Raw genomic sequence first — 57,671 nt, 5'->3', positions numbered from 1 at the left:
GATTGTACAAGCCAAGAGAATTAATAACGAAATAATGTAAGAGTTTGAGATGAAGTACATAAACCGAAAAATGTGGGGTAATAAAGTGAGGATTCCACTCTGGTCTAGGGCCTAGGGTATTTTCAAAATCTAAATAGTTATGTTTTATATTTAATGGAACACAAAAGAATCGCTCCTTGGAGTGCAGGCATCGATATTTCAGGGACTTATGGCTGGTTTTGATCTCACCTCGATTACACTGATAAGAAACAATACACCGGAGAAGCATGCAGGTTATGCGCTTGGTGTCATCTTCACATCTCCGGCTACCGGGGGCCACTTTTGGGGTGGTTTACTAAGCCATTGGATTGGGCTGCGGATGTCAGTAGTGCAATACTTATATTGGCCTGCGCAAGGTGTCTATGAATGGTGGAATGGCCCGTCATTCATATATACCCGCCGAGATTCGCATGATATGGCTCGTGTCTCATTTCAAAGGGCAATACAATGGACACTGTCTATACGGAGTTAATCCGTTGGGCGGTGCTTTTTGATTTAGGAAAATGATGGGATTAACAAGATCGTCATGCCCTCCCTTGTATTTCCTATCTCTGATATCGTACAGTTGGAAGACATGATCGTATGAATGCATGATGGGAAGAAAGTGAGGTGCCACGGATGCAAAAGATTAGAAGAACAAAACAGATTGAGGGCACAACGACCCCTGGCATCATACATAATGGCGGCCAGCATTTTCTCATTCCGGTGCAGATCTATGAAGACGGGATGATTAATTGCTGGGAACTGGTTGATTTGAAGGGATTGAAGCGGAAGATTGACGATTACTGGTTAGGCTCTCATATACCGAATGGAGAGTTGCTTTCCATCATGGGTTGGGTGCCTACCTAGTCGAACACGCGAACTGGGCGTATAACGACAATGACTACTACGAACATATACAGTGTAAGATCAGAATGCTCAATCCGGAATTCCAAAATATAGCTGAAATCACACCACGTCAGCAGCAGCTGATGGAGACAAGAAGATTTTCACATTCGCCTAAAGCGATTGATTTTGCAGTTGTGAGCGAATTGTTCTATAAAACGATACAAGGGGATGGATTCTCCATTTTCATGAGGTATGAAGGTCAGCACTACCTGGTTCATCTGGTTGTGTATGAGGATGGTCAGGTGGCCATCTATAACTTGCCCAATCCCGTGAAGGTTTCAATTGATGAGCTGGCGGTCTGGTTCAGGGACGGGACCTTTTTTACAACCATTGAACGCCCGATAATAATCACGATATTGGATCTGGGAGAGGTTACATTCTCGGAGGAAAGCTACGCGGAAAATGTGGATGACAAGTATATGGAGCTGCTGGATATGTACAAGAAACTGAGTGGAGCACAAACGACGGTGGAAGAGTGCCGCCACGCCTACCATATGTATTTGGAAGACCCTAGTGAGTTTAACCGGGCTCAGCTGAAGGAGAAATATGAACAGGTGCCTGAACATCAACGGATGTACCTGGGCGATATGAATACCAAGGACATGGATTATCAGCGAATTATCTATACTCCTGAGGATAAACGCGAAGTCTAGATTTTCTATATCATTAAACTATATAAATTGAAATAAACATATACACGATAACGGAGAGGGCAGAAATAACCTGAAGAAGCGGAGCGTTCGCCTTTATCACCGGATTTTCCCCTTTATATAAGGGATTTCAAAAAAATCTGGGGATAACAGCGATCGGAAGGTTGTTCTGTCATCGGAGTGGCAAGTGTAAATATTCTTTAGTTCAATTTATATAGACAATCTATAAAGCGCACAAGAAGGAGGATGGAGAATGACCAAGCAAGCAGAACTGCTGTGGGAACGTATTATTGCAAAAGGGACGGGAGCAAATGCAGATGGTAGAGTTACGCTCAAGCTCCAGCCGGGTGCGACGGATGAAGATATTCAATCCGTGGAAGATCAACTTGGTGTGACATTGCCTGAAGAGATGAAGGCTTTGTATCGTGTGCATAACGGACAAGCCTGGAATATAGGCGTAGCTCCATTTGTTCGTAACCTGACATTGTCACCTCTGGATCAGGTGAAGGAGAACTGGGCGTTTTTGCAGGAGGAATTTGAACCGGACGAGATGGAACTTGAGATTGACGATGATGCCATTAAGCCCGTGCTGTGGAACCCCAGATGGATACCTATTGCTGAAAATGGTGGTGGGGATTATCTGTGTCTGGATACCGATCCGTCAGGAACGGGGACGGTGGGACAGGTACTATATTTTTGGCATGATTGGGGACATCGGTCAGTTGAGGCTGCGGGGTTATTTGAATTTATTCAGAAGTGCATGGAAGAAGAGGATGAAGACGAAGCAACGTAGGTAGTCGAATCTAGAGTGAATTAATCCGAAAAAGGAGGTCATTCAATGATCCAAATAACCATGCGTCAATCCGAGCAGGCAGATCAGGAGCGTCTTGCAGAGTTGCGAGCCTTGGTTCTATATGATGATCTACATAGGCTGAAAAGGTACGATGAAGTGAAGGTTCGTGAACGTTTCCGTAATACATTCGACCCTGTTCACACGTGGATTATCGAGGTCGAGGGAGCATTGGTGGGGTGTATAGCGCTGAAGCCCAAGTTGGAGGAGATGCTACTGGAACATTTCTATATCCATCCCGATTATCAAGGTCAGCAAATAGGGACTCAAGTGCTGGACATACTGCTGAAACGGGATGACGTTAAGGGCAAACGTGTTATTTTAAATGTATTGCAGGGCAGTCCGGCTCGTCGTTTGTATGAACGCTTTGGATTTGTCTTGGACAGTGAAGATGAGGTGGATGTGTTCATGTCCGTCCAAGTACAATAATCGTTACGGTCAAAATAGAAGCATCTATTTAAGTTGAACTATTCATTTACACGTAACGGAGAGGACAGAAAAAACCTGGAAAAGCGAAGCTAAAAGCTTTCTGAGAGAAAGCTGCATCGGAAGTATATGCTTCGCCTCTATCCACGGTAACAGCTTCCGCAGTACAACGCGCAGTACAACGGACAAGATCAAGCAGCAGGCACGAGAACAGGGGTTGACCCTCCGCCAAGTCGCATTGCTTGCATCGACGCCTCGCACATCCTTTATCGGTACACTGGATCAGATCGCCGATCAGATTCAGGAGTGGTTCGAAGGCGAAGCCGCGGACGGTTTCAATATCCGTACGGTCGTACCGAACGGACTGGCGGACTTCGTGGATCTGGTCGTACCTGTTTTACAAGAGCGCGGGCTGTTCCGTACCGAGTATGAGCATGAGACACTGCGGGGTAATCTGGGTCTTGAGATTCCACGCAATCGTTATTCATTGGAGACGGCAAAATAAATCAATTATGGCACATCGAACTTGCTTCCAGTTCAGAATGCTTTAAAGGCGATCCATAAAGTCTCCATAATAACGACAGCACGAAGAAACCAGCAAGTCGCCCATCATCGGGGACTTGCTGGTTTCTTTGGTTGAGCTGTTGCAGTTATACGATTATACTCTCAGATCAATCTCAAACGTCTTGATCTCATACGGCTCAAGTGTAAAAGTTACCGGCGTATCATGCAGGAGTCCACCATCCGGCAATTCCATTAGATTGCATTCTCTCCACGCGTGAATCCGCAGATCACTTGTCAATTCCAGCGTATTCATGCTGCCGGAATAATCATGAACGCGTACGATGACACGATCGGAATCCTCGGCCTTCTTGACCGCCGAGATCATGGCTGTACTGCCGGACAAGGTGAACATGGAGCGACTTGGCTGCTCTGATTGACCTTGTGTATATCGAAGTGGAGCATTCAGAAGCCAGGCCTGCTGCACGGTTCCACCCACCAGCCAATCCCCTTGGTGCGGAAGAAGAGCATAGGTGAAGCGGTGCAGTCCTTGATCGGCATGTGGATCAGGATGCGTCGCGCTCTTGATCAGGGTTAACCGCATGACGTTATCTTTGATGTCATAACCGTATTTGGAATCATTCAGCAAGCTGACGCCATAACCTCTGTCGGACAGATCGGCCCATTGATGGCCAACGGATTCGAAACGTGCCCAGTCCCAGCTTGTGTTCCAATGCGTTGGCCGTTTAACGTTGCCGAACTGAATGTCATAGGTGGCTTCGGTGGAGCGGATACCGACAGGGAAGGCAACCTTCAGCAGCTGCTGTTGTTGATGCCAATCCACCTCAGTGTCATAATCGATCCGCCGATGCCCGGTATACACAGTCATGTTCTGCGTAATGGTAGAGCCAAGGTATGCCCAAGCGAAGCGGATCACGGCCTGAAGCGGCCCAGTCTCTATGACTTCAATGCTGGTGCATTTCGTAATCTCTCGCATATCTTCCTGATAGAAGATATCAATATCCCAGGCCTCGTGGGCAAGTGGTTTGTCCTCGAACACCTGAAGCACATTGCCTCTCGCGCCTTTGGCAAGCACCTCACGGTGTGACTCTTTATCGTAAAGGCGGGTCAACTGCCCATTCTCATTCCACTCGAGCAGATAGTACGGCGTCTCGATTCCATTGGCTGTGTGGATGAATGGCGAATGCTCAGGGATATCGTTTACCGTATTGCTCTGGAAGTGAATTGTGGTGTACCCCAGCGAAGGAATATCCTTCACCTCGACGGACCAATGTGCATCCTGGTATTGAGCGTTCAGAATCTCACCGGAATCGCTCAGCCAGGTTCCCGTTTCCAATTCGCCTGATGCCGCAGGAATGCTCACGATTTCTGTAACGACCCATGGGGAAGCATTCCAGATGGTGTACGTATGAGGAGATTCTCCGCTGCCAGCGATAGCGGTCCGAGCCTGCGTGTCCACGTTACGGCCAATCTGCTCGGCTTCTGCATATTCAATTCTACTGTCCTCATACACCTCCGTGATGGAGGAACCGGGAATGATGTCATGGAACTGGTTGCGCAAAATGATTTTCCATCCCTCGGTCAAGGACTTCGCTTGGTACAGATTCCAGTCATTGTGCACAATACTTTGCAATGCATTCAGCCATTCCGCTTCACGGTAAGCCAGCTCAAGCTTGCGGTTCATCCGTTTGTTGTACGCCTGGCTGGTATACGTTCCGCGGTGATATTCCAGATACAGCTCGCCATCCCATGTATGGATGTATGAATCGGTCTTCTCCACCGTTTCCTGCAGCTTCTCAAAATAATCATCTGCGCGTCCTGTCTTGACCTTGGGAAGTCCGGGCAGTTGATCCAGCCGTCGTCTCATCTCCAGCATTTCGCGGTTAACTCCGCCTCCGCCGTCTCCGTATCCGTACGACAGAAGCAGATCCTGGTTCATCTCCTTATCGCGGTAGGCATCCCAGATACCCTTGACCGTCTTCGGAATGATTTTTCCGTTATAGGTATAGAACCATGAACCCGGCTCCGACCACGGCTCGGGTGTGGTAATGAAGTGGGTCAGTACTTCTGAGCCGTCAATTCCGCGCCAGTGAAATGTATCGAATGGCATGCGGTTGTATTGGTTCCAGCTGATTTTGGTCGTCATGAACGTATGAATGCCGGATTTTTTCAGAATTTGCGGCAGAGACCAGCTGTAGCCGAATACATCTGGCAACCATAGATATCGGCATTCTGTCCCGAACTCTTCTTTTAGAAAACGAGTGCCGATCAGTAACTGCCGAACCAAAGACTCGCCCGAGGTCAGGTTGCAGTCTGCCTCCAGCCACATGCCGCCGCCCGCTTCCCAGCGACCTTCAGCGACACGTTCCTTGATGGATTCGTACAGTTCCGGGTAGTCCTCTTTCACATATTCGTACAACTGAGGCTGTGTTTGGAGGAAAACATACTCCGGGAACATTTCCATCAGGCGCATTACGGTGGAGAAGGAACGAGCGCATTTCTCACGTGTATGCTTCAACCGCCACAACCAGGCAACGTCAATATGAGTATGGCCGATACAGGTGACAGTCACATCAGAAGCTCTGTCCATCGTACTCAGTCGCGCACTCAGGTCATCCCTTGCGTCATGGACAGATGCATAGAAGAGATCGGACTTAGGCTGCGACCAGTCAATGAGGCGGAAAGATTGCTGGAGCGCATGAAGCAGCTTCGTACGTTCCGGTGCATGGGCATCCAGAATTCGGACCGTTTCCAGAATCGCTGACCCTGTAAATACAAGATCATCCACAGCATCATCCAGCCAGCACAGTTCAGCTTGTCTGAACGTATGTGTCTGATTGCGGGGCTGACCGCCACCTTCCAGACCAGACCATAAGCGGAAGACCAACTCGCTGGTGCTGCCTGCCGCAGAGGCTGGGAAGAACACTTCCTTGTGGTTGGAATCCACGCCTTGATAAGGCTTGCCATCCCAGTAGAATAGCGACTCAAAGCCAGAATTGTTACCACCGCCGGTATCGCCAAAATCAAATAGGCCGACAATTCGTTTATCCTCCCAAGAGGAAGGGAACTCGGCTTTTGTTCTAAGCCACAAATAGAGATCTCGACCGGTCCAGTTCTCTCCTGTATGCATAGGCTTCCAATCGCTATCGTCCCCCGGTAGGGCAGGGTTAATCTCTTCTCTGCGGTCTTCGCAGGCAAGAAAAGCATGTAAAGGTAAACGATCCCGGTAACGGAGCTCGGATAATTCATTGATACGTGCTTGAAGTTTGTTTTCAGTAAGAAACATCGTTAAGAACCCCCAGTACATTTTATCGGGGAGTGATCCATAGTTAGAGAGCATCCAAAGCGAGTATGTATTACATATATTCATAGGGGAATGCGCCCATTATAGCGCTTCCATTCGCTTTTGACAAACCAAAATATGGATTACGTACCTGGGAGCAGGTGATTGTCGAATTTAACCAAACGGTGATACACTGAGTTGGAAATGGGTCTGAAGGAGGTGTTCAGGCACGAATGTCCAGGATACGAACCATGTATAGAAATTACCTGAAGAAAAAAATGTTTAACAAAATTCTGTTGTTTTATTCCATGGTCATGGTCCTGTTGTTCATCAGTGTCTCCGTGCTGGCCTACCGCTACTATGAGCAGCGGGTCGTACAGGAACAGATGGATGCCAGTCTGCAGGAACTGGATATTGTCAGTATTAATCTGAATCAGCAGTACGAACGACTGTATAACGCCGTGCAGCAGATTTATACCGACGCTATGATCGGCGACGATTTGAAGTATTTTCTGACTCATGAATATGAGGATTTTCTCAATTGGCGCCTGAATCAATATGCTTACAGCTACCGTACGGAGCGTGGGAACTTTGATTATCAATTGCGTCTGCTGCTAAAGGATGAAGCCTCGATTGCAAATGTCGTGTTATACAGCACGGATCAGGATTTCTTCTATGTTCTCAATCGGGAGACCCAGCACTTTTACTATCAGCCCAAGTTGTCAGCAGGGCATAAGGACTGGTTCCAGCGGCTGCGAAGTGCACCGTGGCAGTACATGGGCAGCGAACCGCTTTTCGAAGGGAAAATGGATGATGTCCCTACCCCATACAGCTATGCCAATGTGCTCAAGGACTCCGTGACATTGAAGCAGTATGGTGCAATTATGTTTGAACTGAATACAGATCGGATCAAAGGGCTGCTGCGAGACAGACTCGACGGCAAAGACAACAGGATCATGCTGATGACCGGGGAGGGTCAGGTGATTTTTGATTCGCAGGGCAAGTATGATAACACCGTCTACCCTTATTGGGGGCAGATGAATTTACCGGAGGATTGGGTGAATCTGGAGGAACGCTCCAAGGTGCAGTTGCTGAATATCGGGAATACAGGAATGGTCGTGGCTGCCATTATTCCGGAGTCGCGCATTAAACAGAGCCTTCAAGCGATTCGTCTCAGTCTTATCGGGATTGTCATCCTGTGCATCATTGTTAGTTTTGCGGTAACGTTCACCATCATCCGCCGATATTCCAAAAAAATTCACAGGCTCGTCCTTTACATGCGGCGCTGGCAGGAGGGTGATCTGAGTAAACGGATCGAGATGGAGGGTGAAGATGAATTACAGCAGATTTCGCAGAGATTTAACCATATGTGTGATCGGCTGGAGTCTTACATAGAGACGGTATATGTGTCGGAGATCAAGCAAAAGAATGCGCAGCTCGTGGCTTTGCAAGCCCAGATCAATCCCCATTTTCTGTACAACACGTTGGAAAGCATCCGCATGAAAGCCATCAGCATGGGAGCCAGGGATGTTGGACAAATGATTTATATTCTTGCCACGATGTTCCGGCATTTGATCAAAAAGCAGACGCATGTAACCTTGGCAGAGGAAATCGAGCTGTGCGGCATGTACCTGGCTTTGGTTCAGTACAGGTATGAGGACAAGTTGGAAGTGGAGACTCATATTGAAAATGCAGCAGCGGGGAGCATGATCGTCAAGTTGTTAATCCAGCCAATCATTGAAAATTACATTGTGCATGGTTTTCGTACGAATGATGATGATAACCGGATTATTATCACCGCCGCAGAAGCAGATGGTGTGATCCGTATTCGCGTAAAGGATAACGGAAAGGGGATCTCTGCGGAGAGGTTGCTTGAACTGCAAGACGCGCTTCACACGGGCGATGAAACTACTGGGACATCCGATCAATCTTTGGGTCTTAAGAATGTCCACGACCGCATACGTCTGAATTATGGCAGTGATTATGGTCTTCACCTGAACAGTGTGGAGGACGAAGGATGTGAGGTGACGATCAGTATTCCAGTCACAAGGGAGGAAGCGGGATGAGAAGTGTAATGTTGGTCGATGATGAGCCGCTCATTGTAAAAGGAATGCAAGCCATCATTGATTGGGATCAGAATAATATGCAGATTGCGGGTACGGCTTGCAATGGGTTGGAAGCGCTAGCAATGATGGACGAGGGACCTGTCGATCTGATTATTACGGATATCATGATGCCGCAAATGACCGGACTTGAGCTGATCCGGGAGATCAAAGAGCGCAATCCGTATACCAAATTCATTATTTTGAGCGGTTACGAAGAATTCAAATATGTGCGGGAAGGCATCTCGCTGGGGGTAGAGAACTACCTGCTCAAGCCAGTCAATATGGACGAATTGGAAGCAACCATCAAGCATATGCAGCGCGACTGGGAGCAGGAGGAAATCCGCCAGATTCAGATGGATCAGAGCTGGAGAATTCTGCGCAACAATATTTTGCAGCGGTGGGCGAATGAGACCATTGACGCCAAAGAATTTAGGGAGCGTGCGCAGCTGCTGGAGATTCCCATGAACAAGTCCAGTTATTGTGCAGCCGCTCTGCGGATTGTAGGTGATGACGAAGGGAATGATCCGCAGATACACCTTGCGGGAATCGCTGAGAAGTGCGAGCTGCTCGGAAATCAAGGCCTTCCGGATGGCTGCGTGGTAATCTGCTTTCCCGATCAGGAAGGAGACATCATGGTGCTGTTCGTTTCAGGCCTTACGGAAGATCGTGATGAATGGCAGCTTCGGGCACTCAGCAGGATGAAGCAAGCGGTCGCCGAGGACACAGATGCACGTGCATGGGGGATCATCGGCCAATCGGAGTCGACCTATCTGGGTTTTCCGAAGAGCTGCAAGTCTGTAAAGCTGTGGCTTCAGAATCATTTGTTTATGGATGGTGATACCTTCATTATGCAAGTGGAGAGCGAAGAAGACGCCAATCCGCATCAGGAGAAGCCTGGGCCAGCGATGGAGCAGTTCCACAAGCTGCTGCGGGATGGGGAAAGTACAGAGGTGGACCGGTTCATCGACGAATTTTTCATGGTTGAGGGTAAGGAACGCTGCTTCCCGAGAACGCCGTTCTTCAATTCTGCTATCCAGCTGATGCTGGCTGCCAAGGAATTGGAGAAAACACCTGACTACGGCGAAATCTTCGGCCCCCTGTCCAGAATTCATACGCTCAGCCAACTGAAGCAGCTGGTGAGAAAAACCGTTCATCGTACGCTAAATACATATCACACCGCCGAGAAAACGTACAGCCCGCATATCATGGCTGTGCTGGAGGTAGTGAAGAATCACTACCAGGATGAGCTTTCACTAAAGACGCTCAGTCAGCGGCTGGAGCTCCATCCGAACTACCTCGGCCAATTGTTTCAACAGGAGGTCGGCACCACCTTTTCCGATTATGTGAACCAGTACCGAATTGAGCGAGCCACTCATTTGCTGTTATATTCGGACAAAAAGACGGCCGAAATCGCGGGCGAGGTAGGCTACTGGGACTCCACTTATTTTTACAGACAGTTCAAGAAATATGCGGGTGTTTCTCCCACGGAGCTGCGCTCCATCTACATGAAAAAATAAGCCGGGCTTGCCGGCTGAGTGAAGACACACCCCGTGCGGGTGTGTTTTTTGCTATGGAATGAATGCACGATCTTTAATTAATCCATCAATTTATTGGGTTTTTCAACTATCCCCAAATTGGTAGCGCTTGCATAATGGAGGAAGGAGTGAACGAGGAATCCAAAGCACCAAGAGGGCTTAGGTCTGCCAGTGTTGGTCATAGGGGATTAATACTGGGTGCAGCTAAGCGACAGTGAATGCGATTATAAGGAGGGACAGCCGTGCTGGGCATCTTCAAAAGTCTGATGAAGAACAAGGCGTTTCTTCTGCTGGTACTGCCGGGAGCAGCGTGGTTTATCATTTTTGCCTATTTGCCAATGTTCGGAACGATTATTGCTTTTAAGGACTTCCGGATTCATCCGGGCGGATTTCTTGAAAGCGTTCTAAAAAGCGATTGGGTCGGGTTCAAGAACTTTGAGTTTCTGTTCTCCACCAGTGACGCCTATATCATCACACGTAATACTATTTTGTATAACCTGGGTCTCATCTTTCTCGGATTGGTCCTCGCGGTGACGCTTGCGATCATTATGAACGAACTGCTGAATAAACGGCTCGCGAAGATCTACCAGACCGCGATGTTTATGCCTTATTTCTTGTCCTGGGTTATTATCAGTTATTTCGTCTTTTCGTTTCTGAGTGTGGAAAAGGGTGTGTTCAACCAGATCATTACCTATTTCGGAGGAGATCCGGTCAGTTGGTACAGCGAGACAGGGTATTGGCCGTATTTTCTCATTCTGCTCGGCCTGTGGAAAGGTGCAGGATATGGCAGCGTAGTCTATCTGGCAGCAATCGCGGGTATCGACCGCTCTTATTATGAGGCAGCGATGATCGACGGCGCCACCAAGTGGAAACAGATCCGGTACATTACGCTGCCGCTGCTCAGGCCGCTGATGATCATTCTGACCATTCTGGCGATCGGCGGCATCTTCCGTTCCGACTTTGGACTGTTCTATCAGGTTCCACGGGATTCCGGTGCACTGTATCCGGTCACCAATGTCATCGACACTTTTGTATACCGCGGCTTAACCATTATGGGCGATACGGGAATGAGTACGGCTACAGGATTGTATCAATCGGTTGTTGGTTTGATTCTTGTCCTGCTGGCTAATTATGCTGTGCGTAAAATTGAAAAGGATTATGCCGTATTCTAGGCTGCGGCAAGGGAGGTGCTATCCATGAGTAACTTAAGCGAACCGATAAAGCGGGCATCTGCTCCTGCGAAGAGGAGCAGAAAGAAACCAAAAGATCTGAATGCCATTTCACCGTTATCCAATGTGGTTTTTAATATAGCCATCGGTCTGTTTGCCTTATCTTGTATCTTTCCATTTCTGTTCATCATCATCATCTCATTTACCGATGAGAAGACGCTGGCGATCAATGGATTTAAATTAATTCCTGAAGTCTGGACGCTGGATGCCTACCGATTTCTTATGGAATCCGGGCAGCAGATGGCCCAATCGTTTGGGGTTACCTTAACGGTGACGGTTGTCGGAACCGCGCTGACATTGTATTTGGTCACTACGTATGCGTATGCCATCTCGCGCAAAAATTTTGCACAGCGTCGGTTTTTCAGCTTTTTGGCCTTCTTCACCATGCTATTTTCCGGCGGTCTCGTTCCCAGTTACATTGTGGTTACGCAGGTGCTGCACTTGCGGGATTCGATATGGGCGCTGATCCTGCCGTCGATCATGAACGCTTTTTACATTATCGTTATGCGTACATTTTTCACGACCACCGTGCCGGATGCAGTTATTGAGTCGGCCAAAATCGACGGAGCTACTGAATTCGGTATCTATACGCGCATCGTACTGCCGATTTCGTTGCCGGGCATTGCGACTATTGGATTGTTCAGTACGTTAGGATTCTGGAATGACTGGTTCAATGCGCTGCTCTATATCGACAATGCGAAATTGATTCCGCTCCAGACATTGTTGATTCGAATACAGAACAATATGGATTTTGTTGTGCAAAACAGCAGCCGGGTCGTGTCCTACGACATTGCCTCGACACTGCCAACGGAGACCGTCCGCATGGCGATGGTTGTCTTGGCTACACTGCCGGTTGCGCTGGCGTATCCGTTTTTCCAAAAGTATTTTATACAGGGCCTGACCATTGGTTCGGTCAAAGAATAAGTCTGGTTGTGCCTGCCCCCAAAGGGCAGTAACAATAACATTAATAAGGGGGATACACATGAAGACAAGAAAAATCGCTCTGCTCATGGCTGCTTTAATGCTTGCTTTTGCTACGATGCTTGCAGGCTGCGGTGGCAGTAATACCAATGATACTAGCGGGAATACGGCATCCGGGGGAGAGTCCGGCGATAAGGACCCGGTAAAGCTCAAGGTATATCTGATCGGTGGTCCACAGCGCGACCTGCCCATTGTACAGGATGAAATGAACAAATATTTAATGGAGAAAATAAATACAACCGTCGACATCACGATGATTGACTGGGGCGATTATTCCAAACGGATGCCGGTCATTACCGCTTCGGGCGAAAATTATGATATCGCTTTCACCTCTTCGTGGGCTTATGACTATTTGCCAAATGCTACTAGAGGGGCGTTCCTGCCAATCAATGATCTGTTGGATAAATACGGTCAGGGCATTAAAGAGCAGCTTGATCCACGCTTCCTTACAGGCTCACAGATCGGTGGTCAAAACTATGCCGTGCCAGTTAACAAAGAGCTGGCTTCACAATGGGTATGGCGCTTCAACAAGCAGTACGTGGATAAATACAACATGGACATCACCAAGATTCGTACATTAGAGGATCTGGAGCCTTACCTGAAGCAAATCAAAGACAATGAGCCGGCCGACATCACTCCGCTGGCTGTTCCGAAGGGCTTTAAGCCTTATCTGGCATTCGACTTCCTGTTGGGTGACGAATTCCCGGTCGGCATCAACATGAACGGTGACACCAGTAAATACGTTAATGTGCTGGAATCCGAAGAGCTGAAGAGTTCCTTGAAAACCATCCGCAAATACTATCAGGCTGGTTATCTGCGCAAGGATGTAGCAACATTGGAAGGTATCGACAACATCAAGACAGGCAAATGGTTTGTTGACCGTGAACAGACTCAGCCTTACGCCGAACTGGGATGGTCCAGAAGCGCTGGCTATGATATCGTGACTACACCGATGCAGGATCCGGTTATTTTCACCGGCTCGGCAACAGGTGCTATGCATGCGATTTCGGCGAACTCCAAAAACCCTGAACGGGCCATGATGTTCCTGAACTTGCTGAATACCGATCCGTATCTGCGTAACCTGATCAACTACGGCATTGAAGGTACACATTACAAAAAGATTTCGGATAATGTCATTGAGGACCTGCCAGCGATGAAGGACGGATTCCAGATGCCTGGCTTTGCCTTGGGTAACCTGTTCCTGACTTACATGCACAAGGAAGATCCAGCCGATAAATGGGAAGCGTTCAAAGAGTTCAACAATTCCGCGAAAGTTGCTCCAAGCTTTGGCTTCAACTTCAATCCTGACCCGGTGAAGACGGAAGTGGCTTCAATCTCCGCCATCGTGAAGGAATTCTACCCATCCATCATGACGGGTGCGGTTGACCCGGATGAGCATCTGCCGAAAGCGATCGAGAAGTTGAAAGCGGCAGGTCTGGATAAAGTGATTGCAGAAGCGCAAAAGCAATACGATGAATGGCAAGCTGCAAATCCAAAATAAGTCTGAATTATAAAGTAGACATGGAAACGTCTGTCCGGTTTGACGGGCGTTTCTTCTTACCCTGATTGGATTGCCAAAATTGGATTGGAGGGTATGGCATGAAAAAGCTTGGTGCTAGTCTCATATTGGTCATAATGGTATGCGCTGCTCTTTCCTCAGCGGCCTTGGCGAAGCAACCTTATTCATCGTATTGGTTGCCGGAGCAATTGCTCCAATGGAATCCGGTTTCCGACCCGGATGCGGCCTTCAACCGGAGCACTGTTCCGCTCCAGAGCCGTTTCACGGGGGACGGTGTTAACCCCAATGCAACGAAAGATGCGAAAGTAATGGCGTTGTCTGCGCTGAATCAGGGAACCAGCGGCGTTCCATCGCAGGGCTCGGATACATTCTCTGCGAATACGTTCTCTTACTGGCAGTATGTCGACAAGCTCGTATATTGGGGCGGCTCGGCGGGAGAAGGCATTATTGTGCCGCCAAGCGCTGATACGATTGATGCGGCACACCGGAACGGAGTGCCAATCATGGGCACGGTGTTCTTCCCGCCATCCGTGTACGGTGGCAAATATGAGTGGGTGAAGCAAATGCTTCAGCAAAACAGCGACGGTTCTTTTCCGGCGGCGGATAAACTGATCGAGGTCGCTGAGTACTACGGTTTTGACGGCTGGTTTATCAACCAGGAGACCGAGGGCGGAACAGCCGCAGACGCACAGTTGATGAAGGCATTCCTCCGTTATCTTCAGGACCATAAGCCCGCGGGAATGGAGATCATCTGGTATGATTCCATGACGAGGGAAGGCAATATTTCCTGGCAGAATGCGCTGACGGACCGGAACGCGATGTTCCTGCAGGATAACGGGAACAAGGTATCAGACAGCATGTTCCTGAACTTTTGGTGGAATGACCTTGGCAGTTCTGCTGCCAAAGCCAAGAGCCTGAGCAGATCACCATTCGAACTGTTCGCAGGCATCGATGTCGAAGCTAAAGGGTACGATACCAGTCTGAAATGGAATTCGCTGTTTCCTGAGGGAAAACCGGCTGTGACTTCGCTCGGCATTTACCGACCTGATTGGGCGTTCAACAGCGCGGACAGTATGACTGATTTCTTTGCTCGTGAGAATAAATTCTGGGTAGGACAGAACGGCAACCCGGCCAATACGGCGACAAGCCAGGCTTGGAAAGGGATTGCGAACAATGTGGTTGAATCTTCGCCGATAGATCAGCTGCCATTCACCACCAGCTTCAATACGGGCAGTGGCGAGAAATTTTATGTGGATGGCACGCAGGTGCGGGAGACCGGATGGAATAACCGCAGTTTGCAGGATGTGCTTCCGACATGGCGCTGGTTAGCAGAGAGTAAAGGCACGGCGTTGAAGCCTTCTCTCGATTGGTCGGATGCCTACTATGGCGGCAGTTCCCTCAAGGTAGCGGGTACGCTAAGTTCAGCAAATACCACCCATCTAAAGCTGTATCAAACCGATCTGAAGATTGAGCCAGCTACCAAGCTGTCGATCACGTATAAAACGCAGAACAAGCCGAGCATGAAGGTTGGGCTAGCTTTTGCAGACCATCCGGACCAGTTCGTCTTTCTGGATGTAAAAGACAAAAAGGCATCGGGTTGGACGACGGACATCTTGAATCTGACGCCTTACAAAGGAAAGCGGATTGTGGCACTGTCTTTGTATTTTGACAGCAAGGAAATCATATCGGATTATGACATCCATATCGGTCAGATTTCCATTCATAACAATTCTAATCCAGTGAAGCCACTTGAAGCGGTTCAAGAATTAAATGTCATCCAATCCGACTTCCGCGGGGGCATTTACGGCGATGCCAGGTTGCAATGGAAAGCGTTGGACGAGGAAGTTCAACAATATGAGATTTACCGCGTGCTGCCCGACGGCAAAGAGACTTGGGTCGGTGCGACCGCCAATAACGTCTTCTATGTGCCTGAGATGAAGAGAATCAACGCGGAACAGGCAACTGTACTGAAAGTCGTGGCAGTGAATGCAAAATATGAGCCCGGCCAGGCTGCCAGCGTGACCATCCAGTGGCCAGCGTATCCGAAGCCGGAAGCAGGATTCAAGGCCGATGCAACACTTATCGCACCGGGTCAGCAAGTGCATTTCACCGACCTCTCTTCCGAGGTGACGGAAGGCTGGTCGTGGACTTTCGAGAACGGCAGTCCAGGGATCAGCACGGAACAGCATCCAGTGGTAACGTATGACAAGGAAGGCACGTACCGTGTGACGCTTACAGCTACCAACAGCTCGGGGCAGGATACGGTAACGAAGCAAGCTTTGATCACCGTCAGCAAGGGCGCTTCCGGGGTCAAGAATGTCGCACTTGGCAAAACGGCGACTGCGGACCATGCCTGCGGACCTGCTGAAGGCGCGGGAAAGGCGATCGACGGCAAGGTGACCGACAACAGCAAGTGGTGCGCACTGGGGAATCAGCAGCATTGGTTGCAGGTTGATCTCGGCAATGAACATCAGATCAGTGGTTTTGTCATCAAACATGCGGAGAGTGGTGGGGAATGGTCCGGTTTTAATACGAGCGACTATTCCATCCAGGTCAGTGCTGATGGCGTGAACTGGTCCGATGTAGTTCAAGTACAGGGGAACATGGCAGCCGAAACATCGGACGCGATTGCGCTGGTTAAGGCTCGTTATGTGAAGCTGAATGTGCTGAAACCTACGCAGGGCGGCGATACGGCAGCCCGAATCTATGAGTTTGAGGTTCATGGGTTGCAGCCGTAGTTGGCGGTTGAGAAGTGACAAGTGTAGCTGTGGAATTAGCAAAAAAGGAACCATGCGGCCAATCCGGTTTCAATGACGGCTGGCTATGATGAAGCAGTCAATCGTCTAGCGGGAGTACGGCACCGCATCACACCACGGCTGAATAGGATTGAACTTGAGGCTCACAGATCATTGGATCTTGTGAGTCTTTTTACGTTTATGCTGGATTCACTTACAAAGGTTTTAAAATCGTTGTTTTAGATAAAAAATCGGTTTTGCAATCAAAGACATGGCTAATGAAAAGTCTTATATTGTAGTTAAAACGATAAGAAGGGAGTGAAGGTAATGAAGAATAGAAAGATCATGTTTACTCGTCCGCTGCAAGTGGAGACGGTAGAGGAGGACTTTATTTTGCCACCCCTAGGTGAGAAGGAAGTATTGGTAAAATTGATCTATTCCCTTATCAGTCCAGGAACGGAGCTGGCGATGTTATCGGGAAAAGAAGAATGGGCCAAGCTTCCCGTATGTCCGGGGTATGCGAGTGTAAGTGAAGTGATCGAGGTGGGGCAGGGTGTAGACCATGTTCAGCCTGGGGACGTTGTGTTCCATTATGGTCATCATGCTGAATATCAAGTGGTATCCACAGATCATGTTTTCATCAAAGTTCCTGAGAAGCTGGATTTGAAGTGGGTTCCCTTTACCCGTATGGCGACTGTAGCGTTCACCTCGGTTCGTGTATCCAATATTGAACTTGGGGATGTTGTGGGCGTGACGGGGCTCGGATTGGTAGGGAATTTGGCTGCTCAATTGGCGCGCCTGCAAGGTGCAACGGTGATTGGTGTGGACCTGTCAACGGAACGAATCCGTACAGCTCAGGCATGTGGGGTTGACTATACGCTTCATGGCGGAGAAGATAAAGTAAAAGAAAAGATACACACCATCACGAATGGAACAGGTGTCTCTACCCACATTGAAGCGACGGGTGTGCCCAGTGTAGGTGTTCAAAGTCTGGAGTGGATCGCAAAGCTGGGAGAGATTATTTTCCTGGGCAGTCCACGAGGCGAATATAACACAGATGTCACCGATATATTGAACTATTGCCACCTGTATGGACGAGGGTGCATTACGTTTAAAGGAGCACATGAATGGCGCTTCCCGGTGGAGCCGAATGAATTCGTCAAGCATTCCCTGGTGAGAAATTCGAACATTGTATTTGAACTGATGTTAAAGAACCAGCTGCATATCGAACCATTGATCAGTCATGTGATGAAGCCGGAACAAGCGCAAGAAGCATACGAAGGCCTAAGAATAAATAAAGACCAATATAACGGTGTACTGTTTGACTGGTCCTAGGAGGAGATTGGAATGATTAGAGGGTTAACAAGAGCAGGCTTGGGGAACATCGAGTCCAACGAACAATATATTACGAATGCTGCAAAATACGGATTTCAGTCTGTAGATTTGAATCCGCTCTCATTGATTCAAGAGGTGGGTCAGGAGCAGGCCAAATATCTGTTGGAAAGTAATCAGGTGATCATCGGTTCATCCGATCTGACCGTAGAATGGAGAACCACAGATGAACAATTCCGCGAAGGACTTCAATCTCTGGTTCAAATGGCAGAAGCCGCTGCTTCGTTGAACTGTTACAGCTGCTGTACCTATATTTTACCTTCCACGGATCAGCAAGCAGCATCGTTTATGGCGGCAGCTACCAGACGACTGAGACTGTGTGCAGATATTCTGGACGCATATGGAATTCGACTAGGATTGGAGTTTGTTGGTTGCCATCATCTGCGAACTCAATGGAAGAATCCATTCATTTGGAGTGTGGAGGATACGCTGGACTGGATCGAAACGATCCATGCTCCCAATGTAGGTTTGTTGGTGGATTCCTACCATTGGCATACGAACGGTTTAGCGATCGAAGAAGTGTTGAATCTAAAGAAGGAACAAGTTGTTCACGTCCATATTAATGATGCCTATGATCTACCCATTGAAGAATTGCTGGATTATGAGCGTTTATACCCTGGTGAGGGAGTAATCGATCTGCAGGGGTTCTTGAAGAACCTGCAAGCGATTGGTTACACAGGCGTCGTATCTCAAGAGGTGCTGGCACCAACGCTAACCCTCGATTCAAGTGAATTGTTTGCCAAGTCCAAAGCAGGCTTCGATAGCGTGTTTGCCAAAATATAAACCGGATCAGAGAGAAGGCAGTTGGGGGGATCACATGTGTATGAGCCATGGATGAATAGCATTTCGCCATTCGTAAGGGCGGCGAGAATGACGGAATCCTTTTCTTTGGCAGGGGAATGGATAGACCACGATCACGTGTATACATACATTGAACAAGGGGAAGCGGAGTTCTTCTTGAGTGGTGTGAAATACCTGGTCCAAGAAGGCGATATGGTGCTGATGCATCCATTCATGTCTCATATCATTCGGTCCACCTCCACGCAGCCATTGATTCAGTATATTTTTCATTTTGATCTGTATTATGAGGAAGAGCGAAGTTTATTGAAGAACACGAGTGCAACTCATACTGAAAGACCCGATATGGCGGATAGAGAAATGAATCTGGCTTCCATACGCCCCATCTCTCATTTGCAGCTAGCTGATCGAATCGAATGGAAAATGAGATTTGCGCTCATGCATAAGGAGTTTCAGGAGCAACGGGGAGGATCTTCGTTAATCACGAAATCCATATGTTTGGAATTGCTGCATCTGTTCTTCAAAAATCAATCCGAAGATCAGAACCAAGAGGGGAACCTAACCAAGGGGTGGGCATTCATTGAAAAGTCGATTCGTTATATTCATGAATGCTACGCCGACCCTCAATTAAATAATGCTGCCATCAGTAGACATGTCGGTGTATCGACGAACCATTTATCGCATTTGTTCAAAAGCAAGCTGGGCATTACCCTTCACAAATATGTGACACATATCAGAATAGAGCAATCCCAGAAAAGAATTATAGAAGGAACACATAATCTAACCCGGATAGCCGAGGATGTTGGCTTTTCGAGTATTCATCTGTTCAGTCGGTCTTTCAAGGCTGCTGTAGGCATCACGCCCAGTAAATATGCAGCGATGAAATCGAGGGTAGAGTGAACTCAGTAAAGTTAAGGGATGGAGATTGTGTTGTAGTTGCTAACTAAACATAAAAGATATATAGTATATTCAGAAAAGAAATAGTAAGGATGAATCAAAGTGGCATATTCTACAGCCTTATCACAGGGAATCTCTATTCTTCTCTACGTTCACTCCTATACCGAGAAGAACTGTTACAATTACCTATCGACCAAAGTGATATCGGAGCAGCTAAATATTCCGGTACCTACGACGGTAAAAGTCATTCGAAACCTGAATAACGCCAAACTGACGATGGCCAAAGAAGGTGCCAAGGGCGGCATACTGCTTGCTCAGCCTTTATCGGAAATCACAATGTTGGATGTATTCCTGGCAGTTGAACCCGGCAAAGACTTGTTTAAAATTCATACCGATGTAAAGCTCCAGGGACAAGACGTGGACGACGTGAAACGAAAGGTCATTCATCATCTTGAAGGTGCGGAGATCGCAATGCACAATTATTTAAAAGAAATACGGTTAACCGATCTGTTCCATGAAGAGAAAAAGGGTTAACCTCTTTTTTTGGATTTAACTAGATATAATATATATCAAGTATATTATGATTTGTTTTTGGGAGGAGCGGTCAAAATGAATTTGCATACCAAAGTGGTTGAAGCCAGAAACGGGGTTCCCATTCCTCAACTGGGGTTTGGAGTTTACAAAATAACGAAAGAAGCAGAATTTACAACAGCGATTCGCGAGGCCATTCAGGTCGGGTACCGACATTTTGATACTGCCCGAATCTATGGGAATGAGAAAGCGCTGGGGGCAGAGATCCGTCATAGCCAGATCCCGCGTGAGCAATTCTTCATTACGTCGAAAGTCTGGAATACAGATCATGGCTATGAAGCGACCAAGAACGCTTTTCAGAAAACGATAAACAAACTGGGTGTGGATTACCTTGACATGTACTTAATCCATTTTGCCTCGCCCAAGTATATCGAAACGTGGAAAGCGATGGAGGAATTATACGAGGAAGGCAAGATCAGAGTCATTGGGGTCGCCAACTTTGAGATTCAGCATCTGGAGGAATTAAGGAAGCACACGAAAATCTTGCCGATGATCAACCAGATTGAGACGCACCCGGAGTTTCCGCAAAACGAATTACGTGCCTATATGGACAAACATCAGATTTTGCATGAGGCGTGGGGTCCGTTGGGGCAGGGAAACAAGGTATTGTTGCAGCATCCTGTATTGAAGGAAATCGCCGATCATCATCACAAAACGGTGGCTCAGGTCATTTTGCGCTGGCATCTGGAACGGGGCGTCATCTTGATTCCCAAATCATCCAATCCAAAGCGGATCAGAGAAAATAGTGAGATCTTTGATTTTGAGCTATCCGCTGAGGAAATGGAAAAGATCAGTCGTCTGAACTCGGGTAAGAGGTATTCGATCCAACCGACAGGTTATATTGTGAATCCGGTTTTTAATACATTGATGAAACTTTTTATTCGGTAGAACGAAGCGATCGATCAGTTGCAGTGTCATGTCTAATTTATATGAATAAAACATTAGCGATAGGGATTAACGGGTGTATCCGTCAATTCCTTCGTTTTTTTTTTGAGGAAAAAAGGGCTTCCCCTCCGTATTCTATTGGTTCTGAGGTTTTCAGTGATTGTTAAGAGCTGCTATGTATATTGAAACAGTAAGTCATCAGAAAGGCTAAGGAGGAGAACAATTGAGTCTATACATTGGAAGGGGTACAAGAGTGAAGTTTATACGGTGGACTGTGCTTGCTCTTGTCATTACATTACTCACAAGCGTGGGTTTTCCAGCTTCATCGGTACTGGCTGCAACAACACCCATTTCGTTAAGCCAACCTACAGACATTGAGTTCTATAAGACGGTTGATGGTGAAACAGAGATGTTGATCGCAGACAGCGGCAACAATCGGGTTATTCGGGCTACAGCGGAAGGCGAAGTGCTGTCCACCATGGAGGTCAACCAAGTAACGGCGGTAACGATGGATAACGATGGATTAATCTATGCAGCCCAATCAGGGGCATCCTTACAGATCCATATTTTTAACCCGGATGGCACAGTAAACGCACCACCCATCGACTTGAACAATAAATATTGGATGAACTTTGGTCAAGGCGTGGATCAAAGGTATATTCGAAATGTCATCAGATTTAAACAGTACAACAAAGAAGCTATAGGTGTAACCTATAGCGAGAACAGCTTGGTGAATAATGCTATACAGAAAAATACTAAATTTTCTTTTACTAACCTGGACAACTCAGGAAGTGGAAGCAGGATCAATTTGGAGGAATACTCCAGTGTAATCTCCGGTAATAACGAGGTGGGACAAAATATGTGGTATACCTATAATAATGGAGTCTATATCTACCCTTTGGTTAGTATACAGAATTCAACAGACAAGCTTGCAGATCTGACACTGGATGTAGTAAACAAACGTTTATACGTTGTGAGCGAGAATCAGATTATGCAAACGGGCTATGAAGGCTTCGTATATCCTAACGCTCCTGTCTTGAGTACATGGGTGAGTGGAAACGAGACTTATCCCATTGACCTCAGTAATCAGATTGCTTTCGGACCGGAAGGCGAAGTGTACATGGCTGATACGGCGAGAGACCGTATCGTCATTTTCAGTGCAGACGGAACTTCTGCTCGTACTCTGGGTCTCAGCCAAGATAATACGCCTAAGCCGGCTGTGGGTGCATTTTCCAAAACAGTTAAACAAGGGCTACCAGTAACCTTTACATCCACCGATTTTGAAAGAAATTATGCCGATCCAGAGGAGCGGCCTATGACGGATATACGCATTACGTCTCTCCCTGACAGCGGCAAATTGCAGCTGAATGGCATTGATGTCGTGAAGAATCAGGTTATTCCTGTCGCAGAGTTGAACACATTGGCCTTTGTTTCTGCTTCAGCTTTTACAGGGATAAAGACAACGTTTGGCTGGCAGGCCAACAATGGAGCTGTATTTTCGGATAGCGTGGATGTAACGATTATGCTGCGAATTAAAGGTGATGCCAATGGTGATGGTGTGATTACACCTGCAGATGCCTTATTAGTGAATAAATATATCAAAGGTTTAATCACGTTAACACCGAGTCAGATTGAAGCGTTGGACATGAATGATGATGGTGTACTAGATGCCAAAGATTCAGCCCTGATTATGGGCGTTTTCTTGGGGATTAATTCGTAAAATTAGAAGGGAGTGACTATCTTGCCAAAGCATAAGGGACATTTAATTTCTGTAAAATCCAAACGGTCCATGAAGACGCTTCTGACTATGCTGCTCACGGTTTCCATGATCTTTTCGTGGCTTCCTCAGGCACAGGCCAGTGTAGATCCTGTCATTCATATCGGAGAAGTATCCGGTAAACCAGGAGACATCGTCGAAGTGCCTGTATCCTATGATTCAAAAGGCTCAGAATTTTCTTTTTATCACTCAGAACTGTCTTTTGCCTATGATTCGGCTGTGCTTGAACTCGTGGAAGGGGACGAGGTTGTAAACCGCCAAGCCTATGAACATTATCAGGGAGTTAGCCTAACTGAAGATACGTCTGCTCCAGGGAATATTTCAGTGGTAATGACGACGCAAAATTTCATTCAGGAATCCACGGCGCTATATTCCCTTCATTTTAAAATTAAAGAGAGTGCGGTTATCGGTTCAAGCTTAGTAACTCTTCATGCGGGCGCACTGGTGAAGGAATTTGATCCGTTCCAGGTGACTGGAGAAGCCGGGCAAGTTACTGTGCTGGCAGATGAGAAGCCGGTTGGGAATGTTATTGTCTACATCGGATCAGAAGAAGGAAAAGCAGGTGACAAGGTAACGCTAACGGTCGAAACGGTGACGCTTAACCAACCGATTGGCTCTTACGGGGTACGCATGAAGTTCAATCCTGCAGCCTTGCAAGTTACTGATGTTACAGGCAATCCGGGAATACGACATCATGCGAATAATGAGACAGGATCGCTTATCGTGGGCTGGAGTGATGCAAATGGAGGGCTGAGTCCTATCCCGGCGGCGCCCAAGACCTACCAGACGTTGTTCAAAATTGAATTCACGATTACCTCCAATGCTGTTGCAGGCGAGTATCCGGTGGAGTTCGTCAACGAGACGCTACTCGAAAACTTCACCGTGACGGATACGGATGGGATTGAAATGAAGAAACAGGCAATATCAGGCGATATCACGGTCGTTGGTGAGCCAACAACACCAACAACACCAACAACACCAACAACACCATCCAATCCGGGTTCGTCCAGTTCAGGAAGTTCATCCGGTGGTTCGTCAACACCATCCACGCATGCAAGCACTTCCGAGAAAATTACAGTAAATGTGACTAATGAACGGAATGCGAATGCTATTGTTTCAGCAACAATCATCGAAAGAACAACAGGGGCAGATGGACGCAAAAAAGACGAGGTGAATCTGACGGCTGAGCAGACTTCTCGTGCAATTGAAAGCCTGAAGAAGGCCGGTTCGAATATTGCCCGGATCATGATTCCGGATGAGAAGGACGAGGTATCCGAACTGAACGTGAAGCTTCCAGCCAAGTCTACTTCACTGATGGCTGATGAGAAGATGAATCTGTATATTGAAACGGATAATGCTTCCCTGCAACTTCCGGCGAATTCTTTACAGGGACTTGTCTCGGATATTTTCTTCCATCTTGTGCCGATCAAGGATGCCGCAGGACGTGAAGTGGTGGAGCAGCGTATCCAGAAAGATCCATTAATCGTCAAACAGTCAACCAATACCGCCGATTTCCGCTTGGTAGGTCGTCCAATGACGATTGAGACGAATATGAGCAGTCGTCCAGTGACGGTTGTGCTGCCAATCAGAGATACAAACCTGACGCAGAAGGAACTGGACAAGCTGCAAGTATTTATTGAACATAGCGATGGAACGAAGGAACTCGTTAAGGGTAAAATCGTTAAGTTTAATGGAACAGATCAACCCGGAATTGAGTTTGAAGTCACCAAGTTCAGCACATTTTCCATTATTTTGATGAACGGAGACCAGTCATCAGCCTACATTCAAGGCTATGCGGATGGCACGTTCAGACCGAATCAGGCGGTTCAGCGTGCTGAAATGGCAGCCCTACTGTCTCGCGTATTACCGTCGGACAGCGATGAAGCTACGCTCAGTTCATCCTATCGGGATATGCCTGTTGCTGAATGGGCACGCGAAGCGATTAAAAAGGCGACTGCGGCAGGATATATGCGAGGCAATGATGCCGGAGATTTCATGCCAGGGCGTTCCATTACACGAGCCGAGATGGCTGTCATTATTGAGCGGATTTTGAAAACTCAGGAATTAGCTGCGGATGTAAACGCAGAAGCAACTGCAGCAACAACGGCTGTGCCAAACGAAGCTACTGATCTTACACAGCACTGGGCTCGCGAAGCAGTTCAGCGTGTATTGGCAGCAGGTATCATGAGTGTGTCGCAAGACGGAGCATTTCGTCCGAACGATGCTGTGACACGAGCAGAGGCCGTTACATTGCTGAATCGTCTGGTTCATATCGAACCTGATCTGTCCGGTACATCCAGATGGAAGGATGTATCTGTAAATCACTGGGCTTACGGCGCAGTCCAGGCTGCATCCCAGAATTAGAATGTTGAGTGCTGATCATGCTTGTTCCTATCCTGAGCTAGGGACGAGCATGATCAGATGAAGTCCAGGAGGCATCTGCGGATGCCTTTTTTTCATCGTTATATCCTAGCTTTGAAAAAGGATGGACAGCATCAAGCGTGAGTGCGAAAATAACGCTATATTGAGAGGTAGCTGCTACGGAAGAAGGAGAGATGACTGTCATCAGAAAGGATCGGTTTTTGTTAGGGGTTGGATTAATGACAATGCTGCTTGCACTCGTGGTTGTGCTGCAGATTACGGGTGAACGAGAGACGCCTGTTGCCAAGCAGGGAACTCTGGAGCTGGCAGATTTCTCATGGACAAGCCATACTATTATTCCACTGGATGGAGAATGGGAATTCTATCCTGAGCAGTTGCTCTCACCACAGCAGATTCATCTAATGCGTATCAAGCCCATTATGATGCAAGTGCCTGGTAACTGGGATGAGGATGTGATCAATCAAGGCTATCCAATGAGCGGGAAGGGGTATGGAACCTATCGCCTGATTGTGCGGAATGTCCCTCAGGGAGAGCAGCTGGCAATTGCGAAACGGTATGTTCGCTTCGCGGATACGATGTATCTGGATGGGCAGCTGATGAGTCGATCAGGGCTTCCCGGCACGTCTGCGGAATCCTATAAACCGCGCAATGAGCCATATACGATTTATTTTCATACGGAACAAGCAGATCTCGAAATTGTGTTACAGGTAGCTAATTTTGATTTTCGCAGCGGTGGCATCTACAACTCGATTGAACTGGGGTATGCCAGTCAGATTGAAAGAAGAACGATGATTCAGTCTGGACTGGAGCTGTTCATCATGGGGATTGTAGTCATCTTTGGTTTGCTGTTTTTCTATCTCTATCTTCGTCTGCATCGTGATCGCATTCAGTTGCTTTACGCACTATTCTTCTTGGGTTTTGCCATTATTGTGGTGACGAATGGGGAGCGTCTCTTATTACAGCTTGTACCGGGAATTCCCTTTGAATTCGCGTTCAAAATGAAATATGCAGCGGTATATGGCGTATCCGTCGTTGTTAGCATGATTACATGGAAATTTGCCCCTGGACAGGGGAAAACGATCAGAAGATGCCTTCAGCTGCCAAGTGCTTTGCTTGCTCTATACGTCGTCCTGATCGTGCTATCCCCATTTCGAGTGTATTCCTCCATTCAGGAAGGCATGTATATCGTTAACCTGTTGTCTTATGTCTTATCATTTGCTGTCATCCTGCATCACTATGTTATGAAGAAATATGAGAGCAAGAGTCGTTCGCAGTTACAACTGCTCATCATATGTATCTGGCTTATGCTTGTAAACAACGTTCTTGGCATCCTCGTAACGTGGTATCCGGTGAGTCAGATTCTACTGAATTGTACAACATTAGTTATTTTGAGTGTCTTCGCCGTGCTCCTGATCTATCAATATGTTCGAGCTTATGATGCGATGCAGCAGCTTACGAAGCAGCTCCAATTATCGGACAAGGTAAAGGATGAGTTTTTACTTTTGACATCGCATGAGCTGAACTCGCCGCTTCATAGCATCATTCATTTGTCCCGTTCTCTTCTCGGAACGTCGTTGAGACGTACGAATGAGATGGAAATTCGAGGCAAGCTTCAGCTCATACGCAATACGGCATACCGGATGTCCAATCTTGTAAATGATCTGATTGATATGTCCCGATTTAGAGACGGCAATATGAAGATTGCGGTAGGCAATGTTGATCTGGTGTCCTGCCTTTCTTTGGTCACGGAGGTGCTCGGGTTTCTGGCTACAGGAAAAGGAATCCTTATGGTACGGCGGCTGGAGCCTGAGGCCCGCTATGTCATTGCAGACGAGAGCCGTCTACTGCAAGTGCTGTACAACCTTGTCTATCACATGATTGGTCAGCATAGTCACAGGGAGCTGGTATTCGAGTGCGAGCGGCATCAAGAGCGAGTGCGGATTATACTTCGTTTTGAGGCACGTACGGAGCAAATTGCCCGATTTGGGACAGAAGAATCCCCTGATTTAGAGAGTATGCACAACGGTTCAGCAGGCTTGTCTGTTGCAGCAGAGCTTGTCAGCATTATGGGGGGCCGGCTTAGCGTCAATGATGAATCAGAATCAATTCAGATCGAGCTTCCATCCGCAGCAGATGCTGACATGAAGAACGTCATAGAGACTGCAGTATCTCAGGAGAAGCACGGAGAGGATTTATCGGGATTGCCGTCCGGCAATGTTTCAGCAGCCATATTGATTGCAACAACTGATCTTGTGGATATGGAGCACTTGAATACATTACTTTCTACAGAAGGTTTTCAAGTGAGTTTTGCGGACTCTGACATGGAGGTGCAATCGCTACTTGCAAGCGGTAAGCTGCCCGATCTCGTTATTGTAGATGCGATGCTGCCCTCGGTTACCGGTTATGAGGTGTGTAAGCAGATTCGGCTGGAATTCAGCCAGGTGGACCTGCCGGTTCTGTTTATCAATATGCGCAGTACTCCAGCGGATATTGAGGCTTGCATTAAGGCAGGAGGCAACGATTTTATTACACGCCCGCTGGATGCGGGTGAGATTCTGGTCCGAGTACATACCTTGCTCGGTATGAAACGGTTGGTGAAGGAAGCGGCGAACAACGAAATGGCGTTTCTTCGTTCACAGATCAAACCGCATTTTCTGTATAATGCCTTGGGTACGATTATGTCGTTATGTTTCACAGACGGGCCTAGAGCGGGAGAACTGTTAGGCAGCTTCAGTCGTTATTTGCGAATTCTTTTTCATCTGGATAACTCGGAGGAATTGATTCCGCTCAGCAAGGAGATGGAGTTGATTCAGGCCTATGTAGAGATCGAGCAGGAGCGCTTCGGTTCACGTCTTCAGGTTGAATTGAATGTGGACAGATCACTGTATTCCTGTAAAGTGATGCCACTCCTCATCGAGCCACTGGTGGAGAATGCTATTCGGCATGGGGTGTCGAAGAAGATTGATGGAGGAACGGTTCGGCTATTCATTCAAAAATGTGAAAATCAGGTTCAAGTGGTGGTTGAGGATGATGGAGTTGGCATGTCTCCTGAGCAAGTGGAAAGTATCCTGGACAGAAGCCATGCCGAGCAGGGAATTGGTTTGCAAAATGTGCAGAGGCGACTGAAACACCTGAACGGACAAGCACCTGTGATCCAGAGTGAGCAAGGTCACGGGACGAAGATAACGATTGAATTTCCATACCAATAAATGATGTAAAGGGGGAACTTGCATTGATCCAAGCGTATTTGGTGGATGACGAGCCGCATGCTTTAAATATGCTGGAAATGTTCCTTGCTCGAACAGGTAAAGTACACGTCGCAGGGCGTGCGGCTAATGGCTTCGATGCGCTTGCTGCACTTGGGGACATCCGGCCGGATATCTGGTTTTTGGATATTGAGATGCCAGGAATGAGCGGATTGGAGTTAGCGGCGAACATACACGATGTGGAACCGGATGCCGTGATCGTGTTCACGACCGCTTATGATCAGTATGCTGTGGCCGCTTTTGAACATGAAGCACTGGATTATTTGCTCAAACCGATCGAGATGGACCGCTTGTCACGGACCATTGAGCGATGGACGAAGGAGAAGAGCAGATCCATGGATCCCGTTGTCGTCAATTCCGATAGTACGGATAAGTTGTTTGTCCAATTGCTCGGAACCTTCCATGTTGCAATCACAAACGGAAAGACGCTGATGTGGCGAACAGCCAAAGAGAAGGAGCTTTTTGCGTATTTGCTGCTGAATAACCCTGCGACAAGTGCGGTTCACCGTGATCGTATTATCGAAAAGTTATGGCCTAATGAACCTTATGAGAAAGCTAAAATTTATTTGCATACCTGTGTGAGCTTGTTACGAAAAAACTTGCGGAACGTTGGTATTGAACATTTGTTGAGATATAAAAGTGAGCACTATATCCTGGATAAGGAACGGATCAGAGCAGACGTATATGATTTTCTGGACGTTTCGTTCAGGATGGAGCAAGAAGTAGATATGCCGATATCGCTAATCGAGCAAACCTTACATTTGTATCAGGAGGAACTGTTACCGCAGGAGGATTATCCATGGGTATTGGAGCTAAGTCATCGGCTGGAGCAATTTTCCTTGGAGCTTAAGTTGAAGCTTTCCGAGAAATATCTGAATTCCAATAACGGCAGAAAAGCAGCAGAGGCAGCAGAACGTGCAATCAGCCAATCACCATACGAAGAAGAAGCCTACCGTCGTGCCATGCAGGCATACTTGTACATGGGCAAACATGATCATGTGCTCCGAATCTATCGCAATCTTAAAGAAAGATTGACCGAGCTTAATATTCAGCCCTCTCTTGTCACGAGACAATTATATGAACAAATTGAGGTCTGAAGAATCAACATTTTCTGTAATACTGCAGCCGCATATTAACACAAAAAACGAGTCGTGGGTCGTATTCCAGCGACTCTTTTTTGTGTGTTATGAAAACATTGACAATTCGTTAACAATTCCAGGATTTCCCGTTTACAAATCTCTCCTATAATTACAATCGTGATAGGTAATTTTTACTATGAACGTGGAAGTTTGGGGGGATGAGCCGGACAAGCTCTCATAAAGACGATACATGCATTGAATACCAGACAGCAGGGCACGACAAAACAAGTCAAATTAAATGGAATAGAGAAGGGTGACAAGAGATAATGTCAATGAAAAAGGCGTTAGTAGTGTCCATGGTAGCCACAGTGTTAGGAACTTCTGTGGTTAGTGCAGTATCGGCTGCTCCTGCAGCCAAACCTGCGGCTAGTGCAGCCCAGGTACAAAATTCCACGCTTACAATAAACGGTAGCAGTATCATCGTCCGTTCCATCGTTAAAAATGGAGAGACTCTCGTGTCACTTCGTGATGTGATCAAAGCCATTGGCGCGCAAGCAGAAGTAAATAGTGGAACGACAGTGATCAAGTTGAATGATCACACCGTAACACTGCAAAACAAAAGCAAACAAATCGTGGTAGATGGCGCCAAAGTAAATTTGAATCAACCAGTTACCATTATTGGTGGTACAAGTTACGTTGCACTTCGTCCACTGGTGTCCGGCGTTGGCGGTACGATCGTCAAACGAAACGGACTGCTTGAAATCAGCACGGTATCCTTGCTCGAAGAAGTTGAGAATCCACGTTTTGCCGGAGCGGACAAGTTGATTGTTTCCAAGAGCAACAACGATGGCAGAACGGATTATCTCGTGAATACGACAAGTGGTAAATACGATCTGTTGTTAACTACAGACGGGGGATCAGATCTCGTCATTTCTCCGAGCGGTGATCAAGCGGCTTATACAAATGCAGAAGGAGCCGTATACGTCATTGATCTGAAGACCAAGTCTTCCAAACTGATCACGAGCGACAACAGCATTAAGCCGGAACTGGTATGGTCTGCTGACGGGAATGCAATCTATTTCCTGCAAGGGGATAAAGGTTCCGTCATTGCCAAGCTGAATTTGGCCGATGGCGCGATTACGAAAGTGGTCGAAGACAAGGTGGACTATAAGGAAAACCTGAATGTTTCTGCTGATGGCAAGAAATTCATCTATACGGTAACGACACTTGGTACAGTAACTTCCGATACAACCAATGTGGATGAAGACAATGTATCCATTGATTTTTCAGCCAATCAACAGCAGGTATTTTCGTATAACACAGAAAGTTCAAAACCAGAGGCGGTGAAGCTTACAACATCAACCGATGATAAGGTGTTTGTATGGTCTGCTGACGGACAAAAAGCTTACTACGTGAGTGTACCTTCCGAAGATGGTAAAGCATCATTGCTGTCTGTGGATTCATCTCAAAAGTCTACGTCGGTGTATGCCGAGTACGATGTAGAACAAGCGATTCTGTCGGGTGGCATCTTGTATGTACTTGCGGCCCAGGATGACAGCAATAGTGTGATCCTTTCGATTGACCCGGTAACTGGCAAACAAACCAAGCTGTACACCGTATCTTCCGACGTATCCTCCATTTCCGTTGCCGGATCGCAAATCTCAGTGGTGGAGAATGGCCGAGTTCTGGTACAAGCTGGCGGCAGCTGGAGAGCTGTTACGAAGTAAGGTTTGACATGAAGTAACATTAAAGCTTTTTAATTCGAGAGGAGTTTAGTTAACATGAAAAAATGGATCAAACCCTTCACAGCAATGCTTATGGCTGTATCTCTAATTGGTGGACTTGGTGGCGCAACGACGGCATCTGCTGCCAAGAGCACAGAGAAAGGCAAAATTGTCATTAACGGTTCCTCAGCGCTGCTTCCGCTCACACTTCAGGCTGCCAGTGAATTCAAGAAAGATAATCCAAAAGTCAAAATCTCCGCTTCCGCAGCAGGTTCCATCACAGGTCCTCAATCCGTTCGTAAAGGGATCGCAGACATTGGCGCTGTAGACTGGGATGCATCCAAAGATGTACCTGGCTTCAAGAAATTTGATGGTTTGGTAGCCAATCCGGTAGCTGTAACAGTGTTTACGGCTGTTGTGAACAGCAATGTGGGTGTAAGTAATCTGACAACCAAACAACTGCAGGACATCTTCTCCGGCAAAGTGACAAACTGGAAGGAAGTTGGCGGATCGGATGCCAACATCGTTGTGGTTAACCGTAAGTTTGGTTCCGGCACACGAGTTAACTTCCAACAAAAAGCACTGGATGGTAAGGACTTCATGAGCAAAGGAGATAACTACAAAGAGGTTGGCTCCAGCGGTGATATGAAAACAACGATTGAAACGACACCTAATGCGATTGGTTATATTGACCTTCCTTATGTAACTAGCAAAATGAAGGCTGTATCGATCAATGGTGTAGCACCAACTGAGAAAAACGTCCTGAACAAAACATATAAAGTATGGGGCATTGGATATTACATGACCAAAGGTCAACCTACTGGAGCAACCAAAGCGTTCATCCAGTATATCCAAAGCAGCAAGTTCCAGAACGGTTCCCTGAAAAAGCTGAAATTCATTCCGCTTGCTGCCGTAAAATAACAAGGCTGCGAACGTTCGCCATTTGTGTATTTCATAAGGAAAGGGATAGCCAGCTTCTGCGCACGGTCGCCAAGCTGGCTTCTCTATGTGAAAGGAAGAGTCCTTCATGATCGATTTAAATCCATCCTCGAACAGCGCTGCTCCGAGTGAGCTCGGCTCAAGCCTTGGCAAGGCTCCCGGTTCGGGAACAAGGTTCGACCGCAAGGCTCGTTTAAGGTGGTCCAACAAACTGTTTCGTATGGTCTGCATCGGCAGTACACTGTTTGTTTGCCTGGTCCTGTTATGCATTCTGGTTCTTATGCTTCGCACAGGCGTGCTCACCTTTGCGGACGTTTCCCTGACCGAATTCTTCTTCTCCACCAACTGGGACCCGGAAAATGAACATTACGGGGCGCTAATCTTTATCCTGGGAACGCTGGCCTTGACCGGTCTTACCATGCTGTTTGCCGTTCCGATCTCCGTCATTATTGCCGTGTTTTTGGCCGAGATGACGCCAAAATGGCTTCGCCAAACGCTGCGTCCTGTCCTGGATTTGCTGGTTGGTATTCCTTCCGTGGTGTACGGTTTCTTGGGACTGACAATTCTCATTCCCTGGCTCCGGAATCTCAGTGGACATGATCTGGCGGACGGTTTACTTGCGGCGTCCATCGTTCTTACGATCATGGTTCTTCCTACAATCAGCCGGATCAGTGATGATGCTATATCCGCTGTACCGAACAAGTACCGGGATGCTGCATATGCACTCGGTGCCAACCGGTTTCAAACTGTAATCCGTGTAGTTTTGCCTGCGGCGAGAAGCGGGATCATGTATGCTGTCATTCTCGGAATGACCCGCGCCATTGGGGAGACGATGGCTGTAGTAATGGTTATCGGGAATACGGCACAGCTTGCAAACAGTCTGTTCACGCCCACCGCAGTGCTGACCAGTAATATTGTCATGCAGATTTCTAGTGTGGAATTCGATTCGATCTGGAATCATGGCCTGTACATGATGGGCTTTATCCTGCTCGCCATTTCCATCTTGATGATCGTAGCAGTGAGAATGCTTCAGAAGAAAGGGGGACACTCCTCATGAGTATAAAAAAGCAGGCAACTCCGGTCCCCACCTATTCATTTGCCAAACGGCGGAGCAGTTCTATGTTCATGGACAAGCTTTTTACAGGTTTGGTATGGGGTATAGGCATTATCGTCATTTTATTTATCGTCGGCTTGTTGTTCTTGCTTCTGGAAAAGGGGCTGCCTTTGCTGAGCTGGGATTTCCTGTACGGGGTGCCGAGCGAGATTGAAGAAGGGGGCGGAATTGGCCCGGCGCTGTTCAACTCGTTTTATGTGTTGATTCTCTCCCTGCTCATCTCCATTCCGATTGGCATGGCAGCCGGAATCTATCTGGCAGAATTTGCGCCAAACAACAAGCTCATGGAGATCGTTAGAATTTGCGTGGAGGGTCTGTCTTCGGTGCCCTCCATCATCTTCGGATTGTTTGGGATTGCGCTGTTTGTCGAGTATTTTGAGATTGGTCTTACGATTCTGGGCGCAGCGGTCAGTCTTGCCTTCCTGAATCTACCTGTGCTCACCAGAGTGACGGAGGAATCGGTCAAGGCGGTTCCGGTTGAACTTCGCAATGGATCCTTTGCGCTGGGTTCCACCCACCTGCAAACGATTCGTCATGTATTGCTGCCTGTAGCCCTGAACGGAATCATGACAGGCATCTGTCTGACAGCAGGACGGGCATTCGGGGAGAGCGCGGTCATTATTCTAACCGCAGGGGTATCCACTTCAGGAGAGATGTGGGACTTCAATCTGTTTTCGCCGGGAGGAACCCTGGCTGTGCATCTGTGGTACATCCAATCGGAAGCGATTGTGCCGGATGCGGAGGAAATTGCCCAGAAGGCTACGGCAGTGCTGATTTTTGTGGCCTTGCTCATTAATATTTTGTTCCGTGTGCCACTTTGGCTGAATGCACGCAAAACACAGGTTTAAGACGTCAAAGGCGTACGCACCAGACCTATCGGGTGGGTGCATCGCATTCAATAGACGCATCACACATCACACCAACAGAATATAAGAATCTTATGGAGCTCACCGTATTCATCCAGCAATATACTCTAATTCAACACCGGGAGGGCACGTTGTGCAGCCAATCATTGAAATCAACAAACTGAATTTATATTACGGCGAGTTCCAAGCGCTTAAGGATGTTTCCATTGAAATCCCGGAGCGGGCCATTACCGCTTTTATCGGGCCGTCCGGGTGTGGGAAATCCACGCTGCTGCGTACACTCAACCGCATGAATGATCGGATCCCTGGAACACGGATCGAAGGTAAGGTGGCTGTGGGCGGAACGGATATCTACAATGGTGAAGTGCATGTGGAATCCTTACGCAAGAAAATCGGAATGGTGTTTCAACAACCGAATCCTTTTCCGAAATCCATCTATGAAAATGTGGCCTTTGGCCCAAAACAGCACGGTATTCATGGCAAAAAGAAGCTGGATGAAATTGTGGAGCAGAGTCTTCGATCCGCTGTCCTGTGGGACGAAGTGAAGGATAACCTGAAGCGTTCAGCGCTAAGCCTGTCCGGAGGGCAGCAGCAGCGCCTCTGCATCGCACGTGCACTCGCGGTCGAGCCGGACATTCTGCTGATGGATGAAGCTACCGCATCGCTCGATCCCGTCTCGACGTTCAAAATTGAGGAACTGACGCATGAATTGAAGGAACGCTATACCATCGTGATGGTTACGCACAATATGCAGCAAGCAGCTCGGGTTTCCCAGCAGACGGTGTTTTTCCTGAATGGGGAGGTCGTGGAATACTCCGCTACCCAAGACATGTTCGCCGAGCCCGTTGATTCGCGTACGCAGGACTATATTAGTGGCCGATTTGGTTGAGTATGAATTTTTAAGAGGTGGAAGTCTTTCAGACATGATCTGAAAGGCTTTTTCTATTTTCGATTATTCCAACAGACCACGTTGTTTCAGTAATTGTGTCGTCACCTTCCACAGCTTGTTTTGCATTCCAGCATCTCCGCCCGGATACACAGGAGTAATGGATGCCCCGCTTCCAACATTGAAATATCCTCCCGAAACTTCACTATATTCCGATTCCACTGCCAAACGAGTCATGATATCCGCACCCCGCCGTGGGTCGCCGATATGCAAAAACGTTAGAATATGCTCAAGCACACTCGCAAACCATAACTCTCGTCCAAGACCTGTAACATTAAAACCTGGATTCAAAGCATTCACTCGAATTCCAGTTCCATCCCATTGACGGGCAAGCTCGCCAGTAAACATAATATTGAGCAGTTTGGTTTTGCCATAGATGGCGGAGGAGCCGCGTGCAGTAAAGGGATTGGTATCCGTCAAATCATCGGGCAGCATCAGTTTTCCATGATTCCGCGAGGCTTCAGATGCAACATTGACGACTCTGGCGTGGCCTGCCTGAACCAGAGACGTATGCAACGTGTGCGTTAGGAGCCAAGGAGCCAAATAGTTCACGGCCATCATCTCGGAAAACCCTTCGGAAGTGACTCTTTGTTCAAAAGCATGAAGACCCGCGTTATTCAAAAGAACATTGATACGCGGATAAGTGGCTGCAATTTCAAGCCCTATACGTTTTACATCGCTCAGTAAAGACAAATCTCCAAAGAAAAAGTTGATCTTGGCAGATGGCGCAATTTCCCTGATTTTGTTTCTGGTGGTCTCGGCGCGTTCTTCGCTTCGGGCTGTGAGTAAAAGGTGTGCACCGCGTTTCGCAAGTTCCATGGCAGCAAGCTGACCTAAGCCGCTGGTTGCTCCGGTGATCACAATAATGGGGTGTGTTGTTTTCATAATGAGGTCTCCTTTTGACACGAATAGGGTTGGAATATATAATGGACATAAATCAACTATAAATATTAATTGATATTTGTCAACTATATATTTAAAATCCTGTTTTGCTGTATCGAGGAGAGGGGAACCATAATAATGAGTGAAAATCCAGTTAAAACAAAAGACAGAGAAACCCTGGAACTGGCACTTGGTGAGCAGATCCATGCGCTAATTAGTGCTTCGCATGCGCTTAATGTTCGATCTGCCGAGCGTTTTGATGCGACTATGCAGCCTGCCGCTTTTCATTTGGTGCGGTGGTTGTATTCTTACGGTCCTACAAGCGCAGCAGCTTTGGCAGAAGCGACGGCAATGGACCGCAGTTCGGTAAGCCGTCTGATTAAACAACTTGAGAAGGCAGGGTATGTAAGCAAGGAGCCGGACCCCGAAGATCGGCGCGGCGTTTTGTTGTCTTTGACGGAGCTTGGTCAACAATCAACGGTGGGTGCGCTCAAGGAGAAGGAGTCAACTTTTTATGAACGCATATCGGGATGGAATGATGAAGAACTGGAACGTTTCACCTCTATGCTTCGGCAGTTTAATGGGTTTAATGGTTAGTGAGGGGGATCCTCACAGTTTCCAAGGAAGCTGTGGAGGCTTATATCTGAAAAAGGTAGTGTTTTCTTTTCCATCGTTTTTTTCTCATTTAGTGACCTCCACTACCTAGGGAATCATTCCCTTATAGTTGATGTCTTTTAATGACATGATCTCGTCGGATATGTTATTGAGTTTGGCTGAATAAGGTTTGATCGCTTGAAGGAATTCATTAAGAATTTTCTTGCGATCCTTATCAAAGGTGGCCAACGTTATGTAATTCTCTTTTAATACATTATCGTTCTTTACGACTTGTTTAGAATAACTAACTGAATTACCATAATCGATTAGATACGTAGACCCCGTGAATTTGCCGCTGGTTATTGTGCCTTTGGAGAATTCGGATGGTTTAATCCCCATATATATATCTGAAGAATCGTGTTTCTTTTGAAAACTGATAATCGTGTCAAAAAAGTACGGGTCCCCGCTTACCTTTCCATTGAAATAATAATTTTCGAGAGTAATTGTCGTCGTGTGATCCTTATACCCTAATGAGACAATATCTGAAGAGTGGATTGCGTAATATCCCTGAGACATCTTGCCTTGATTGAATGTTCCATCATTAATTGAGTTTATGTAACTCCCAAGTATAGGGTGAACTTCACCATCAGCAGTGAGATACTGTACTTCTAACCATTGCGTAATTTCTTTTCCTTTGCCATGATATGTACCATTAATCCACGATCCGGTGTAGGTTCTTGTAGTGAATTCACCTGTTCCGTGACCCATGTTAGATTCATCATAATCATCAAAGGGCACACCCGCACCTTCGACTAATTTATATGTATACTTGCCTTTACCTTGCCGCCTTCCATTCACCCAGTCCCCTGAGTACATTTCAGATTTCCCCCAGCGGGCGGTTCCTTTTCCATGAGGCTTCCCGTCTAGAACTTCGCCATAATACGTTGATCCATCGGACAGTTTTAAGGTTACTTTCTTCAATGCTGCTTCTGTTGGAGCAGAGCCTAGTAATAGTAAAATTAAAGCTATAATAGTTAGCCCCAAACCTGGATAAAATCTTCTCAAAAGTGTGCAACTCCTTCTATGTATCTTGTTCTATGTCTAATGAGCCAGTGCCATCTTCAACATTATCGGTTTATTGGGAGAATATTTCTAGTTAAATATTAAGTGGAGAATGCCCACATTTCACAACTCGTTAACTCTCGCTTCACAGAAGTAAACATGTAAAAGCTAAGTCAAAATCCAGTCCAAACCCAGGGTACTTACGGATTCAGGACGCATTGCGCCTATGCATTCGTAGGTTCTTTTTTTTATATCCGGCCAATGCTCTACGCTCAGATGTTTACAAAGCCCTTCATTATCAGCTCTTTATCGCCCCTGTTACGCCAGTCATCTTCCTAATGATCCACTAGCTGTGGTGGAACTTTCCTGAATGGTGAACAAAATCTGAATTTTTATTCACCCTCTTGCAACCTCTCTCTAGTACATTTCAACTCCTCAATATGGAGTAAGACAGAGCATGATTTTCTTAGATACAGCAAAAAGAATTCGTTAACGAAATGTAAATCGATGCAGGGGGATGTCAAATTTTTAATAGGCGCTTTCAATGCGTTGACCCTGCCCCCCAAAGTCTCTTATATTATTCCCGACACAACAACTCAGAACGGGTGGTGGGATGATTTTGTTCAATAATAAAGGAAAGAAAATGCTCGCTATGCTTACGCTTATACCACTGGCTACAGGCCTGGTTATGGGTGCTTTTCCTGCTGCAGTAACGTATGCAGATGCGGGAGATAACACACCAACCAACAGCTCGGCAACAGGTTCATGGCAAACGGGAGATTTGCACGTACATACCTTTGAGTCCGATGATGCGCAGAATTCGCTGGAAAATGTACTCGACGCGGGTCTGACGAAGTATGGTCTGGACTGGATCGCGCTTACGGATCATTTGCGGTTATCCAAGCGGGATCACAACGGAGTAGACATTCCAGGCGGATCGATTCCGATGTCCCAGGGGATGAACGAATATCAGGTGCCACAGATCAAAGCACTTCAGGAAGCAGGCAAATACGCAGGCAAGACGATTTTCTCCGGTTTCGAATGGGACATGCCGACGCATGAACACGTTGGAGTGGGGATTCTGACGGATGAGCCGAATTCGACCGAAGCGCTGGAAGCTGCAAACGAATTTGAATATCGTTTTACCAATCGGGATGCGAATCTGTTCGATGCGGCTGACGTAGCGAATTGGAATCTGACGGGGGGACGTGCCTATACGACTCATCAGGATGCACTGGCTGCTATCAATTGGCTGGCAACCAAGTATCCAACGACAAGTTATGCGATGATCAACCATCCTTCACGCGGCAAAAACAAATATACCATCGCGGACTTCCGTGAGTTCAACGATCTGGCCCCGCAAGTTGTATTCGGGATCGAAGGCATGCTGGGCAACCAGATGGAACCGGATCGCGGCGGGTATAACACAACATACAACGTTGCTAATCCAACAGCAGATGATGGATACAAATATCGTACATACGGCGGTGTGGACTATATGGTCGCCAAGGTGGGCGGTCTGTGGGATGCATTGCTGGGAGATGGGCGTCATTTCTGGAACTACGGCAATTCGGACTACCATTTCAAGACCATTGGCACGAATTCCAGCGGTTATTTTCCGGGAGAATATGCCAAGACTTATTCGTGGGTTGATGGTACAGGTATGCAAGCCGTGCTGGAAGGACTGCGTTCGGGAAAATCATTTTCCGTATTCGGTGATCTGATTAACGCACTGGACTTCACGGCTTCCGGCGCGGGCACTCAGGCTGAAATGGGCGGAGATCTGGGTGTGACCCAAGGCGACGAAGTGGAACTGAAAATCCGGTTCAAGAGTCCAACCACGAGCAACAACTATGAAAAACCAATCAACAGCGGCACGTCTGCTGGACAAATACCGGTGGTTGATCACGTTGATCTCATCGCGGGAGATGTGACGGGCAAGGCGGAGAAGGGCACAGCTGCCTATTCCAAAGACACTAATGACTCTACTAAAGTACTGGCAACCTTCACGTCCAACGATTGGACGACAGATGCCGAAGGTTACCATGTCATCACGTACAAAATCAAAGCCACCGACCAGGATAAATATTATCGCCTGCGCGGTACAAATCTGGGTATGAACGTTGCTGGTGAGACTGTAGATGGTGAACCGCAGCTTGATCCCAAAATCACAACAGCTGATGCAGAGACTCGTTTCAACGAGATCAATGATCAGAACTATCGCGATCTGTGGTTCTACTCCAATCCGATCTTCGTGAGTGCTACCCCTTACAGTGATGCACAGGCGGTAACGGATACGCTTCAAGCGATTGATCTGGGTGATCTGAACGCGGTCACTTCCGACCTTACCCTTCCTGTTGAAGGAAAACATGGAGCCACGATTAGCTGGTCCAGCTCAAACCCGGAATTGATGGATGCACAGGGGAAACTTCTGACACAGCCTGAGAATAATAAGCGACTGGAATTGACGGCAACGGTACAACGTGGCAGCGAAACGGATACAAGAACGTTCACTGTCATTGTGGAAGGAACAAATAATCAGGTATTAGTGTTAAAAAGCAAGATGACCACTGCTGACAGCGAGCCGTATCATACGGATACATGGACAAACCAGTCCGTAACGGTTAGTGTAACCAGCGCAGTTTACGCGCCAGCCACTTCGGCGACGATCGAGCTGTCTCTTGATGGAGGTCAGACGTATGAGCCATATACGGAGAATACACCTTTGGAGATAACCGAGGCTGGAGAGCATAAGCTGTTATTCAGAGCGACAGACGATTTGAACGAAATGTATACTTTACCTTTGGTGGTCAAAATAGACCGCGAAATCCCTGTCATCACCCTGCAAGGCAGCAGCCAGATGACATTAACGGTGGGAGATACGTATAACGAGCCTGGAGCACAGGCTGCCGATAATGTGGGCATCCGTGGTTCCGTGCAGATTGCCGGCACAGTGAACACACAAGCAGTGGGGATCTACACCCTTCGTTATAACGTGAAAGATATTGCTGGAAATGTGGCACAAGAAGTGACACGTACGGTTACCGTGCAAGCCCGTTCGGGCAATGGCGATGGTAATGGGGGCAACTCAGGCGGGAATTCTGGGGGAAGCACACCAAGTGTGCCAACAACGCCTACCGTTCCAACCACACCAACCAACCCGGATACGGGGTCAGATTCATCAACTGAAGTGAAAGTAGAGGTCGAAGCGAATCAACCTGTACAAACGGGTCTCAAAGACATCGTGCAATTCAACGCTCCGGCTGGAGCCATTGGGGAAAAAGATACATTGCAGCTATCTGTCGTGTCCAAGGACCAATTGCAGAATGCAGCTTCGCTGAACGTATTGAGTCAAGCGGTACAAATCAGCCGCACTGGCGGACGGACATTGGATGAGCAGGCAGCACTTAGCTTGCAATATGACGCTTCCAATCTACCTCAAGGAACACAGCCAGCAATCTACTATTATAATGAAGCTCGTCAGAGCTGGGTATTTGTCGGCGGGAAGACAGACGCAGCAGGAACGGTAACGACGAATGTGAATCATCTGGGAACCTTCGTGGTGTCCAGTTACGTACCAGCCAATTTGTCCGATCTGAACGGACACTGGGCATCCGACTATGCAGATCGTTTGATTGGCATGGACGTAATCCAGGGGTACACAGATGGTACATTCCAACCATCCAAGAAGATTACACGGGCAGAGTTTGTTACGTTGATCAGTAAGGCACTGGCCTTGAAGTCTGTGCAGTCGGATACGACATTTGCAGACCAAAGCAATCTGCCAGACTGGGCGAAGAGCGACATCGCCGCAGCAGTACAAGCCGGAATCGTGAAGGGCTATGGAGATAACACATTCAAGCCTAATCAGACGATCACTCGTGCCGAGATGGCTGTGATGATGGCGAATGCGCTGAAGTTAAGTGCAGATGCACAGTCGGGAGCGAGTGGAGATACTGTAAAACCAAGCTTCACTGATGCGACGCAAACGCCGTCTTGGGCGCAGGAAGCACTGAATACAGCCGTTCAGGCCAAGATTGTGGACGGATATACCGACAATACGGTTCGTGCTGGAAATATGACGACCCGTGCGGAAGCCGCAGCAATGATCTATAAATTGTTGATGGCGATGTACGTGTAATCTTAATAAAAGAATGATAAACAAAGGCCACCTGAGAGGGATGGCCTTTGTTTATTTTATAGTTAACTCATATATTTCAAATAAATGATTATTTACTTGTCTCGTCCAACTTTCAATTTTATCACCTACATTAACATCGTTGAAATCAGCTTCGATTCGCATTTTACTGAATTTTGCATCTGCTTGATAGAAGTCACTCGAAGTAACATAAAACCTCGAATTTTTTGTTACATTCAGATATTCCCCATTATCTAGGACGATGGAGTAAAGTACCTTGTCTCCGTCTACTTTACTGTTTTGCTCTTTTATTTCAACGACGGTGCCTGTGTAATATTGTTGTTCCTTTGCTGGTGAAGGCCATCCTTTCATAATATCCGAAAAAAATACAAAATAGACAACTACCAGAAGCATCACGACAAAGCTGCTTATCCAGACAAAAGGCCCAATTTTTTTTGCTTTCAATCTTTTCATCCTTCCTCAATGTACTTAACAGTATGTAGCATTTATTATGTAAGTGAAAGCAATCCAAAACGAAAGTGTCACGAATAGTGAAATATATGCAGCCAATCCTGGAGGGCAAGGGATGGAATAATTAATTCTATAACAAAAAGATAGGAACAAATAAGGCAGGCAGCAGGTTCAATACCTTGATAATTGTGATTTTCAAGATGTTTAACCCCGTACAAAGCGCAGGATGCCACCAATCAGAGTAATTTCGTTCATGATGTTCGTCGTCATGAAGACGGATAAGAAATCAGCCGAGAAGAAGACCAGGACTGCGATGACCAATAGAATGAACGCCGAAAGATGATGCCGATACCGAAGGTAGAAGCCAGAATCAATGACGTAATGCCCGAAAAAATCGTATTGATTTTCAAAAAGTTGTTATCCCCCTGTAGTGCACTTTGGAGTGGTCCCAGGATCGGGATCGATCCCACGCACAGCAATGATATGGCAACAGTTAATCCTTCATTTAGCCATTGGATGAGAATTTGGTCATGATGTTGGACAAGATGTTCTCAAAATTAATCAGTTGCCCAGTGATCCTGCCTAAGGTCAGGAAGATGATAAATATAATCTGATATTGGCTGGTTGATATGCTGCTCATGGTTGTACTAATGCCTATGATGAGTGCACTGATTCCAATCACTTGATTCAAAATGGATTTGTATCCGTCATTCATGAACTTTTTGGAGATGGCTCCAAGGGTACTTTCGCATATAATTAACAATTGATCAATATACCAAGCATGATTTCACTCCTGATCCTTTTCTCAATTCTGAACTCACCAAACTGAGTTTAGAACATCGTCTACTTCTTTTATTCTCGTTACAGATGGTGTTTGAATTAGATTTCCTTTGACCATGACCGTAGAGATGTCTGACAAGGCCTCAATATGTTCCAGAGGATTTTGCTCCATAATAATCAGATCGGCATGTTTTCCGATATCCATTGTCCCTGTAACATCGTCAACACCGAGGATCTTCGCATTGGTTCGGGTCACCATGTCAAGGACCTGTTTGTTGTTCAGATTGGTCTGTCTCATGTAGTGATCCATCTCTCTCCACATATCATAGTGAGTCACATAAGGCATGGCGGCATCAGTGCCGATACCAATGGTGATGTCGTTTTCGATCGCTTGTTTTACGCCTTTGAGCATGGAATCGTAGACCAGTCTGGAATTCTCTTTTACCGTTGCACTTACCTTCGTTACGCTGGTATCCAGTGAAGCGGATGGATAAGCGGCTTGCAGGGTGGGGATGAGTGCGGTGTAGCCATTCAGGGCATTGGGATTATTTTTGTACAAATGGATGATTTCGTCGTCCATCTCCGAACCATGCTCAATGGTATCGACGCCACCCTTCAACGCAACCCTTACGCCTTCCGTGCTTTCCACATGGGCTGCTACCCGCAAACCGATCTTGTGGGCTTCATCGCAGATCGCTGCAACTTCGTCCACCGTCATCTGTAAACGGCCAGCTTCGCCCACCATTTTTGCATCCGTCACGCCACCCGTCACACAGATTTTGATCAGATCTACGCCGTGTTTCACATTTAGCCGTACATTTTTCCGTGCTTCCCACGGGGAGTCGCCCACCAGAGCGAGGAATGGAGCACCATGTCCACCCGTGACACTCAGGAAAAAACCGGATACGAGCAGATTGGGGCCGACAAAGTCACCATTATTAATCTCATCCCGCAACCGGACGTCCGTGTAAAAGAATTCCCCCACACTACGCATCGTTGTCACACCCGCATGGAGTGCGGTCAGGGCGTTGCGTTTCATTCGTTTTTTCAAAACGTTTTTTCAAAACGTTTCTACCAAACTTGGTGTTCAATATTCGATCATAGGCAAACTGCAACAAGCCTTCACTAACGGATAGACTGAACGGTTTACCATCTGCAAAGAGGTGCACGTGTGCATTAATCAGTGCTGGCATCACGTATTTCCCTGAGAGGTCGATTGTTGTGTAGTGTCTAGGGATAAGTAGTTCGTTATATTGGCCGATATCCTGAATAAGTCCTTGTTCATTGACGAGAATGGCCATGTTTTTTTGCAGGTTGCGACTTGAGTCGCCGTGGATCAGATTGACGTTTTTCAATGCGTAAGCGGTGTTCATGTTATGTCCCTCCTTTGGATGTAGGTGAGGCTATAAAAGTCTTTTATCGTGTACATGTATGTTCAACTCATCTAGTTTGGATAGGACAGTAGCTTGTATTGGTTAAATGGTAGAGAGCAGTTTTTGTCTAAAAGTGAATTATAAATTCATTTTTGAATCAAAAAAATAGAGTGAATCGCGGTGCTTATTTTTTGCGTGCAAACCAAGTAGAAATTCATCTAATCTGCACGCTGTGCGACGACTGGTGATCTTTCGTAGGAAAGGGCTTGTAGGCCTTCGAGCATTATTCGTTCAAACTCTTCATGCCGTACAGTCTGTATACATACAACGCTTCAAAAATTTGCTTCCGGCTGTCCTCACTCATATCCCGCTTCAACAGTTCCAAGTTCATATCGATTACATTGTGCGCGAGAATGTTCAGCAAGATCAAGTTCTCCTCAGTGCCAATCTCATACCGTTTATATTGATTTTTGAGATAGGCCTTCTTGGTTTCGATCATCAACTCGACAAGTTCATTCTTGGCGTTGGTGTAGATGGTGCCTTTATTCTTTTCGAAGATGATGACAATCTGATTCCGGTATTTACGTAGTACATCCACCTGTTCCTGCAACAGCGCCGACTTCCGCTCGCTATCCGTTTCCTCGAACAAGGTCTGGTTATCAAAGTGAATCGTCTCCACCAACACATTCTTTAAATAATCCACCAGATCCGGCGGCACGACGGCGTAGAATAGTTCTTTCTTGTTCTTAAAATAAGTATAGATATTGCCCACGGAAATATTGATCTCATCCGCGATATCGCTCATCTTGGCATCCACATAGCCTTTTTCAAAAAAGACCTTGAGCGCCGCGTATTCAATCTCTTTCCTGACTTCGTCTTTCTTGGCTTGCACCATTGGAACGACTCCTTAATAGTGAATGGTTGGTTCGTTATTAGGATAGGCTTTTTTGAGGGGGGTTGTCAAATGTGATAGTGTTGAGAAAATTAAATGAATGTTGATAATTTTGTGTTAAGTAATGGAATAATTAATCATATTTCACTCCACTATTAATTGAAACGTTATATAATAAACAATATAGGAGGTTAATAAATAATTAGGAACAAGTGGAATTAAATGTTGAGAAGGGATGATATTATGGAGGCTTTCTACAATCCAGTTATTGCTTTTTCAGGTTTTTTAGGTACAGTTGTATTTTATGTCTTTACTACATATTTAAAAATGACTAAGAATCCATTGCGTTTCTTTGTGTCACTTGAGGAAATATTTTATATGGGAAGTACAATGAAATTTTTTAGATTTGCATACATATGGACTTTAATAGTAATAAGTGCAGGAATTTACGCTGTACTAATGTCTTCTTCTCTTTATAAATGGATGAGCAATGAAATTGTATTTGTTTTTAGTAACGTAGGCTATGCACTTTTTTATTTATTTTTCTTTCTAGCAATTATTCAAATTTTATCATTTAAAAAAATGCAGAGTGCTATTACTTCTTGGGCATATAATAAAAAGAGTACACTAAAAAGAAGAAAATGGTTAATACTTGGCTTAATGATTTTCATTTTGATATATTTAGTCCACTATTCATTATTATATGGTTGGGTGATAAATAAAATTCTAAGTATGCAAGGGAACGTTCTAGGTGAAAATGCAGATGATCCACTTAGTGTGTTGTTATTAATTAGAGATTTTGACCCTTCCACTATTAGTGCCTTAGTGATGATTACAGTTTTATACTTTTTTTTGCTTTTGCGGACAAAAAAGTTATTTAAATATATTGGACACTCGCAAATCTCAGCCAACTTCATACTAAAGGATGGAACAGCCTTTAATAATAAACATATAATTCATACAGATATAGATAAAAGTTACTTAATAGCAGATTCATCTAATGTTTTTGAGTTGAATAAAGATTTAATTCCTAAAGATAATATTAATTTTATAAGTCATAATTACTTTTATTCTAGCTTAGGAAAGATAAGTGAACTTCATGATTCGAAAGAATTACAGATAAACATGCTAAATTCTGAGGAGAGTTCAGTAGTAAATTCACTCCTCAAAAATAATAAAAAATTTGATATTAAGTAATATTGTATCTATTACGCAATGGCGTACCACATTCTCTCATTGGATGTGATATCTTCTCCTTAACAAAGGAGTGGTGACATGACAAGTACCAACAGCGATGACCTCGCTTTGCAGTACGTACAACTCATCGAACAAGAAGACGATTACGTGGCCCAACTGATCACATGCAACAAACTCATTCTGGACGCCATGGACATTATCGCAAAGCAAGCAGGTGTGCTAGAGATGGATACCGTGAAACAAGCAGCATATCACCTTCATTCCATAGAACAGGATTTGAATCGAAAGTTATTTGAAGTTCGACTGGAGAAGAGCATCTTGGCCCATCAAATGAGTCAGTATACATAAAGTCACCTTAACTAAAGGACAGTGCAGGATCATATAAGATGATCTTGAACTGTCTTTTTGCCTTTCCATCCAAACGATTTTTGCTCCCAATTTAGCATTGACTTTCCTCCCGAATCCCCCTACGCTTCAATTATTAAAATACTTTTAAAAACATTCATTGAATGGTTCGAGATGAACGGAAGGAGGCATACAACTAACGATGTTACCTACATCACACAACACCCAACAGGTGAAGCGGATCAACGTTGAACTTGTGAAGAACACACTCCGGTCGATGGGCGTAGGCACCAAGGCTTCCATTGCGAACCTGACCAAACTCAGCGTTGCGACATGTGGCACGATCCTGAACGAACTGCTTCAGACCGGAGAGATTATCGATCTGGGCCCGGACGAATCGAGTGGGGGAAGACCGGCGAGTCGGTATCAATTCAATGCGGACTACGCCAGTGTACTGTGCCTGATTATTCGAACGGAGGGCGGCATTCACTCGATCACACATACATATGCCAATCTGAACGGTGAAATGGCGGACAAACAGACTTTCATTTTGGATGAGATTAATGTAATGGTGGTAGAGGATTTGATTGCGAGTCTGATCGAAAAGAACCAAAATGTGCAGGCCATTGGCATTGGTATACCAGGGGTGGCACACAACGGTGTGATAGGCATTTGTGATGTGTCGGAGTTGGCGGGTCAACCGCTTGGGCCAAGGCTCAAGGAACAGTATGATGATGTTGAAGTTGTCATTGGCAACGATATGAACCTCACGGTGTACGGATTGTACAACCAGCAGCAGTTTGAAGAAGAGAAGAACTTCGCGGTAGTTACGTTTCCTGAGAACCATTTTCCGGGTGCGGGCTTTATTATTGACGGTCGTCCGCTCACAGGGAACACGCAATTTGGGGGCGAGGTATCTTTTCTGCCTTTTGGCGTGTCACGGGAAGAACAGCTACGGATGTTGAAAACAGCGGAAGGGTTGCAGGAACTGGCGGTACAGACACTGGTATCCATTATTGCGATCATTAATCCGGCTACGATTGTCGTAACAGGGGATACGATGGACCCGGCCATGCGAGATGGCCTGACGCAAGGTTGTCTGGATCGAATGATTCCATTGGATCATATGCCGGAGTTGATTATCCAGAGAGACACACGACGCGAATATGTGACTGGGCTGGTTGCCGTGACGCTGGAGAGCCTGACCTACCGCATCCAGGTCATTGAGAAGCAATGGTAGACGAACATTGATTAGAAATATGATCTATCAACAGATCAGTAAGCTAACAATCCTTTTATATAAAATGAACTATTTCATTAAACAGGTAACGGAGAGGACAGAAAAAAACTGGAGAAGCGGAGCGGTCGCCTAAAAGCTTTCTGAAAGAAAGCTACATCGGAAGCATACGCTTATCACCAGATTTCCCCTTAGGAAAAGGAATCGAAAAAATCTGGGGATAACAGCGATTGGAAGGTTGTTCTGTCATCGGAGTGTCCGCGTTAATGACCTTTAGGTTCAACTTATATAGACACAATGGAGGAACTTAATTTGAATCAGCAAGCAGGTACGCAAGGGAACAAACGAAAGTTTAACAAGCTGTACGCCATGCAACTGGCAACGATTTTTCTGGGATTTATCGTATTCGGGATATCGGAAAATATTAAGGGACCAGCCATCCCGCGCATTCAATTTGACTTCAATCTGGATGAGAAACAGCTCGGAACGTTATTGTCCCTGAACGCACTGGGTTACCTCATCGCCTGCTCCTTCACCGCCATCCTGGTGCGTAAATGGGGCATCAAGGCGGTTAGCATCATATCGTTTGCATCGATGATCCTCTCGGGTGTGTTCATTTATGTGTCTCAAACATATCCACTCTTTGCTTCATCGTACTTCTTCATGTATATCGGTAACGGCATGCTGGAGATTGCGCTGGCGATTCTGGGGGCGCGGATCTTTGTGAAAAACACAGGTACGATGATGAACCTGTCCCATTTCTTCTATGGGTTAAGTTCAACGGTAGCACCTTTGCTGGCGACAGGGGTGATGTCGTTGAGCGTGTTTGGACACGTACTGGACTGGCGCGGCATGTATCTGGTGATGTTGTCACTCTGTCTGCTGCCGATCATCGCGGCGCTCCGCAGCAAATTCCCGGGGGACGATCTTCCCCATGAAGATCGGACTTCACTTAAGACGTTAACACGTGATCCTGCCCTTTGGCTGATGGTGCTCATTCTTTCTTTTGGCGTGGTATCGGAACTGGCGGTAGGTGGTTGGCTCGTTAACTTTCTGGAAAAAGCCTACGCGTGGGACACGGTCAAAGCCTCCGGGTTATTATCTGCGTTCTTCCTCACGTTCTCGCTGGGACGCCTGCTGCTTGGACCATTGACTGACCGGATCGGATTTGTATTGTCACTGATTCTGTTCTCGGCTTTCTCGGGAGTATGTACATTCGTGGCGCTTGCAGGGGGAGAGCGTCTTGCGATTTTCTTTGCGATATCTGGCGCGGGCATAGCGATGATCTATCCAACAGTTATGGCGTTTATCGCACGCAGATATCCGAACGGCAGTGACACCGCGATTACATTCACGGTTACCTTGATGGGGGTTGGTAGTGTCATTGGTAACTATGTGATTGGCTGGGTGATTGAAGGTGTGAAGAATATGTATGGTTCAACGACTCAGTTGGGGCTGCTGCGCGGACTTCAGGCGGGATATGGATTCATCGGTTTATGTGCTGTGATCTGTGCGGCATCTGGAGTGGTGTTATATGGGTATTTGAAACGGAAGCAGGAACTGATTTAGATCTCTTTTTATTCAGTAACAGAAATCAGAGAATGAACTCAACAAATAAAGGGATGAGCTGACGTAGTTTCTTTAAGTAAGCGGTAAAAGATAGGGAAAATACATTAAAGAGCAGGGACTTCGGTATCCTGCTCTTTTTGTTAAGCTATGCCTTGGGAACTAACATATATTTCAAATAAATGAGTTGTAGTTCTTTCATAGCGTAAAAAAAAAAGGTGGATTTATGATGGGATATGTAAATTCAGGGTTTAAGTCCTATTTTTTTGAAGTTTTATAGAACTATATGAAAATATTTATTGCGCATATGAGAACAAAAGTGACAAATACTTCGACAAAATAGTAAATTATGTACGAATTGACAAATGTAAAAGAGATTATATAATGTGTGTATCTACAAGGTTGTACATGAAGTTACAAATGATTCCAAAATAACGAAACGGCGGGAGTGGGCAAGGATGTGGTTTTTGGTACTATGGTTGCTGGGTCTAATCTCAGGGGGAATTCATCTCTACATGCTAGGGTTTCCGGGGGAAATGAGCGAGATTAGTAGAGTACTGCTGCTTCATCAATTTGTGGTCACATTTGGATTGGTTGGAGTTATTGGCTACGTTGTCAACATAGCCAGAGCCGATCAGACTGCCAAAATGCTGGGATGGCCTGGCGGACCATTTCAGGTCAAGTATGGTTTTTCTCAGGTTGGGCTGGGTGTAATGGGAATTATGGCGATCTGGTTTCAAGGGAATTTTTGGGTAGGCGTGCTGGTAACGATGTACATATACGGTTTAAGTGGTCTTTGGTCACATACTTATGTCATGATTAAAAATCGCAAAGTAGATGGAGACAGCATCGGTAATCTAATTATGGATGTTGTGTATCAGACCTTTATCACGGTTCTATCCATTTGGGCCGGCGGAATTTGGGTAATGCACTAAGCTGTTACTGGATTTTTGCTTTATTAGCTAAATCTCAACTAACGAACGAGGTGTGGTCACGATGAACCGGAAAACCGTTGAACTCTCTGAAACGCAAAAAGGAATCTATTTCGATTGCCAAATGAACGACCCTACTTCGTATAACATCTCTGCTTCGATACAAATTAAACCATTGCAATTGGATATGTTTCATCGGGCCATCAAATTGCTCATGTATGAACAAGTGGTGCTGCGTGCCCGGATCGAGATACAACATGATGTACCGGTGCTGGCTGTTCATGAAGATATGGATCCTGTGCTTGTTTTCCGGGATCTGAGCGGCGAGAAGCAGGAGGATCTGAAGGAAAAGCAGCTAAAAGCATGGATCGGGGAATGCATCGGAACTCCCTTTTCTCTGGAGCTAGGACCTCTGTTCCGCTTGATGGTTGTTCAAATGGACGAAAGCCGTCATATCCTCACCCTGTGTATTCATCATCTGATCTGTGACGGGATGTCACTTGAATTATTGAAAAACAAACTGATACATCTATACGATTGCCTTCTGCTGGAACAGCCAGTGGAGGTAAAGCAGGATGAGGGATTCATCTCCTACGTTGAAGCTGAAAATCAGAAACTGCAAGACAACCGGTACCATCGGGAACAGATGTACTGGATGAACAAAATGAAAAGGGCAGAGCCTCTGGCGTTACAGCATGATTTTCCTACAGGCGCTTCACAAGAGGGCCTGGGATGTGAATTGCGTTTTGACATTTCGGAATCGCTGATGACGGATATCACACAAATATCCAAAGACGACGAAGTAACGGTATTTATGTTCTTTATGGGCGCCTTTGCCATCCTCATGAATAAATATACGGGTACACAGGATATTACGTTTTCTTCCCCGTATTCTCATCGGCCAGGGATGGATTTGGAAGAAACAATCGGTTGTTTTGTCCATATGCTGCCCATGCGTTTTCACCTTGACCTCGAATCGACTCTAACACCTCTGCTGCAACAAGTAGCCGCAACCTGGATCGAGACTTACAGACATATCGGGTACCCGAACAACCTCATCGTCAGGGACAGTATGTTACAGGCTCAGCCAGGATCACCTTCGTTGTTTGATATCTCCTTTGTCTATGATTCCTACGAAGAAGAAGATGCTTTTGAAACGCGTATGCTGGAACAGGACCAGGTTACTTTTCCAGGTGATCTGATGGTCGTCCTGAATCGTTCACCTCAAGGTAATCAATTGAAGCTTCAGTATAAATCAAATCTCTTCCATGCGGATTCCATGAATCGTATGGGTCAGCGGTTCCTGTATTTGCTGGAACAGCTGGTGGCCTCTCCTGAGAAGTCCATCCGTGAGTTCAGTCTGCTGATGCAGGAGGAGAGAGAGACCCTGCTTCACGAGTTCAATCAAACTGCTTATTTCCCGTACATCCCGCAGCATATTATCGATGTATTCCATGAGAAAGTTGCACGATTCCCGGATCGCGTGGCCCTGCTGGAAGGCAACCAACGCCAGACGTATGTGGAGGTCAATACCCAAGCGAATCAACTGGCCAATCAGATCATGGCACGAAAGATAAAGGATAACGAAGCAGTCGGCGTTCAAATGCCCCGCAGCTCGGATCTGGTGATTGCCTTGCTTGCTGTATTGAAAGCAGGATGTGCTTTTGTCCCTGTGGACCCGGCCTATCCATTATCCAGAAAGAGCTACATTGTATCGGATGCAGACATATCGATCGTGCTGGCCATCCAGCCTGAAGAAGAGGACAAGATGCTGGATGTGGAATATATCTACACGGCAGACGGTCATGCCTACACAGGAGATAGCTCCAATCCCGAACATGTACTCAACCCGCATAGTCTTGCCTACATCATGTACACCTCGGGATCAACAGGCAAACCGAAGGGAGTTATGATCGAGAATCACAGCGTGGTGAACACACTGCTTGATCTGGAGCGGCGCTTTCCGGTGCAGGCCGGTGATGTGTATTTGCTGAAAACGGCTTATACCTTTGATGTTTCCGCGACAGAACTGTTCGGCTGGTTTATGGGAGAAGGTGCCTTAAGCATCCTTGAGCCTGGAGCAGAAAAAGATCCTCTCCGTATTGCATCCACCGTCGCGGCACATCGGGTAACGCATATCAATTTTGTCCCTACCCTATTCCGTCTTTTTCTGGAAACGATGGAACTGCGTCCAAACCTGTCGCCGCTTGAAACGTTGAAATGGGTGTTTGTTGGCGGAGAAGCCGTTACACCGGACATTATTCAAAAATATGACAAGCTGGGCATACGGGCAAGTCTGGAAAATGTATACGGCCCGACAGAGTGCACCATCTGGGTATCTCATTATGCCTTAAGCAACTACGAGGGCCCGGGCAATGTTCCGATCGGCTTCCCGCTTAATGAGTCGAGATGGTATGTCGTTGGAAGTGATGACAGCCTTCAGCCTGTCGGCATTCCCGGGGAATTGTGCCTGAGCGGTGTTGGACTTGCACGCGGATATCTTAATCTGGAACAGATGACCCGAGAGAAGTTTGTCCTGAATCCCTTTTACAAAGAAGAACAAGATCCGGAATATTTCAGGTACATGTACCGCACCGGTGACCTGGTTCGTTCGCTTCCTAGCGGAACAATTGAATATCTGGGACGCATTGATTTTCAGGTTAAATTTCAGGGAGCGAGACTGGAGACGGGAGAAATTGAGAATGGCCTGACGTCCTATCCGGGGATCATTCAGAGTGTTGTGGTCATGAAATCGTTTGAGGGCAGACCCGACTTGTTATGTGCGTATTATCTGTCAGAGCAGGAACTGCCTGCATCCCAGTTGAGAGAGCATTTATCCCGGTCCCTGCCGGGGTATATGATTCCATCCGTTTTTGTACATAAATCTGAATTTTCGCTGAATAACAGCGGGAAGATTGACCGGAATGCGCTTATGGCGGATATGACACATACCCATGCTTCCAATACGATCTATACCGCTCCGGTCACTGAGCTTGAGAAGATTGTGGCTGCGGTATGGTCCCAGGTGCTGGGCGTTGAGAAAGTAGGCAGGGATGATCATTTCTTCGATTTGGGTGGCAATTCATTTTCCGTTATTCAGGCTCACAATATGCTCAAGCATAATACAGATGTGGACTTCCCCGTTCCCCGCTTTTTCGAATGTCCAACGCTGCGTCAATTTGCAGTACAGGAACAGACTGAGGAAGACTGCGCACTGCCGGCTGAACGGGAGAAGATGTTTCAACGCAGGGCAGGCATCCAGCGTGAAGACATTGCTATCGTAGGTATGGCCCTGAATGTACCGGGCGCGGAGGACATAAGGGAGTTCTGGAGCAATCTGGTTGAACGGCGTGAGAGTATTCACTTTTATAGTGATGAGGAACTGAGAGAGCTTGGCGTGGATGAAGCATTGCTTCGTTCTCCCCGATACGTCAAGGCCAAAGGCCGTGCGAATGGCATCGATGAGTTTGACGCCGATTTCTTTGATTACACGCCAGGTGAAGCCAAAATGATGTCTCCACAGTTCAGACTACTGTACCAGGGAATATGGGAAGCACTGGAGGATGCGGGCTGCAAACCGGATGAGGCAGGGAAAGTGGGCGTCTTCCTGGGCGGGTCCGATGATTTTGAATGGTATCGTCAGGTACTCTATAACGATGCAAACTATAGCAGCAAATATGAAGCCTTTACGCTGAGCACCAATCATTTTCTGGCGACCCGAATGGCGTACAAGCTTAATCTGAAAGGTCCGGCCTATACCGCACTGACAGGATGCTCCACTTCACTGGTCACCCCTCATCTGGCGTGCCAATCACTCATTGTTGGGGAATGCGATGTGGCTGTAGCTGGTGGAATCACGGTGGAGCTGCCGAATGACGGGGGCTACCTGTACGAGGATGGCATGATGTTCTCAGCCGATGGTCACTGTCGTCCATTCGATGCAGATGCCAGCGGAACGGTGTTCTCCAATGGCATGGGAATTGTGGTGCTGAAGCGGGTAAGCGATGCGATGCAGGACGGAGATCACATCTACGGTGTGATCAAAGGATCAGCCATTAACAATGACGGGCAGGAGAAGCTCAGTTTTCTTGCTCCAAGCGTGAGCGGCCAAACCGAAGTGATTCAGGATGCTTACAAGGTAGCCGGAGTGGACCCGGAAACGGTGAGTTATATCGAAGCTCACGGTACAGGAACGCTGCTAGGCGATCCAATCGAGGTGAACTCTTTAACTCGTGCGTTTGCTTCGGATCAGAAGGAATTCTGTTATCTTGGCTCGGTCAAGGGCAACGTTGGGCATATGGATACAGCGGCTGGAGTTGTAGGTTTAATTAAGGTCGCGCTTAGCTTGAGGCAAGGGTATATTCCGGGAACAGCCAATTACGAGAAGCCAAACCCCAAGATTGATTTTTCAAGTACACCATTCAAAATCAATGCGCATGGGGTGAATTGGAAACAGGCTCAGGACGGGCTTCTGCGGGCAGGAATCAATTCATTTGGTGTGGGGGGCACGAACGCTCACATGGTATTGGAGGAGGCACCCGAGATGGAGAAATGCAGTCCGGATGATGATGTTAATCTATTGCTTTTTTCCGCTAAAACAGAGCACTCGCTGAATCGCACGGCTGAACGGATTATGGAGCATTTAATGGAGCAGCCGGAACCATCGATTTCTAACGCAGCCTGGACTCTCCAGACAGGTCGATCTGTTTTTGCATACCGCAAGGCTTTGGTTGTGGACAAAACTTGGAGGGACCAGCCTGACAAGTTGATGCAGCAGCTTCAGAAAGCACGCGTGGTTCACCAATCGGCACCAGGCAGCCGTCCTGTATTCTTTATGTTCCCCGGGCAGGGCAGTCAGTATCAGGGCATGGGTGCAGAGTTGTACAAATCTGCGGAGAAGTCCGGCATAGCCCCGCTGTTCAGAAGTTATATTCAGGAAATTCTTGATCTGCTTCCTGCGGAGGAACGGGAAGATATGCTGTCCGTTGTGTACGGCGATCAGCAGCCTGAACGAATCAACCAGACGGAGTACAGTCAGTTTGCCTTGTTTATGACCAGTTATGCCATGGCCAAATCACTGCTGGATCTGGGTATCTGTCCGAATGGCATGATCGGGCACAGCATTGGAGAACTGGCTGCAGCAGCTGTAGCAGGTGTATTCGAGCTGCGGGATGCCGTCCGGATGGTACGTCTGCGCGGACGTTTGATGCAGCAGCAGCCGCCCGGTGTCATGCTCGCCCTTATGGCAGATGTGGAACAGGTGAAGTTACAACTGGAACCAAACGAAGATGTTTGGCTGGCCCTTGTTAATACCACAGGCTCCTGTGTGGTTGGCGGAACGGCAGCAGCTATTGCACGAATGGAAGCCATTGCGGAAAAACAGGGCTGGAAGAGCGTGCGTGTCAAAACTTCTCACGCATTTCATACCCCGATGATGGCTCAGGCAGCCAACGAATTTGGACGTTGTTTGGCGGAGCTCACACTTCATGAACCCAAAATCCCGTTGTTATCCAATACGAGTGGGACATGGGCTCGTTTCGATGAAATTACGAGTCCGGACTATTGGTCCCGGCACATATTGCAACCGGTATGGTTTGAAGCGAATCTGGCTGAGGTGTTGAAGGATGATTGCGCCGTTTTGATTGAGGTTGGAGCAGGGCGAACGCTGAGTTCCTTTGCCCGACAGCATACAAGGTCTCGTAATTCCCAGACCGTGCTGAACATGCTGCGTCACGTCAAGGAATCAGAGCAAGACCATGTTTATGTAAGCCGAAAACTTGCCGAATTATGGTGCGAAGGTATGGAGCTGAACTGGAAGGTACTCAGGGGCGAGACGATACGCCGAAAATGCTCTTTGCCGACATATGTATTCCACAAGCAATCCTATCCTGTGGGGGTTTCACTTTCGGAGACATCCATGGCTGATCGAACGGAAAACAATAATAAGCGGATGGTTTCGGACCGGAAACAGGCAGGGTATTCCGCATCACTGACAGGAGCAGGGGACATTTTCAATGGTGGGCCAGACCAGTTGAAGCAAGTTGTGCTTGAGGCCTATCGAACGATCTTTGGTATAGACGAGCTGGAAGAAGACGTTAATTTCTTCGCAGTCGGAGGCGATTCCCTCAAAGCTGTCAGCCTGTCGGCGTCCATTCGCTCCTATATAGGCATTCAACCCGAGGTTGCCGATGTATTCAACTATTCTACGCCTGTTCAGTTAGCAGAGCATCTCTATGATGTGGCAAAACCGGACTTGAATCAGCAAGGTCAGCAGATGATTTATCCTGCGCCTCCGATGGACGCTTACCCGATCTCTCCTGCACAGATGCGTATGTTTACTCAGGCTATGCTTGATCCAGGCAGTACAGCATACAATTTGCCATCTGCAACCATCATTGAAGGGGATTTGAATCCCATGAAGGTCGAAGCCGCTTTGGCGAAGCTGGTGCAGCACCATGAAGTTCTCAGAACATCGTTTGAGATCCAGGGGGATCAGGTCGTTCAATTAATCCATCCGTCTGCACGTTTGGAGATGGGCTATGCCCAAAAGGAATTGGTGAACGATCAGGAGGTAACATTGTTGATCGAGTCACTGATTCGTCCGTTTGATCTGAAGCAGACGCCACTTATGCGGGTGGAACTGATCCGAATTGGCGAGCGGAAGCATCTGCTGTTCTTTGATATCCACCATATTATCGCAGATGGTACATCTGTCGAGATCATCACCCGTGACTTCAATACGCTGTATTTCGGCGGAGAATGTGCTGCTCGTATGCAGTACAAG

The 57,671-nt window shown here is 46.9% G+C and carries 40 protein-coding genes and 2 pseudogenes (2 of these 42 running past the window's edge); 33 read left to right on the top strand and 9 right to left on the bottom strand.

Annotation, left to right across the window (positions count from 1 at the left end; translation table 11 throughout):
- The 5 genes and pseudogenes from Q0V21_RS07335 to Q0V21_RS07310 all read left to right on the top strand — a co-directional run.
- Positions 1–40: the end of a GRAM domain-containing protein gene (locus Q0V21_RS07335; protein ID WP_079350581.1), read on the top strand. The gene continues 290 nt to the left of window position 1, outside the view; 40 of the gene's 330 nt are visible here — the last part of the coding sequence; its start codon lies off the left edge, out of view; it ends in the stop codon at positions 38–40.
- Between the two features lie 617 nt (positions 41–657).
- A pseudogene (locus tag Q0V21_RS07325) lies at positions 658–1,580 on the top strand (DUF7638 domain-containing protein).
- A 250-nt stretch (positions 1,581–1,830) separates the two neighbouring features.
- On the top strand, positions 1,831–2,370 hold the full coding sequence (locus tag Q0V21_RS07320) for an SMI1/KNR4 family protein (RefSeq protein WP_079350580.1): 540 nt from the start codon (positions 1,831–1,833) through the stop codon (positions 2,368–2,370).
- Between the two features lie 45 nt (positions 2,371–2,415).
- Complete coding sequence (locus Q0V21_RS07315) at positions 2,416–2,856, top strand: GNAT family N-acetyltransferase (protein ID WP_079350579.1); 441 nt, start codon at positions 2,416–2,418, stop codon at positions 2,854–2,856.
- A 139-nt stretch (positions 2,857–2,995) separates the two neighbouring features.
- A pseudogene (locus Q0V21_RS07310) lies at positions 2,996–3,358 on the top strand (LLM class flavin-dependent oxidoreductase); the annotation flags it as partial.
- Positions 3,359–3,511: 153 nt separating this feature from the next.
- Here the strand turns inward: Q0V21_RS07310 and Q0V21_RS07305 are convergent.
- The gene (locus Q0V21_RS07305; protein ID WP_079350578.1) at positions 3,512–6,661 is read right to left on the bottom strand and encodes an alpha-mannosidase; all 3,150 of its coding nucleotides are present in this window, start codon (positions 6,659–6,661) and stop codon (positions 3,512–3,514) included.
- A gap of 230 nt (positions 6,662–6,891) precedes the next feature.
- Here Q0V21_RS07305 and Q0V21_RS07300 point away from each other — a divergent pair, with 230 nt between their 5' ends.
- From Q0V21_RS07300 to pstB, 20 genes are all read left to right on the top strand, one after another.
- Positions 6,892–8,724: a cache domain-containing sensor histidine kinase gene (locus Q0V21_RS07300; protein WP_301878212.1), complete on the top strand. Its 1,833-nt coding sequence runs from the start codon at positions 6,892–6,894 to the stop codon at positions 8,722–8,724.
- The gene (locus Q0V21_RS07295) at positions 8,721–10,280 is read left to right on the top strand and encodes a response regulator transcription factor (protein WP_301878211.1); all 1,560 of its coding nucleotides are present in this window, start codon (positions 8,721–8,723) and stop codon (positions 10,278–10,280) included. Before Q0V21_RS07300 ends, Q0V21_RS07295 begins: the two co-directional genes overlap by 4 nt.
- A gap of 284 nt (positions 10,281–10,564) precedes the next feature.
- Positions 10,565–11,470 (top strand): ABC transporter permease, encoded by a 906-nt coding sequence (locus Q0V21_RS07290; RefSeq protein ID WP_373456334.1) that lies wholly within the window; start codon positions 10,565–10,567, stop codon positions 11,468–11,470.
- A gap of 24 nt (positions 11,471–11,494) precedes the next feature.
- A complete protein-coding gene (locus tag Q0V21_RS07285) occupies positions 11,495–12,451 on the top strand; it encodes a carbohydrate ABC transporter permease (protein WP_079350575.1) in 957 nt (318 codons plus the stop codon).
- 58 nt (positions 12,452–12,509) lie between these two features.
- On the top strand, positions 12,510–14,009 hold the full coding sequence (locus tag Q0V21_RS07280) for an ABC transporter substrate-binding protein (RefSeq protein WP_301878205.1): 1,500 nt from the start codon (positions 12,510–12,512) through the stop codon (positions 14,007–14,009).
- 98 nt (positions 14,010–14,107) lie between these two features.
- The gene (locus tag Q0V21_RS07275; protein WP_301878204.1) at positions 14,108–16,765 is read left to right on the top strand and encodes an endo-beta-N-acetylglucosaminidase; all 2,658 of its coding nucleotides are present in this window, start codon (positions 14,108–14,110) and stop codon (positions 16,763–16,765) included.
- A gap of 324 nt (positions 16,766–17,089) precedes the next feature.
- Entirely contained in the window at positions 17,090–18,097 is a 1,008-nt protein-coding gene (locus Q0V21_RS07270; protein ID WP_079350572.1) for a zinc-dependent alcohol dehydrogenase, read from the top strand.
- 12 nt (positions 18,098–18,109) lie between these two features.
- On the top strand, positions 18,110–18,937 hold the full coding sequence (locus Q0V21_RS07265) for a sugar phosphate isomerase/epimerase family protein (RefSeq protein WP_301878203.1): 828 nt from the start codon (positions 18,110–18,112) through the stop codon (positions 18,935–18,937).
- A gap of 36 nt (positions 18,938–18,973) precedes the next feature.
- Positions 18,974–19,852, top strand: a complete 879-nt coding sequence (locus Q0V21_RS07260; RefSeq protein WP_079350570.1) for an AraC family transcriptional regulator — start codon at positions 18,974–18,976, stop codon at positions 19,850–19,852.
- Positions 19,853–19,951: 99 nt separating this feature from the next.
- Positions 19,952–20,383, top strand: coding sequence for an RrF2 family transcriptional regulator (locus Q0V21_RS07255; protein WP_179132919.1), 432 nt, complete (start codon positions 19,952–19,954; stop codon positions 20,381–20,383).
- A gap of 75 nt (positions 20,384–20,458) precedes the next feature.
- Positions 20,459–21,328, top strand: a complete 870-nt coding sequence (locus Q0V21_RS07250; RefSeq protein ID WP_301878202.1) for an aldo/keto reductase — start codon at positions 20,459–20,461, stop codon at positions 21,326–21,328.
- Between the two features lie 220 nt (positions 21,329–21,548).
- A complete protein-coding gene (locus tag Q0V21_RS07245; protein WP_301878201.1) occupies positions 21,549–23,045 on the top strand; it encodes a dockerin type I domain-containing protein in 1,497 nt (498 codons plus the stop codon).
- A gap of 21 nt (positions 23,046–23,066) precedes the next feature.
- The gene (locus tag Q0V21_RS07240; protein WP_301878200.1) at positions 23,067–25,466 is read left to right on the top strand and encodes an S-layer homology domain-containing protein; all 2,400 of its coding nucleotides are present in this window, start codon (positions 23,067–23,069) and stop codon (positions 25,464–25,466) included.
- Between the two features lie 236 nt (positions 25,467–25,702).
- Positions 25,703–28,693, top strand: a complete 2,991-nt coding sequence (locus tag Q0V21_RS07235) for a histidine kinase (RefSeq protein ID WP_301878199.1) — start codon at positions 25,703–25,705, stop codon at positions 28,691–28,693.
- A gap of 23 nt (positions 28,694–28,716) precedes the next feature.
- Positions 28,717–29,847 (top strand): response regulator, encoded by a 1,131-nt coding sequence (locus Q0V21_RS07230; RefSeq protein WP_079350564.1) that lies wholly within the window; start codon positions 28,717–28,719, stop codon positions 29,845–29,847.
- A 314-nt stretch (positions 29,848–30,161) separates the two neighbouring features.
- The gene (locus Q0V21_RS07225; protein WP_301878198.1) at positions 30,162–31,556 is read left to right on the top strand and encodes a stalk domain-containing protein; all 1,395 of its coding nucleotides are present in this window, start codon (positions 30,162–30,164) and stop codon (positions 31,554–31,556) included.
- Positions 31,557–31,610: 54 nt separating this feature from the next.
- A complete protein-coding gene (locus Q0V21_RS07220) occupies positions 31,611–32,474 on the top strand; it encodes a phosphate ABC transporter substrate-binding protein (RefSeq protein ID WP_079350563.1) in 864 nt (287 codons plus the stop codon).
- 106 nt (positions 32,475–32,580) lie between these two features.
- A complete protein-coding gene (gene pstC, locus Q0V21_RS07215; RefSeq protein ID WP_301878197.1) occupies positions 32,581–33,549 on the top strand; it encodes a phosphate ABC transporter permease subunit PstC in 969 nt (322 codons plus the stop codon).
- Positions 33,546–34,454 (top strand): phosphate ABC transporter permease PstA, encoded by a 909-nt coding sequence (gene pstA / locus Q0V21_RS07210; protein ID WP_079350561.1) that lies wholly within the window; start codon positions 33,546–33,548, stop codon positions 34,452–34,454. Before pstC ends, pstA begins: the two co-directional genes overlap by 4 nt.
- Positions 34,455–34,605: 151 nt before the next feature.
- Positions 34,606–35,361: a phosphate ABC transporter ATP-binding protein PstB gene (gene pstB, locus Q0V21_RS07205; protein WP_301878196.1), complete on the top strand. Its 756-nt coding sequence runs from the start codon at positions 34,606–34,608 to the stop codon at positions 35,359–35,361.
- A 63-nt stretch (positions 35,362–35,424) separates the two neighbouring features.
- On the opposite strand, the gene Q0V21_RS07200 is transcribed toward pstB, so the two are convergent.
- The gene (locus tag Q0V21_RS07200; protein WP_301878195.1) at positions 35,425–36,303 is read right to left on the bottom strand and encodes an SDR family NAD(P)-dependent oxidoreductase; all 879 of its coding nucleotides are present in this window, start codon (positions 36,301–36,303) and stop codon (positions 35,425–35,427) included.
- 135 nt (positions 36,304–36,438) lie between these two features.
- Between Q0V21_RS07200 and Q0V21_RS07195 the strand changes: the two genes are divergently transcribed.
- Positions 36,439–36,897: a MarR family winged helix-turn-helix transcriptional regulator gene (locus tag Q0V21_RS07195; protein ID WP_301878194.1), complete on the top strand. Its 459-nt coding sequence runs from the start codon at positions 36,439–36,441 to the stop codon at positions 36,895–36,897.
- A gap of 105 nt (positions 36,898–37,002) precedes the next feature.
- Here Q0V21_RS07195 and Q0V21_RS07190 read toward each other — a convergent pair whose 3' ends face one another.
- Positions 37,003–37,959, bottom strand: a complete 957-nt coding sequence (locus tag Q0V21_RS07190) for an MORN repeat-containing protein (RefSeq protein WP_301878193.1) — start codon at positions 37,957–37,959, stop codon at positions 37,003–37,005.
- A gap of 616 nt (positions 37,960–38,575) precedes the next feature.
- Between Q0V21_RS07190 and Q0V21_RS07185 the strand changes: the two genes are divergently transcribed.
- Complete coding sequence (locus Q0V21_RS07185) at positions 38,576–42,097, top strand: S-layer homology domain-containing protein (protein ID WP_301878192.1); 3,522 nt, start codon at positions 38,576–38,578, stop codon at positions 42,095–42,097.
- Positions 42,098–42,148: 51 nt separating this feature from the next.
- Here Q0V21_RS07185 and Q0V21_RS07180 read toward each other — a convergent pair whose 3' ends face one another.
- The 6 genes from Q0V21_RS07180 to Q0V21_RS07155 all read right to left on the bottom strand — a co-directional run bounded on the left by Q0V21_RS07180 (position 42,149) and on the right by Q0V21_RS07155 (position 45,613).
- Positions 42,149–42,559 carry a hypothetical protein gene (locus tag Q0V21_RS07180; protein ID WP_301878191.1) on the bottom strand — a complete coding sequence of 137 codons (411 nt, stop codon included), beginning with the start codon at positions 42,557–42,559 and terminating at the stop codon, positions 42,149–42,151.
- A gap of 272 nt (positions 42,560–42,831) precedes the next feature.
- A complete protein-coding gene (locus Q0V21_RS07175; RefSeq protein ID WP_483312366.1) occupies positions 42,832–43,083 on the bottom strand; it encodes a DUF554 family protein in 252 nt (83 codons plus the stop codon).
- A complete protein-coding gene (locus tag Q0V21_RS07170; protein WP_301878190.1) occupies positions 43,071–43,328 on the bottom strand; it encodes a DUF554 family protein in 258 nt (85 codons plus the stop codon). Before Q0V21_RS07170 ends, Q0V21_RS07175 begins: the two co-directional genes overlap by 13 nt.
- Positions 43,329–43,382: 54 nt before the next feature.
- A complete protein-coding gene (locus tag Q0V21_RS07165; RefSeq protein WP_301878189.1) occupies positions 43,383–44,339 on the bottom strand; it encodes an amidohydrolase family protein in 957 nt (318 codons plus the stop codon).
- Complete coding sequence (locus tag Q0V21_RS07160) at positions 44,332–44,718, bottom strand: hypothetical protein (RefSeq protein ID WP_301878188.1); 387 nt, start codon at positions 44,716–44,718, stop codon at positions 44,332–44,334. Before Q0V21_RS07160 ends, Q0V21_RS07165 begins: the two co-directional genes overlap by 8 nt.
- Positions 44,719–45,001: 283 nt before the next feature.
- Entirely contained in the window at positions 45,002–45,613 is a 612-nt protein-coding gene (locus Q0V21_RS07155; RefSeq protein ID WP_301878187.1) for a TetR/AcrR family transcriptional regulator, read from the bottom strand.
- Between the two features lie 240 nt (positions 45,614–45,853).
- Here Q0V21_RS07155 and Q0V21_RS07150 point away from each other — a divergent pair, with 240 nt between their 5' ends.
- The 6 genes from Q0V21_RS07150 to Q0V21_RS07125 form a co-directional block, all read left to right on the top strand.
- Positions 45,854–46,807: a hypothetical protein gene (locus Q0V21_RS07150; protein WP_301878186.1), complete on the top strand. Its 954-nt coding sequence runs from the start codon at positions 45,854–45,856 to the stop codon at positions 46,805–46,807.
- A 78-nt stretch (positions 46,808–46,885) separates the two neighbouring features.
- A complete protein-coding gene (locus Q0V21_RS07145; protein WP_301878185.1) occupies positions 46,886–47,155 on the top strand; it encodes a hypothetical protein in 270 nt (89 codons plus the stop codon).
- 199 nt (positions 47,156–47,354) lie between these two features.
- A complete protein-coding gene (locus tag Q0V21_RS07140) occupies positions 47,355–48,392 on the top strand; it encodes an ROK family protein (protein WP_301878184.1) in 1,038 nt (345 codons plus the stop codon).
- A 366-nt stretch (positions 48,393–48,758) separates the two neighbouring features.
- Positions 48,759–49,958 (top strand): MFS transporter, encoded by a 1,200-nt coding sequence (locus Q0V21_RS07135; RefSeq protein WP_301878445.1) that lies wholly within the window; start codon positions 48,759–48,761, stop codon positions 49,956–49,958.
- A gap of 455 nt (positions 49,959–50,413) precedes the next feature.
- Positions 50,414–50,890: a DUF6790 family protein gene (locus Q0V21_RS07130; RefSeq protein WP_179132915.1), complete on the top strand. Its 477-nt coding sequence runs from the start codon at positions 50,414–50,416 to the stop codon at positions 50,888–50,890.
- A 61-nt stretch (positions 50,891–50,951) separates the two neighbouring features.
- On the top strand, positions 50,952–57,671 hold the 5' end (the start) of the coding sequence (locus tag Q0V21_RS07125) for a non-ribosomal peptide synthetase/type I polyketide synthase (protein ID WP_301878183.1). The gene runs 10,149 nt beyond the window's last position; only the first 6,720 of its 16,869 coding nucleotides appear in the window; it begins with the start codon at positions 50,952–50,954; its stop codon lies off the right edge, out of view.

Origin of the sequence: Paenibacillus sp. 11B (assembly GCF_030487755.1) — a bacterium.
In the GTDB taxonomy this organism is placed as follows: domain Bacteria; phylum Bacillota; class Bacilli; order Paenibacillales; family Paenibacillaceae; genus Paenibacillus; species Paenibacillus vandeheii.
Note: the sequence above shows the minus strand (reverse complement) of the source record. Positions and strands in the feature narration are given on the sequence as shown.

What these genes read in the sequence shown, in the direction of transcription:
- Q0V21_RS07320 (WP_079350580.1), top strand. Translation starts at nt 1,831, where the DNA reads ATGACCAAGCAAGCAGAACTGCTGTGGGAACGTATTATTGCAAAAGGG.
- Q0V21_RS07315 (WP_079350579.1), top strand. Translation starts at nt 2,416, where the DNA reads ATGATCCAAATAACCATGCGTCAATCCGAGCAGGCAGATCAGGAGCGT.
- Q0V21_RS07305 (WP_079350578.1), bottom strand. Translation starts at nt 6,661, where the DNA reads ATGTTTCTTACTGAAAACAAACTTCAAGCACGTATCAATGAATTATCC.
- Q0V21_RS07300 (WP_301878212.1), top strand. Translation starts at nt 6,892, where the DNA reads ATGTCCAGGATACGAACCATGTATAGAAATTACCTGAAGAAAAAAATG.
- Q0V21_RS07295 (WP_301878211.1), top strand. Translation starts at nt 8,721, where the DNA reads ATGAGAAGTGTAATGTTGGTCGATGATGAGCCGCTCATTGTAAAAGGA.
- Q0V21_RS07290 (WP_373456334.1), top strand. Translation starts at nt 10,565, where the DNA reads ATGAAGAACAAGGCGTTTCTTCTGCTGGTACTGCCGGGAGCAGCGTGG.
- Q0V21_RS07285 (WP_079350575.1), top strand. Translation starts at nt 11,495, where the DNA reads ATGAGTAACTTAAGCGAACCGATAAAGCGGGCATCTGCTCCTGCGAAG.
- Q0V21_RS07280 (WP_301878205.1), top strand. Translation starts at nt 12,510, where the DNA reads ATGAAGACAAGAAAAATCGCTCTGCTCATGGCTGCTTTAATGCTTGCT.
- Q0V21_RS07275 (WP_301878204.1), top strand. Translation starts at nt 14,108, where the DNA reads ATGAAAAAGCTTGGTGCTAGTCTCATATTGGTCATAATGGTATGCGCT.
- Q0V21_RS07270 (WP_079350572.1), top strand. Translation starts at nt 17,090, where the DNA reads ATGAAGAATAGAAAGATCATGTTTACTCGTCCGCTGCAAGTGGAGACG.
- Q0V21_RS07265 (WP_301878203.1), top strand. Translation starts at nt 18,110, where the DNA reads ATGATTAGAGGGTTAACAAGAGCAGGCTTGGGGAACATCGAGTCCAAC.
- Q0V21_RS07250 (WP_301878202.1), top strand. Translation starts at nt 20,459, where the DNA reads ATGAATTTGCATACCAAAGTGGTTGAAGCCAGAAACGGGGTTCCCATT.
- Q0V21_RS07235 (WP_301878199.1), top strand. Translation starts at nt 25,703, where the DNA reads ATGACAATGCTGCTTGCACTCGTGGTTGTGCTGCAGATTACGGGTGAA.
- Q0V21_RS07225 (WP_301878198.1), top strand. Translation starts at nt 30,162, where the DNA reads ATGAAAAAGGCGTTAGTAGTGTCCATGGTAGCCACAGTGTTAGGAACT.
- Q0V21_RS07220 (WP_079350563.1), top strand. Translation starts at nt 31,611, where the DNA reads ATGAAAAAATGGATCAAACCCTTCACAGCAATGCTTATGGCTGTATCT.
- pstC (WP_301878197.1), top strand. Translation starts at nt 32,581, where the DNA reads ATGATCGATTTAAATCCATCCTCGAACAGCGCTGCTCCGAGTGAGCTC.
- pstA (WP_079350561.1), top strand. Translation starts at nt 33,546, where the DNA reads ATGAGTATAAAAAAGCAGGCAACTCCGGTCCCCACCTATTCATTTGCC.
- Q0V21_RS07200 (WP_301878195.1), bottom strand. Translation starts at nt 36,303, where the DNA reads ATGAAAACAACACACCCCATTATTGTGATCACCGGAGCAACCAGCGGC.
- Q0V21_RS07195 (WP_301878194.1), top strand. Translation starts at nt 36,439, where the DNA reads ATGAGTGAAAATCCAGTTAAAACAAAAGACAGAGAAACCCTGGAACTG.
- Q0V21_RS07165 (WP_301878189.1), bottom strand. Translation starts at nt 44,339, where the DNA reads ATGCGTAGTGTGGGGGAATTCTTTTACACGGACGTCCGGTTGCGGGAT.
- Q0V21_RS07160 (WP_301878188.1), bottom strand. Translation starts at nt 44,718, where the DNA reads ATGAACACCGCTTACGCATTGAAAAACGTCAATCTGATCCACGGCGAC.
- Q0V21_RS07155 (WP_301878187.1), bottom strand. Translation starts at nt 45,613, where the DNA reads ATGGTGCAAGCCAAGAAAGACGAAGTCAGGAAAGAGATTGAATACGCG.
- Q0V21_RS07150 (WP_301878186.1), top strand. Translation starts at nt 45,854, where the DNA reads ATGGAGGCTTTCTACAATCCAGTTATTGCTTTTTCAGGTTTTTTAGGT.
- Q0V21_RS07145 (WP_301878185.1), top strand. Translation starts at nt 46,886, where the DNA reads ATGACAAGTACCAACAGCGATGACCTCGCTTTGCAGTACGTACAACTC.
- Q0V21_RS07140 (WP_301878184.1), top strand. Translation starts at nt 47,355, where the DNA reads ATGTTACCTACATCACACAACACCCAACAGGTGAAGCGGATCAACGTT.
- Q0V21_RS07135 (WP_301878445.1), top strand. Translation starts at nt 48,759, where the DNA reads ATGCAACTGGCAACGATTTTTCTGGGATTTATCGTATTCGGGATATCG.
- Q0V21_RS07130 (WP_179132915.1), top strand. Translation starts at nt 50,414, where the DNA reads ATGTGGTTTTTGGTACTATGGTTGCTGGGTCTAATCTCAGGGGGAATT.